Source organism: Propionivibrio pelophilus DSM 12018 (genome assembly GCF_059569095.1).
The window spans coordinates 57,180-113,501 of sequence record NZ_JCANUT010000006.1; the positions used below are offsets into that span (position 1 = coordinate 57,180).

Annotated in this window: 55 protein-coding genes (1 of these 55 cut by a window edge); 26 read left to right on the forward strand and 29 right to left on the reverse strand. The window is 63.3% G+C overall.

Annotated elements, in window-relative coordinates; translation table 11 throughout:
- Positions 1–89 precede the first annotated feature (89 nt).
- The 4 genes from BO74_RS04950 to BO74_RS04965 form a co-directional block, all read right to left on the reverse strand.
- A complete protein-coding gene (locus BO74_RS04950; protein ID WP_496440480.1) occupies positions 90–968 on the reverse strand; it encodes an HDOD domain-containing protein in 879 nt (292 codons plus the stop codon).
- Between the two features lie 38 nt (positions 969–1,006).
- Positions 1,007–4,510: an EAL domain-containing protein gene (locus BO74_RS04955; protein WP_496440481.1), complete on the reverse strand. Its 3,504-nt coding sequence runs from the start codon at positions 4,508–4,510 to the stop codon at positions 1,007–1,009.
- 196 nt (positions 4,511–4,706) lie between these two features.
- Positions 4,707–5,330 (reverse strand): LysE family translocator, encoded by a 624-nt coding sequence (locus BO74_RS04960; RefSeq protein ID WP_496440482.1) that lies wholly within the window; start codon positions 5,328–5,330, stop codon positions 4,707–4,709.
- A gap of 93 nt (positions 5,331–5,423) precedes the next feature.
- On the reverse strand, positions 5,424–6,248 hold the full coding sequence (locus BO74_RS04965) for a helix-turn-helix domain-containing protein (protein ID WP_496440483.1): 825 nt from the start codon (positions 6,246–6,248) through the stop codon (positions 5,424–5,426).
- 170 nt (positions 6,249–6,418) lie between these two features.
- Between BO74_RS04965 and BO74_RS04970 the strand changes: the two genes are divergently transcribed.
- The 7 genes from BO74_RS04970 to BO74_RS05000 all read left to right on the forward strand — a co-directional run bounded on the left by BO74_RS04970 (position 6,419) and on the right by BO74_RS05000 (position 12,396).
- The gene (locus BO74_RS04970; RefSeq protein WP_496440484.1) at positions 6,419–8,065 is read left to right on the forward strand and encodes a peptide chain release factor 3; all 1,647 of its coding nucleotides are present in this window, start codon (positions 6,419–6,421) and stop codon (positions 8,063–8,065) included.
- Between the two features lie 4 nt (positions 8,066–8,069).
- Entirely contained in the window at positions 8,070–8,900 is an 831-nt protein-coding gene (locus tag BO74_RS04975) for a Cof-type HAD-IIB family hydrolase (RefSeq protein ID WP_496440485.1), read from the forward strand.
- Positions 8,901–8,989: 89 nt separating this feature from the next.
- Entirely contained in the window at positions 8,990–10,075 is a 1,086-nt protein-coding gene (locus tag BO74_RS04980; RefSeq protein WP_496440487.1) for a protein-glutamate methylesterase/protein-glutamine glutaminase, read from the forward strand.
- A gap of 133 nt (positions 10,076–10,208) precedes the next feature.
- Positions 10,209–10,577: a CidA/LrgA family protein gene (locus tag BO74_RS04985; RefSeq protein ID WP_496440489.1), complete on the forward strand. Its 369-nt coding sequence runs from the start codon at positions 10,209–10,211 to the stop codon at positions 10,575–10,577.
- Positions 10,574–11,299 (forward strand): LrgB family protein, encoded by a 726-nt coding sequence (locus BO74_RS04990; protein WP_496440491.1) that lies wholly within the window; start codon positions 10,574–10,576, stop codon positions 11,297–11,299. Before BO74_RS04985 ends, BO74_RS04990 begins: the two co-directional genes overlap by 4 nt.
- 29 nt (positions 11,300–11,328) lie before the next feature.
- Positions 11,329–11,970 (forward strand): YceH family protein, encoded by a 642-nt coding sequence (locus BO74_RS04995; protein ID WP_496440493.1) that lies wholly within the window; start codon positions 11,329–11,331, stop codon positions 11,968–11,970.
- Between the two features lie 81 nt (positions 11,971–12,051).
- Positions 12,052–12,396, forward strand: coding sequence for a 4a-hydroxytetrahydrobiopterin dehydratase (locus tag BO74_RS05000; RefSeq protein ID WP_496440495.1), 345 nt, complete (start codon positions 12,052–12,054; stop codon positions 12,394–12,396).
- Here BO74_RS05000 and BO74_RS05005 read toward each other — a convergent pair whose 3' ends face one another.
- Both BO74_RS05005 and BO74_RS05010 read right to left on the reverse strand, forming a co-directional pair.
- Positions 12,397–13,227: a DUF6282 family protein gene (locus BO74_RS05005; protein WP_496440496.1), complete on the reverse strand. Its 831-nt coding sequence runs from the start codon at positions 13,225–13,227 to the stop codon at positions 12,397–12,399.
- Positions 13,228–13,236: 9 nt separating this feature from the next.
- Complete coding sequence (locus BO74_RS05010) at positions 13,237–14,541, reverse strand: SLC13 family permease (protein ID WP_496440498.1); 1,305 nt, start codon at positions 14,539–14,541, stop codon at positions 13,237–13,239.
- 290 nt (positions 14,542–14,831) lie between these two features.
- On the opposite strand from BO74_RS05010, the gene BO74_RS05015 reads away from it, so the two are divergent.
- Entirely contained in the window at positions 14,832–15,569 is a 738-nt protein-coding gene (locus BO74_RS05015) for a GntR family transcriptional regulator (RefSeq protein ID WP_496440499.1), read from the forward strand.
- 101 nt (positions 15,570–15,670) lie between these two features.
- Here the strand turns inward: BO74_RS05015 and BO74_RS05020 are convergent, their stop codons facing one another.
- The gene (locus tag BO74_RS05020) at positions 15,671–16,939 is read right to left on the reverse strand and encodes a putative Na+/H+ antiporter (protein ID WP_496440500.1); all 1,269 of its coding nucleotides are present in this window, start codon (positions 16,937–16,939) and stop codon (positions 15,671–15,673) included.
- A 480-nt stretch (positions 16,940–17,419) separates the two neighbouring features.
- Between BO74_RS05020 and BO74_RS05025 the strand changes: the two genes are divergently transcribed.
- From BO74_RS05025 to BO74_RS05040, 4 genes are all read left to right on the forward strand, one after another.
- The gene (locus tag BO74_RS05025) at positions 17,420–18,112 is read left to right on the forward strand and encodes a nitroreductase (RefSeq protein ID WP_496440501.1); all 693 of its coding nucleotides are present in this window, start codon (positions 17,420–17,422) and stop codon (positions 18,110–18,112) included.
- Between the two features lie 12 nt (positions 18,113–18,124).
- On the forward strand, positions 18,125–18,313 hold the full coding sequence (locus tag BO74_RS05030; RefSeq protein ID WP_496440503.1) for a 4-oxalocrotonate tautomerase: 189 nt from the start codon (positions 18,125–18,127) through the stop codon (positions 18,311–18,313).
- 175 nt (positions 18,314–18,488) lie between these two features.
- A complete protein-coding gene (locus BO74_RS05035) occupies positions 18,489–18,929 on the forward strand; it encodes a YqaA family protein (RefSeq protein ID WP_496440505.1) in 441 nt (146 codons plus the stop codon).
- Positions 18,930–18,945: 16 nt separating this feature from the next.
- Complete coding sequence (locus BO74_RS05040; protein ID WP_496440507.1) at positions 18,946–19,869, forward strand: 2-hydroxyacid dehydrogenase; 924 nt, start codon at positions 18,946–18,948, stop codon at positions 19,867–19,869.
- Between the two features lie 116 nt (positions 19,870–19,985).
- Here BO74_RS05040 and BO74_RS05045 read toward each other — a convergent pair whose 3' ends face one another.
- From BO74_RS05045 to BO74_RS05060, 4 genes are all read right to left on the reverse strand, one after another.
- Positions 19,986–20,201 (reverse strand): type II toxin-antitoxin system RelE/ParE family toxin, encoded by a 216-nt coding sequence (locus tag BO74_RS05045; RefSeq protein WP_496440509.1) that lies wholly within the window; start codon positions 20,199–20,201, stop codon positions 19,986–19,988.
- Positions 20,198–20,479, reverse strand: a complete 282-nt coding sequence (locus BO74_RS05050; RefSeq protein WP_496440510.1) for a ribbon-helix-helix domain-containing protein — start codon at positions 20,477–20,479, stop codon at positions 20,198–20,200. Before BO74_RS05050 ends, BO74_RS05045 begins: the two co-directional genes overlap by 4 nt.
- Before the next feature lie 79 nt (positions 20,480–20,558).
- Positions 20,559–21,377: a shikimate 5-dehydrogenase gene (locus BO74_RS05055; protein ID WP_496440512.1), complete on the reverse strand. Its 819-nt coding sequence runs from the start codon at positions 21,375–21,377 to the stop codon at positions 20,559–20,561.
- 134 nt (positions 21,378–21,511) lie between these two features.
- Entirely contained in the window at positions 21,512–22,411 is a 900-nt protein-coding gene (locus BO74_RS05060; protein ID WP_496440513.1) for an AraC family transcriptional regulator, read from the reverse strand.
- A gap of 315 nt (positions 22,412–22,726) precedes the next feature.
- Between BO74_RS05060 and BO74_RS05065 the strand changes: the two genes are divergently transcribed.
- From BO74_RS05065 to BO74_RS05080, 4 genes are all read left to right on the forward strand, one after another.
- Complete coding sequence (locus tag BO74_RS05065) at positions 22,727–23,908, forward strand: iron-containing alcohol dehydrogenase (protein ID WP_496440514.1); 1,182 nt, start codon at positions 22,727–22,729, stop codon at positions 23,906–23,908.
- Positions 23,909–23,977: 69 nt separating this feature from the next.
- Positions 23,978–25,018, forward strand: a complete 1,041-nt coding sequence (gene mgrA / locus BO74_RS05070; protein ID WP_496440515.1) for an L-glyceraldehyde 3-phosphate reductase — start codon at positions 23,978–23,980, stop codon at positions 25,016–25,018.
- A 218-nt stretch (positions 25,019–25,236) separates the two neighbouring features.
- On the forward strand, positions 25,237–26,040 hold the full coding sequence (locus tag BO74_RS05075; RefSeq protein ID WP_496440517.1) for an SMP-30/gluconolactonase/LRE family protein: 804 nt from the start codon (positions 25,237–25,239) through the stop codon (positions 26,038–26,040).
- Between the two features lie 94 nt (positions 26,041–26,134).
- Positions 26,135–28,144, forward strand: a complete 2,010-nt coding sequence (locus tag BO74_RS05080; protein ID WP_496440519.1) for an LTA synthase family protein — start codon at positions 26,135–26,137, stop codon at positions 28,142–28,144.
- 52 nt (positions 28,145–28,196) lie between these two features.
- Here the strand turns inward: BO74_RS05080 and BO74_RS05085 are convergent, their stop codons facing one another.
- Complete coding sequence (locus tag BO74_RS05085) at positions 28,197–28,685, reverse strand: MarR family winged helix-turn-helix transcriptional regulator (protein WP_496440520.1); 489 nt, start codon at positions 28,683–28,685, stop codon at positions 28,197–28,199.
- A gap of 62 nt (positions 28,686–28,747) precedes the next feature.
- Here BO74_RS05085 and BO74_RS05090 point away from each other — a divergent pair, with 62 nt between their 5' ends.
- The 4 genes from BO74_RS05090 to BO74_RS05105 all read left to right on the forward strand — a co-directional run bounded on the left by BO74_RS05090 (position 28,748) and on the right by BO74_RS05105 (position 33,483).
- Complete coding sequence (locus tag BO74_RS05090; protein ID WP_496440521.1) at positions 28,748–28,969, forward strand: hypothetical protein; 222 nt, start codon at positions 28,748–28,750, stop codon at positions 28,967–28,969.
- A 145-nt stretch (positions 28,970–29,114) separates the two neighbouring features.
- Positions 29,115–31,007, forward strand: coding sequence for a DUF4914 family protein (locus BO74_RS05095; protein ID WP_496440523.1), 1,893 nt, complete (start codon positions 29,115–29,117; stop codon positions 31,005–31,007).
- Positions 31,008–31,309: 302 nt separating this feature from the next.
- On the forward strand, positions 31,310–32,875 hold the full coding sequence (locus BO74_RS05100; RefSeq protein ID WP_496440525.1) for a tetrathionate reductase family octaheme c-type cytochrome: 1,566 nt from the start codon (positions 31,310–31,312) through the stop codon (positions 32,873–32,875).
- Entirely contained in the window at positions 32,872–33,483 is a 612-nt protein-coding gene (locus BO74_RS05105) for a cytochrome b/b6 domain-containing protein (RefSeq protein WP_496440527.1), read from the forward strand. Before BO74_RS05100 ends, BO74_RS05105 begins: the two co-directional genes overlap by 4 nt.
- On the opposite strand, the gene BO74_RS05110 is transcribed toward BO74_RS05105, so the two are convergent.
- The 4 genes from BO74_RS05110 to BO74_RS05125 all read right to left on the reverse strand — a co-directional run bounded on the left by BO74_RS05110 (position 33,449) and on the right by BO74_RS05125 (position 37,339).
- Positions 33,449–34,231, reverse strand: coding sequence for a phosphatase PAP2 family protein (locus tag BO74_RS05110; RefSeq protein ID WP_496440529.1), 783 nt, complete (start codon positions 34,229–34,231; stop codon positions 33,449–33,451). The two genes, BO74_RS05105 and BO74_RS05110, sit on opposite strands and share 35 nt — an antisense overlap.
- A gap of 2 nt (positions 34,232–34,233) precedes the next feature.
- Complete coding sequence (locus BO74_RS05115; RefSeq protein ID WP_496440531.1) at positions 34,234–36,246, reverse strand: LTA synthase family protein; 2,013 nt, start codon at positions 36,244–36,246, stop codon at positions 34,234–34,236.
- Positions 36,247–36,323: 77 nt separating this feature from the next.
- Entirely contained in the window at positions 36,324–36,875 is a 552-nt protein-coding gene (locus BO74_RS05120; RefSeq protein ID WP_496440533.1) for a cytochrome b/b6 domain-containing protein, read from the reverse strand.
- Positions 36,876–37,081: 206 nt separating this feature from the next.
- On the reverse strand, positions 37,082–37,339 hold the full coding sequence (locus tag BO74_RS05125) for a PepSY domain-containing protein (RefSeq protein WP_496440536.1): 258 nt from the start codon (positions 37,337–37,339) through the stop codon (positions 37,082–37,084).
- A 180-nt stretch (positions 37,340–37,519) separates the two neighbouring features.
- Between BO74_RS05125 and BO74_RS05130 the strand changes: the two genes are divergently transcribed.
- Entirely contained in the window at positions 37,520–38,749 is a 1,230-nt protein-coding gene (locus BO74_RS05130) for a cystathionine gamma-synthase family protein (RefSeq protein WP_496440538.1), read from the forward strand.
- A 109-nt stretch (positions 38,750–38,858) separates the two neighbouring features.
- Here the strand turns inward: BO74_RS05130 and BO74_RS05135 are convergent, their stop codons facing one another.
- The gene (locus tag BO74_RS05135) at positions 38,859–39,200 is read right to left on the reverse strand and encodes a zinc ribbon domain-containing protein YjdM (protein WP_496440540.1); all 342 of its coding nucleotides are present in this window, start codon (positions 39,198–39,200) and stop codon (positions 38,859–38,861) included.
- Positions 39,201–39,608: 408 nt separating this feature from the next.
- Between BO74_RS05135 and BO74_RS05140 the strand changes: the two genes are divergently transcribed.
- Both BO74_RS05140 and BO74_RS05145 read left to right on the forward strand, forming a co-directional pair.
- Complete coding sequence (locus tag BO74_RS05140) at positions 39,609–41,084, forward strand: SulP family inorganic anion transporter (RefSeq protein WP_496440542.1); 1,476 nt, start codon at positions 39,609–39,611, stop codon at positions 41,082–41,084.
- A 13-nt stretch (positions 41,085–41,097) separates the two neighbouring features.
- Entirely contained in the window at positions 41,098–41,970 is an 873-nt protein-coding gene (locus BO74_RS05145; protein WP_496440544.1) for a universal stress protein, read from the forward strand.
- Positions 41,971–41,987: 17 nt separating this feature from the next.
- Here BO74_RS05145 and BO74_RS05150 read toward each other — a convergent pair whose 3' ends face one another.
- From BO74_RS05150 to BO74_RS05185, 8 genes are read right to left on the reverse strand one after another with little or no spacing between them, the layout of a single operon-like run.
- Entirely contained in the window at positions 41,988–42,401 is a 414-nt protein-coding gene (locus tag BO74_RS05150; RefSeq protein WP_496440546.1) for a nuclear transport factor 2 family protein, read from the reverse strand.
- Positions 42,391–43,158, reverse strand: a complete 768-nt coding sequence (locus tag BO74_RS05155) for an SDR family NAD(P)-dependent oxidoreductase (protein WP_496440548.1) — start codon at positions 43,156–43,158, stop codon at positions 42,391–42,393. Before BO74_RS05155 ends, BO74_RS05150 begins: the two co-directional genes overlap by 11 nt.
- Positions 43,155–43,676, reverse strand: a complete 522-nt coding sequence (locus BO74_RS05160) for a DUF3833 domain-containing protein (protein WP_496440550.1) — start codon at positions 43,674–43,676, stop codon at positions 43,155–43,157. The genes BO74_RS05155 and BO74_RS05160 overlap by 4 nt, the downstream gene beginning before the upstream one ends.
- Entirely contained in the window at positions 43,676–44,914 is a 1,239-nt protein-coding gene (locus tag BO74_RS05165; RefSeq protein WP_496440551.1) for an MFS transporter, read from the reverse strand. Before BO74_RS05165 ends, BO74_RS05160 begins: the two co-directional genes overlap by 1 nt.
- 1 nt (position 44,915) lies before the next feature.
- Positions 44,916–45,458, reverse strand: a complete 543-nt coding sequence (locus BO74_RS05170) for a chalcone isomerase family protein (RefSeq protein WP_496440553.1) — start codon at positions 45,456–45,458, stop codon at positions 44,916–44,918.
- The gene (locus BO74_RS05175; RefSeq protein WP_496440555.1) at positions 45,427–46,620 is read right to left on the reverse strand and encodes a class I SAM-dependent methyltransferase; all 1,194 of its coding nucleotides are present in this window, start codon (positions 46,618–46,620) and stop codon (positions 45,427–45,429) included. Before BO74_RS05175 ends, BO74_RS05170 begins: the two co-directional genes overlap by 32 nt.
- Positions 46,617–47,522 (reverse strand): DUF1365 domain-containing protein, encoded by a 906-nt coding sequence (locus tag BO74_RS05180; RefSeq protein WP_496440556.1) that lies wholly within the window; start codon positions 47,520–47,522, stop codon positions 46,617–46,619. The genes BO74_RS05175 and BO74_RS05180 overlap by 4 nt, the downstream gene beginning before the upstream one ends.
- Positions 47,523–47,533: 11 nt before the next feature.
- Positions 47,534–48,877, reverse strand: a complete 1,344-nt coding sequence (locus BO74_RS05185; RefSeq protein ID WP_496440558.1) for an NAD(P)/FAD-dependent oxidoreductase — start codon at positions 48,875–48,877, stop codon at positions 47,534–47,536.
- Positions 48,878–48,971: 94 nt separating this feature from the next.
- Here BO74_RS05185 and BO74_RS05190 point away from each other — a divergent pair, with 94 nt between their 5' ends.
- Together BO74_RS05190 and BO74_RS05195 are read left to right on the forward strand one after the other, a co-directional pair.
- Positions 48,972–49,877: a MerR family transcriptional regulator gene (locus tag BO74_RS05190; RefSeq protein WP_496440560.1), complete on the forward strand. Its 906-nt coding sequence runs from the start codon at positions 48,972–48,974 to the stop codon at positions 49,875–49,877.
- An 80-nt stretch (positions 49,878–49,957) separates the two neighbouring features.
- Positions 49,958–50,992 (forward strand): DctP family TRAP transporter solute-binding subunit, encoded by a 1,035-nt coding sequence (locus BO74_RS05195; RefSeq protein ID WP_496440562.1) that lies wholly within the window; start codon positions 49,958–49,960, stop codon positions 50,990–50,992.
- Positions 50,993–51,657: 665 nt separating this feature from the next.
- On the opposite strand, the gene BO74_RS05200 is transcribed toward BO74_RS05195, so the two are convergent.
- Both BO74_RS05200 and BO74_RS05205 read right to left on the reverse strand, forming a co-directional pair.
- Positions 51,658–52,977, reverse strand: a complete 1,320-nt coding sequence (locus tag BO74_RS05200) for a sensor histidine kinase (protein WP_496440564.1) — start codon at positions 52,975–52,977, stop codon at positions 51,658–51,660.
- A 2-nt stretch (positions 52,978–52,979) separates the two neighbouring features.
- Positions 52,980–53,717, reverse strand: coding sequence for a response regulator (locus BO74_RS05205; RefSeq protein ID WP_496440566.1), 738 nt, complete (start codon positions 53,715–53,717; stop codon positions 52,980–52,982).
- A gap of 405 nt (positions 53,718–54,122) precedes the next feature.
- Between BO74_RS05205 and BO74_RS05210 the strand changes: the two genes are divergently transcribed.
- Positions 54,123–55,145 (forward strand): TRAP transporter substrate-binding protein, encoded by a 1,023-nt coding sequence (locus BO74_RS05210; RefSeq protein ID WP_496440568.1) that lies wholly within the window; start codon positions 54,123–54,125, stop codon positions 55,143–55,145.
- A gap of 205 nt (positions 55,146–55,350) precedes the next feature.
- On the opposite strand, the gene BO74_RS05215 is transcribed toward BO74_RS05210, so the two are convergent.
- Entirely contained in the window at positions 55,351–56,121 is a 771-nt protein-coding gene (locus BO74_RS05215) for a pyrroline-5-carboxylate reductase (RefSeq protein ID WP_496440571.1), read from the reverse strand.
- Between the two features lie 50 nt (positions 56,122–56,171).
- Positions 56,172–56,322: the final stretch of a ribose 5-phosphate isomerase B gene (gene rpiB / locus BO74_RS05220; protein ID WP_496440573.1), read on the reverse strand. Its footprint extends 341 nt past the window's final position; only the last 151 of its 492 coding nucleotides appear in the window; its start codon lies off the right edge, out of view; the stop codon is at positions 56,172–56,174.

Sequence of the window (56,322 nt, forward strand, 5' to 3'; positions counted from 1 at the left end):
CGGTATCCAGTATCGGAGAGCAATCGCCGACTGGACCCTGGCCTTCGCCGGGGTGACGAATTCAGACATTACCTTGCCGAATCAATAGATCAGGCAAACGCCGCCAACATCTCCTGTGTATCGGCGTCGATCTGCGGCAACAACTCCGCGAAACGCTGACGGACTTCTCCGAGTTGGCCTGCTTCGAGGTCAGCCCCTTTCTGGAACCATTCGAGATGCGATCCGGCCAGGATATTGCCGATAAAGACGATGTCGGCCAGCGTGCGTACTGCTTCGGGCAACACGCGCGGCTGATCATGGTCGATCGTCGCGTTAACGATCTCCTCCGGAACACCGATGGCATCGAGCAACGAGACGCCGATGCTCTCATGCCACTGCAGGATCAGGTACTTCACCGTTTCGGGGCGCAGACGCAATTCCTCGTACTGGGACGCGCGATACAACATATAGAACGCGCCGAGGTCATGCACCAGACCGGCAAGCATGGCCTGATCGGGGCTGATCCGCCCGTTCTGCCGCGCCAGCAGGCGCGAGGCGGCGGCCGCCCGGATCGAGTGCTCCCAGAGACTGCGTGAAATCTCGCTGAACAGCACCATATCCTTGGCACGCAACATCTGCCCCATGGCGACGCCCAGCGCCGTGGTCCGCACCATCTCGACACCGAGGCGCTGCACGGCAGTTTGTAGGTCACGCGCCGGCGTGCCATCCGGGCTGTACAGCACCGAACTGGCCAGATGCGTCAGCCGGCTGGCAATCAGGGGATCGAGCGTAACGATCGCGGCGATGCGCGAAACCGGCAGGTCCGGGTTCTGCAATTCCTTGCGCAGTTTCAGCGCGGCGTCGAAACAGGTCGGGAAGACTACGCTGTCCGAGGACAACTCTTCGGCGATGTCTTCGAGCATCTGGAAACGCTGAGCCTTCAAGGCGTCGCCAACCTTGTCGACGCTCGGATTCTCGTTTTCTGTCATGGTGTGTCTTCGTTTCTCGTTGCCGGCAAGCCCGGCAGTCATTCGGCGGGTTCGGTAACCAGCATTCTAAGCCGGGACTGCAGTACGTCGCTCAACTCGCGCAGCTTTTCCGCTCCGGCGCCACGTTCCGTCGAACGGGATGCCGGCCCGTTGTCACGCAAGGCATCCGCCACGGCGTGAATATCGGCGTGCAAACGTCCGATTTCAGCGAATTCGGGACGCACCGCGTGCCGCGTCGCCCCTGCGCCCGCCAGCCACTTGCCGAAGCGGCAATGCTCCTTTCCGAAGGCCACGCCGCTTGTCGACGTACCGGCCAGTTCCTTCTCGACCGCCCGCACCCAGGCGCGATGTTCGGTTCCGGCAAACAGCGCCGGCAAATCCTCCCGGCTCACCGGCCGCAAGGATTTCCAGCGCGGGTCCGGGGCCCAGTTCGTCGCCCACGCGGCGAGCTCGTCGGCCGGCATCGGCCGGGCAATGCCATAGCCTTGCGCCAGTTCGCAGCCCAGCAGCAGGAGCATTTCGCCGTGCGCGGCGGTTTCCACCCCCTCGGCGATGACCTCCCGCCGGAAAGCAGCGGCCAGGCTGATCACACCTTCGAGGATGGTCAGGTCATCCGGGTCGTCGAGCATGTCGCGCACGAAGCTCTGGTCGATCTTCAACTCATCGGCATCCAGTCGCTTCAGATAGGTGAGCGAGGAATACCCCGTGCCGAAATCGTCAAGAGCGAAGCGCACGCCGAGTTGCCGGCATGCCGCGATGATCGACGAAACCCGTTCGAGGTCCTCCAGCGCACTGGTTTCGAGCACCTCGATCGTCAGATCACCCGGCCTGACTTCCGGATGTTGCGCCAGCGTGCGCGCGAGCAGCGATACGAAATCGCCCCGCTGCAACAGACGGGCGCCGACGTTGACGCTGACCGGAATGGCGCCGCAGGCCGCCTGCCAGCGGGCGATCTGCGCAACCGCCTCGCCGACCACCCACTCATCGACGTCGCCTCCCAGCGGATCGTTTTCGATCTCGGGCAGGAACGCCGCCGGCGACAGCACGCCCTTCTCGGGATGATGCCAGCGGATCAGCGCCTCGGCGCCAACGACCCGTCCCTTGCGCATGTCGACCTTGGGCTGGTAATGCAGGACAAACTCGCCGTCGCGCAGGGCCTGCCGGACACGTTCGCGGCTTTCATGGCGGCCGCGCAGGCTGCGATCGTGGTCGGCATCGAACATCTGGGAGCGGTTCCTGCCGCCCAGCTTGGCCTGGTACATCGCCTGATCCGCCTGCCGCAGCAACTGATCGGCATCCACCTCGTCACGTTGCGGGAAGAAGGTGACGCCGAGGCTGGCGGACACCTGTAGTTCCAGATCGCCCTCGCGCACCGGCTGCGAAGCGGCCGCGAGCAAACGGTTAAGCATCGGTTCGCAGGACGACGCATCGGGAAGATCGATCAGCACGACCACGAACTCGTCGCCGCCAAGGCGCGCGAGCGTATCGCCTTCGCGCAGCGTCTGGCGCATGCGGTTCGCCACGGCCACCAGCAACTGGTCGCCGATCTTGTGGCCGTGCGTATCGTTGATCGCCTTGAAGCCGTCGAGATCGAGATAGGCGACGGCCAGCAACTGCTTGCGCCGAAGAGTTTGGGTCATCGCCTGTTTCATCCGGTCGGCCAGCAGCGCCCGATTCGGCAAGGTGGTGAGCAGATCGAAATGGGCCATTCGGGTCAACTGCTCTTCATGCGCCTTCATCGGCGTGATGTCCGTAAACAGGGCGACGTAACGCAGGGTCCGCCCCTCCTCGTCACGCACCGCGCTGATGGCCAGCAGTTCCGGATAAAGCTCGCCGTTCTTGCGGCGGTTCCAGATTTCCCCGCTCCAGTTGCCCGTTTCCAGGAGTTCACGCCACATCGCCTGGTAAAACTCGGGAGGATGGTGGCTCGACCGCAGGATGCGCGGATTCTGGCCGATGGCTTCCTCCCGCGCATAGCCGGTAATCCGGGTGAATGCCGCATTGACGTCGATGATGGTGCCATCGGCGGAGGTAATCGTGATGCCCTCCTGTGCATGCAGGAAAACGCTGGCGGCCAGCTGGTTTTTCTCTTCCGCGCGCTTGCGCGCGTCGATATCGGCGATCACACCGACGAGGCCCAGCTTCATTCCGTTCGCATCAAACAGCTGCCGGCCGGTCAGGTGCCCCCAGAACACGGTCTGCCCGGCGCGCCAGTAGAGCCGGTCAAGATCGACCGACGGAATCTGGCTGCCGAGCAGCGCCAGCATCTTCTCGCGGGCGGTCTCGCGCTCGGACGGATGCACCAGCGCGACGTACTCGTTGCCCAAAAGCGCGTCGATCGGGATGCCGAACATCTCGCACATCCGTCGGTTGGCTTGCGTGATGCGCCCGCGCATGTCGATCACGAAAATCGCGACGCTTGACGTATCGAGAATCTGCTTGAGAAACGATTCGCGCTGCCCGAGTTTTTCCAGCAAACAATTGAACGCCTGGATCAGCCGCCCGATCTCGTCCTCGCGCGCAACGGCAAGCGGCCGGGCCGCCTCCTCTTTTCCGGAGAGTTGCGCCAGCGAGTCGGCCGCCAGCAGCATCGGCGCCAGCTGGCGCTTGAGCAGCCACCAGGACAACACCGCGGCAAGGAGCGTCAGCACGATCGTCGCAACCAGCATGCGCTGTTCCATCTGGCGAATCGCGGAAAACGCCTCGTCGGTCGGCAAATACCCGGAAACGAACCAACCCGCCACTGGAACCTGCCTGGCCGCCGAGAGAATCTCGACGCCGAACGAATTGAACGTAACGCCAAACCCCTCGAAACCACTGACAAAGCGATCGAACAACGGATTGACGCCGAACGGAATCACTTCCATGACGCGCCGTTTGTCCGTGGCCGTGGCGATCATCCGCTGCTGCGGCACCACCAGCAGATAGCCGCCGGTCCTGCCATAGTGATTTTGCGTGGCCTGATCAAGGAAGTTTGGCTCACCCATGTTGATCACGCCTATCAACGCGCCGACGACCCTGCCATTTCCGGCACGCAGCGGAACCGCCACCACGACCACGGGAATGCCGGACGTCCGCCCCATGATCGGCGCGCTGATGGCCACCCGCCCTTCGTCGAGCACGTTCCTGAGATAGTCCCGATCCAAGTAACTCACCCCCACGCGCCCGGAAGAGAGCGGAATGGCCGCAATGGTCATGCCGGCAGTGTCGGTGACGAACGTGCCACCGTTGAACTTGCCGAACAGGTTTTTCCAGCCTTCGAGATGCGCCTGGATTGCCGGCGGCCCGTCAGCCATCACTGCCTCCGTCTGACGCGCCACCTCGCTCAGCCAATCGATCCGGTCCTCGAACTCATGATCGAGCCGATCCGCTACCAGTGAGACGGTGGCGAACTGATGCTCGCCGAACTCGCGCTCCATATCGGCACGCAAGGTGCGACTGGCGTAAAAGGAGAGCGTCCAGAGGCTGGCCAGGAAAATGGCCAGGGTTCCGATGGTGAGCCGGGTCTTGAGCGAGTTGAAGAAAAAGGCGTATTTGCCCATGCAGTAGTCCGGCACCGAAACGTTTCTTGACCCAAGAGCATTCCGGTTTGGCAACGTACCGTCCGGCTGCTTTTTCGGGAGGACTTTAGCAGCAATCCCCCGGTTAACGCATCGGAATTCGTGCCGGACGCCCGATCCGCCGTCGGGATCGAAGCGCCTTTGCAACAGATACTCCGCCCCTGCAGCGGGACGATCCTCAACGCGCTCCGGCAATCGCGGCAGCAAGGGCCAGAAGCACCGCACCGGTCAGGCGTTCGAGCATGCGGATATGCGCCCGGAAATGGCGCACGAGGGGCGGATGGCCGGCGGCACGCGCCACGCCGAGATCCCAGCCGAGGACCACGGAGAACATCCACGCGCCGTAGGCCAGACGGACGCCCAACGGCGTGGCGGCGTCGAAACCGAGCGAGAACAGGCTGGCGTAGAACAGCGAGTTCTTCGGATTGAGGATGCCGGAGACAAACCCGGTCCGCCACTCCGTCCACCAGCCGGACGGACTCGCCGGCGTACTGTCCGTGCTCGGCATCGCAAGTTCACCCGACGAGCGAATGAAGCGCCAGCCGAGCCAGGCGAGGTAACCGCAACCGCCCCACGTGAGCAGCGAGAAGAGCGGCGCCGAGGTTTGCAGTAGCGACACGCCGGCAATAGCCAGGGCGATATACACCGCGTTGGCCACGGCAATGCCGACGCAGACGCCGCTCGCCGTGCGCGGGCCGTTGACCACCGCGCTGCGGACGATCAGGAAAAAGTCCGGCCCCGGACTGACCAAGGCCAGAAAATGCGCCCCGGCGATCACCAGAAATTGCTGCCACGCTGCCACATCCCGCTCCCTGCCTGATTGAGAAGGCACCACTCTGGCAAAGGACGAAGCAGACGTCTTGAACGAAATTGCGCTCGGGAAGCCCTCCCTCATTCAGGCAGTCGGCGAACGGTATTCAGCCGGCGTCGCGGCGACACGCCGCTTGAAGGCGCGCTGGAAATGGCTCTGATCGGCGAAACCGAGTTGCGCCGCCACGTCGGCCAGCGGAAGCCCCTGTTCGAGAAGAACGCGTGCCCGGCGGATCCGCAGGTCGATCTGCCACGCATGCGGCGTCATGCCGACCGTGTCGCGAAAACGGCGCAGGAAATGATAGCGACTCATCCCGGCGACAGACGCGAGCAAGGCCAGCGGCAACGGCTCGGTGCAGCGCGACTCGATCAGCGCCAGCGCGTCGTTCACGCCGGCATTGCCCGAGGCGGCCGTTGCTGCCGCGAATGACTCCCGGTCCTTGAGAATGCGGTACAGGTCGCCCACGAACAGCACGACCTCGGCTTCCTTCTCGGCCTCCGGCGCATCACCGAACAGGAGGTCGGTCAACCGGACCAGCCGGGAATGAACAAGCGGCTGGATCGCCGCATCGGGAAAACCGTCGAAGACGCCGGCGGCGAACGGCTGCCATTCGCCGATCACGTCGGTCACCCACACCGGATCGAGGTGGAGCATCCGGTAGCTCCAGCGCCCGTCGCTCGCCGGGTTGCAGCAATGCACGACACCCGGCGGAATCAGCACGACATCGCCAGGACCGAGGCGCCGCTCGACATCCCGCAGCGAAAACGCGCTCTCGCCGCCCTCCACCGAGCCGATCGACAGACTGTCGTGCGCGTGGGGAATGTAGCTGTTGCGGCTGGCGCTGGCGCAGCGCGCTTCGACGAAGGGAAGCGCGACGGAGCGCCAGAAACGGTGATCGGCGACGGACATTGCGGACAGAAAACTCCCGAGGGGGCGTGGAGACGACCGCCATAGTGAGGAATGACCTCGCGATGGTCAATCGAGAAAAGCCCGTTCGACATTCCATCGCGTAGCATGCCCGGAACGCTTCTTCGGTATACTTCCGCCTTTACGTTCGTTCCCCGTCGAAAGCGCATTCAATGAGTTCCACCCCGGATTCAAACGCCACTCCTTCCACGTCGTCCTCGCCGTTCCCGCCCGAAATCCTGCGCGATGTGGCCAAACGCCGCACCTTCGCCATCATTTCCCACCCGGACGCGGGTAAAACGACGCTGACCGAGAAGCTGCTGCTGTTCGGCGGGGCGATCCAGCTGGCCGGCACGGTCAAGAGCCGCAAGAGCGCGCGCCACGCGACCTCGGACTGGATGGAAGTGGAAAAGCAGCGCGGCATTTCGGTGACCAGCTCGGTGATGCAGTTCGAATACAACGGGCACACGGTCAACCTCCTCGACACGCCGGGCCACCAGGACTTTTCGGAAGACACCTACCGCGTGCTGACCGCCGTCGACGCGGCAGTGATGGTCATCGACGCGGCCAAGGGCGTCGAGGCGCAGACGATCAAGCTGCTCGACGTCTGCCGCATGCGCAACACGCCGATCATCACCTTCGTCAACAAGTTCGACCGCGAGGTGCGCGAGCCTTTCGAACTGCTCGAAGAAATCGAGGACGTGCTGAATATCGAATGCGCGCCGATCACCTGGCCGATCGGCATGGGCAAGACCTTCCGCGGGGTGTACCACCTTGGCAACGACAGCCTGCTGCGTTTCTCGCCGGGCGAGGAAAAGCGCACCGAGGCCGAGAAGATCGACGGCATCGACAATGCCTTCCTCGACGAACAGTTCCCGCTTGAGGTCGGCAAGCTGCGCGAGGACGTGGATCTGATCCGCAGCGCCAGCAGCCCGTTCGACCTCGTTGATTTCCTCGCCGGCCAGCAGACGCCGGTGTTCTTCGGTTCCGGGATCAACAATTTCGGCGTGCAGGAAATCCTTGAGGCGCTGCTCGACTGGGCGCCGCCACCGCAGCCGCGCGACGCGGGCGTGCGCATGGTCGAACCAGCCGAACCGGCCTTCTCCGGCTTCGTCTTCAAGATCCAGGCGAACATGGACCCGAAGCACCGCGACCGCATCGCCTTCTTCCGCGTCTGTTCCGGCCGTTACTCCTCCGGGATGAAGGTCAAGCACGTGCGCATGGAGCGCGAGATGAAGCTGGCCAACGCGCTGACCTTCATGGCCAACGAGCGCGTGCTGATGGAAGACGCCGTCGCCGGCGACATCATCGGCATCCACAACCACGGCCAGCTGCACATCGGCGATACGCTGACCGAAGGCGAAACGCTCGGCTTCAAGGGCATCCCCTACTTCTCGCCGGAGCTGTTCCGCAGCGCACGCCTGCGCGACCCGCTGAAGAGCAAGCAGCTGCAGAAGGGCCTGCAGGAACTCGGCGAGGAAGGCGCGATCCAGGTGTTCGAGAACCTCGCCTCCGGCGCGCTGCTGCTCGGCGCAGTCGGCGTGCTGCAGTTCGAGGTCGTCGCCCAGCGCCTGCAGACCGAGTACAAGGTCGACGCGATCTTCGAACCGGCGGACATCCATACCGCCCGCTGGCTGACCTTCCCGGACGACGTCACGCGCAGGAACTTCGAACGCGAGCAGCAGCACCGCATGGCCAAGGACGTCGACGGCAACCTGGTGTATCTTGCCAGCACGCGCTACAACCTCGACGTGACTCGCGAGAAATGGACCAAGGTCGGTTTCCACGCCTCGCGCGAGCACGGCCAGGTTCTGAGCTGACCCCATGCCCAGCATCTTCTTCTTCGACATCGACAACACGCTGCTGGATCACAGCACGCTGACCATCCCGCCCTCCGCGCTCGCCGCCATCGACGAACTCAAGCGGGACGGGCATACGGTCGTCGTCGCCACCGGACGCTCGCACGGGCACGCCAAGCCGTTCATCGACCAGGTTCGCCCGACCTTCGCGATCACCCAGAACGGCGCGCGCATCCTGCACGAAGACAATGTGGTGTTCAGCGAGCCGTTGCCTCGGCAACGGCTCGCCGCACTGTTCGACTGGATGGCCGGGCAGGGCCATTACTTCGGCGTCAACGACGGCACCTCGGGCTACGTCAACACGCAGGTGCCGATGACCACGCAACCGCTCGACACCGTCGCCATGCCCTACCAGTCGGACGACCCGATCCATCGCTGGCGGGACGTCTTCCAGGGCTGGCTGTTCTTCGACGAGTCGCTCGATGCCACGCTGATTCCGTCCATTCGTGAGCGTTTCCCTGAATTCGACATCGTGCGCTGGCACCCGTGGGCCGTCGACGTCCAGTTGCACGCCATCAACAAATGGACGGCCTGCCAGTGGGTCATGGCGCGCACCGGATTCTCGCCCGAGCAGGCCATCGCCTTCGGCGACGGGCTGAACGACATGCAGATGCTCAAGGGCGTTGGCCTCGGCATCGCCATGGACAACGGCCACCCCGAATTGAAAGCCGTCGCCGACCGGATCGCCCCGGCACTGCACCTCGACGGCATCGCGCGGATGCTGCGGGAACTGTTCCTGGCGACGCCCGCCGGTTCGTTTGCTTCTTATTCGACGCCCACGCACGACGGACAGTAATCCGCCCACGAGGACGCCATTCATCCCGGCGGATCGACACCTTCGTTCCTCGGCCGACACCGTACCAGGGTGAAGCAAATGGAGACGCCATGAGCCCAAAGACCAAGGTAATGATCGTCGACGACTCGGCGCTGGTCCGCCAGGTCATCACCCAGGCCATCTCCCGCGACCCGTCGATCGAAGTGGTCGCCACGGCGCAGGACCCGATCTTCGCGCTCGAAAAGCTGAAAAATCAGTGGCCCGACGTGATCGTCCTGGACATCGAAATGCCGCGCATGGACGGCCTGACTTTCCTGAAGAAGATCATGGCCGAGCACCCGACGCCGGTGGTCATCTGCTCCTCGCTGGCGGAAAAAGGCGCACAGGTCACGATGGAAGCGCTGGCGTCGGGCGCGGTGAGCATCATCACCAAGCCGAAGATCGATCTCAAGGCCTTCCTGCAGGATTCGGCCAACGACATCGTTGCCCACATCAAGGCCGCCGCGCGTGCCAACATGGGTGCCGTGCGGCAGATCACCCGCATGGCGACCCCGCCGATCAACCGTCCGAAACTGTCCGCGGACGTGATGTTGCCGAGCACGCACACCGGCGCGCGGATGTACGGCACGACGGACAAGCTGGTCGCCATCGGCACCTCCACCGGCGGCACCCAGGCGCTCGAAGCCGTGCTGACCCGGTTGCCGGCGGTCAGTACCGGCATCGTCATCGTGCAGCACATGCCGGAGCGCTTCACCGCGATGTTCGCCGAGCGTCTGAACAACCTGTGCCAGATCGAGGTCCGTGAAGGCAAGGACGGCGATCGCGTGCGGCCCGGCCTCGCGCTGATCGCTCCCGGCGGCAAGCACATGCTGCTCAAGCGCAGCGGCGCCCAGTACTACGTCGAAGTCCGCGATGGCCCGCTGGTCAACCGCCACAAGCCGTCGGTCGACGTCCTCTTCCGCTCGGTCGCCCAGGTTGCCGGGAAGAACGCGCTCGGCATCATCATGACCGGCATGGGTGACGACGGCGCCCGCGGGCTCAAGGAAATGCACGACACCGGCGCGCAAACCATCGCCGAGGACGAATCCTCCTGCGTCGTGTTCGGCATGCCGAAGGAGGCCATCAGGCTCGGCGCGGCCGGGAAGGTCATCCCGCTCGACACGATTCCCAAGGAGATTATTGCCTACGGGGCCTGACAGGACGTTGGCGTGGTGAACAGCACGCCGATACTCGGGATGCCGTTTCCGCGATCGGGGCAAACGCGCGCCATTGGCGCCTTTCCGCCTTTTCCGGTAGGCTTGCGCCTCCGTTTCTCCCGCGCCGCGCCCCATGCTCAACACCCTCGCCCTTCTTCTGCTCTTTCAACTGGGCGGCGAGCTGATCGCGCGCCTGTTCGGCCTGCCGATCCCCGGCCCGGTCATCGGCATGACGCTGCTGCTTCTTACCTTGCTGGCACGCGGCCAGGCCAGCCATGACACGCGCGCCAACGTCGGCTCTTTTCTGCAGCACATGTCGCTCTTCTTCGTACCCGCCGGCGTCGGCGTGATGGTGCATGTCCAGCGCGTTGCCAGCGAATGGTTGCCGATCGTCGTCGCACTGGTATTCAGCACTTTCGCCGGGATGGCGGTAACGGCTTGGGTGATCCGTGCGATGTCGCCAAAAAAGGAAGGCACTTCGGGAAAGGAGGCCCGCCCGTGAGCAGCCTGCCCCCTACCGAGCTGTGGAGCTACTTCATCCGTACGCCGCTGCTCGGCTTGTCCCTCACGCTTTCGGCGTATCTCGCTGGCGTCTGGCTGTTCAAGCGCAGCGGGCAGAAGCCGTTCTGCAATCCGGTGCTGATCGCCATCGTGCTGATTTCCCTGCTGCTGTGGGCCACCGGCACGCCGTACCAGGACTATTTCGACGGCGCGCAGTTCATCCATTTCCTGCTCGGGCCGGCGACGGTGGCGCTCGCCGTACCGCTGCATGCCTACTGGAAACGCCTGCGCGAGATGGCCCTGCCGCTGGTGGTCGGCCTGTTCGCCGGCTCGGCCACCGCCGCCTTCTCGGCGATGGGCATTGCCTGGCTGCTCGGTGCGTCACCGGAAACCATCTTCTCGCTCGGCCCGAAGTCGGTAACCACGCCAATCGCGATGGGCGTCGCCGAGCAGATCGGCGGCATTCCGTCGCTCACCGCGGTGTTCGTGATCATTACCGGCATCGTCGGCGCGTTCGGCGCACCTCCCTTTTTCCGCCTGCTGCGCATCGACCACCATCCCACGCAGGGATTCGCCATCGGCCTTGCCGCGCACGGCCTCGGCACCGCCCGCGCCTTCCTCGTCAGTGAGGAAATGGGCGCCTTCTCCGCGCTCGGGATGGGGCTCAACGGCGTGCTGACCGCCGTGCTGCTGCCCGTCCTGTTTTCCCTGCTGCTTCACTGATTGACTGATTCACGGAAAGGCCCACCGCCATGAACGCTCCACTGCCCTTGCTCACCCCGACCGAAGCCCGCATCCTCGGCGTCCTCGTCGAAAAGGAAAAGACGGTTCCCGACACTTACCCGCTGACGCTCAACAGCCTGACCTCGGGCTGCAACCAAAAGACCTCGCGCGATCCGGTGATGAATCTCGCCGAAAGCGAGCTCCAGGCGGCGCTGGAGGAGTTGCGCGGACGCGCGCTGGTGATCGAGAGCTACGGCGCCTCGGGGCGCGTGCTGCGTTACGCGCAGAATTTCGCCAAGGTCTACGGGCTGCCGCAGCCCAGCGTCGCGTTGCTCTCGATGCTCATGTTGCGCGGGCCGCAGACCGTCAGCGAACTGCGCGCCAATTGCGAACGGCTGTACCGTTTCGAGGACGCCTCGACCGTCGAGGCCTACCTGGAAGAACTTGCGGAACGCAGCAGCGGCGCACTGACGGTCAAGCTGCCCAAGCAGCCGGGCTCGCGCGAGCACCGCTGGGCGCACCTGCTGTGCGGCGAAGTTGACCTGCCGGCCGTGGCGGAATCCCGGCGCGAAAACACCAGCGCGCTGGAAGAACGCGTCACCCGCCTCGAACAGGAACTGGCGGAACTGCGCGAAACGATCGCTGCGCTGCTCGGCAACACGGCAGACTGACCCGCGCTGCGTTCCACGCAGTCGAACTGTAGCCGGCTGTTGCAATCAAACGCTGCAACGACCGGCCACAGGAGAACGACCATGAACGCACCGACCTGCGATCTCGCCAGCAAACACTGCAAGCCATGTGAAGGCGGCGTTGCACCGTTGACCACGGAAGAAGCTGAACAACTCTTGAGCACGCTGGACGGCTGGGCGCTGTCCGGCAACGAGATCGGCAAGACCTACCGCTTCCGGAACTACCACGAGACGATGGCCTTCGTGAACGCCACCGCCTGGGTGTCGCACCGCGAAGACCACCACCCCGATCTGGAAGTGAGCTACCGCGAGTGCCGCGTGCGCTACAGCACGCACGCCATCGGCGGGCTGTCGGAGAACGACTTCATCTGCGCGGCGAAGATCGACGCGCTGGTGAAATCGTCCTGATCAGAGTCCGAGCACCGTCGCCGGATTGACCTTGGTCATCCGGTCGATCGCCGTTTGCGGCACCCCGACATCGACGAGGAAGCCGATGTACTCGGCCAGCGCCTCGCTCCACACCGGATTCTCGACCTGACCGCCGTCGGTCGCCACGATCGTCGAGTCGAAACCGAGCGCTTCCATCGCGTCGAGATTGCGGCGGAAGTTCTTGTCGTACTTGCCGCCGACATTGCGGGCGTAGCAGCGCTCGAAAAACACGTCGAACTCGGCAAGACGCTTCTGATCGTCGATCGACATATCCACGGTCATCCATTCCGGATGATTGACGACGATCTTCCTGACGCCTTGCTTCCGCGCTTCTTCAACGACGACCAGCGATTCCGTCGGCGTCAGGTGGCCGGTCGCCAACGCAACATCGGCCTCGGCAACCATCTTCAGGATCGGCAGCAGCGCCGGGACGACCTTGCCGTCGACGACCGTTTCGACGCCATCGCTCTTGCCCTGGTGCTTGCGTTCATTGGCCGAGAACGACGTCGGCAGCCAGACGAACTTCGCCCCGAGCTTGATCGCGGTGTCCACGGCGATGGCGTTGAGTCCGCCGATGTGCGGATTGAGCACGATGCCGCCGAATACATCGATCCCCGGCACGGCGACGCGGGCCATCGCCGCGCGGTCCATGGTGGTGACGAGATGCGACTTGATGACGATCGCCCGCGCGCCGACCCGCTTCGCTTCCGTCGCCAGCTCGATGTCGTTGAGGCGCCGCACCCGGATGTCCGGATTGGTGTGGATATGGATATCGATGACGCCCTGCAACAGTTTTTCCGTATCAGTCATGCGTGCCTCCTAAAGAATGAAGATCAGCGCGCCGGTGAGCAGGAAGGCGGCGACGAAACCGATCGGTACGGCACGAAACAGCAGTTGCGGGAACAACTCGCTGCGTCCCTCTTCCGTCGCGCACGAACCGAGCACCAGGCTGCCGCCCGAGGAAAAAGGCGAGATCGCCGAGGCCTGCGCGCCTACCACGATGCAGACGAACAGGAGCATCGGGTCGAAGCCGCTGGACGCCGCCAGCGCCGGGACGAGCGGGAACAATGCCGGCGTGACCACCCCGAGTGTGCTTGAGAACAGGGACATGATCGCTGCGACCAGACACATGGCGAACGGCACCAGGTAGGTCGGCAGACTGGTGCCGATCCAGGAGGCCAGCAGCTGGATCGTGCCGGCCTTGATCGCCACGGAAATCAACATGCCGACGCCGCAGATCATCACCAGCGTCGCCCACGGCACCATCGCCAGTACCTTTTTCTCGTCGCCAAGTTTCAGCAGCAGGGCGATCACGGTGAAAACACTGGCCACCAGCCCGATGTCCATCTTCGAATTGACGAAGGTGATCAGCTTGTTGTCCGGGAGCGCCATGTGCAGCAGCGGCGCGGCGAGCACGATGCCCATCATCAGGGCGATCAGGAACAGCGTCGTCTTCTGGTTCTTGTCGAACGGCTCCGGCCGCTGCGAAAGCGAAATGGCACTGCCGTTCATGGTCTTCTTGTGATCGGTGAAGAAGATCAACCCGCCGAGGACGACGAAGGGAACGACCATGGTGCTGGCGAAAATACCGATCGAGTTGACGAAGGCCGTATCCGGCGAGATGCCGGCGTTCGTCATCAACCCGCGGAAGATCAGGCCACTCTGGCTGGCCATGAAGTTGGCCCCGGCCAGCGCGCCATAGTTGACCGCCATCGCCCCGATCATTTTGCCCATGCCTGTTTTTTCGCAGAGCAGCAGCGTGATCGGCGCCATGAACGCCAGCACCGTGTAGAAGCCGGCGCCCATCCCGGCGATCAGCGTCGCGGCGAGGAACACGGCGAACGGCAGCATGTGCGGAAACTTGCGGCAGCCGTACATCAAGTGGCCAGCAAGCTTTTCCAGCGTGCCGTTGACCAGCGCAAAGTTGTAGAACAGCGAAACGGCGAAGATGACGAAGAAGATGCTGATCGGCCACATCTTCACCACGTCCTTGGCCGACAGATCGAGCACGAAGCACCCGATGATGTAGGCGAAGGCAATCGCGAAAAAGCCCGTATTGATCTTCGTCCGGTACCCCAGCGCGATCGAAACCACGATCGCCGCCACCACGATCAGACTCATCATGACGATTCTCCCTTTATAGAGATGAAAACTGCACGCACACAAAGGGCCGCCAACGCAGTAACGGAATACTGCCGCGATGCCACGAAGGCGACCGGATTTTCTGGAAGGATGCAACTACGGTTTTTGTATTCCCGAAGAACCGGGAATCACCGCTATTCGTCTAGTCATATACATGAATAGATGTCACATCGTAAGCAGGGTCATTACCCGTGTCAACTGGATTTTCCGGCATGGACGAATCCGCCTGCTCCGGCTAGAGTTACCCTCCTTCTGAACCTCTGGACGGTTGTATGAATTCCGGCAAGCTGGCGCACGACGCGCGTCTCCCGCTTTACCAGCGATTGCGCGACGAGATGGTGGAGAAGATCACCGCGGGGGAATGGCGCCCCGACCAGGCGATCCCCACCGAAGCGGAACTGACCAGGACCTACGGCGTAGCCATCGGCACGGTCAGGAAAGCCGTAGACGTGCTCGTCGCGGAAGGATTATTGGAGCGCAGCCAGGGACGCGGCACCTTCATCCGCCGCCCGAGTTTCGACGCCTCGCTGTTCCGCTTCTTCCGCCACCTCACCAGCGAAGGCGGGCGCAAGATCCCCGAAGGTCGGGTATTGGCGCGTACCGTTGAAACGCCACCCGAATACGTGGCGTCGGCGCTGGGACTGAGCGCAAAATCAAAAGCAATCCGCCTCGACCGCCTGCGGCTGATCGACGGCCAGGTCGTCCTGGCCGAGGAGATCTGGCTGCCCAAGGCCCGTTTCGCCGCGCTGCTCGATGTGGAACTCGCCGAGTTCGACGACCTGCTCTACCCGTTCTACGAATCGCACTGCGGACAAGTCATTGCCTCGGCCAAAGAGACGCTGACGGTCGATTCGGCCAACGCGGAAATAGCCAGGGCACTCGGCATCGAGACAGGCAAGCCGGTCGTCGTCGTCGAGCGACTCGCCCTCGGCTTCGACCGCAAGCCGCTCGAATGGCGCCGCTCGCACGGCGCGGCGAACACCTTCCGCTACCAGGTCGATATCTGCTGATTGGACCAGGCAGGGGGAAAACGGAAGACCAAGGAAGCGCTTAAATAGTTGTCACCCCGGCGAAGGCCGGGGTGACAAATCTTCAATAAACCAGCACGTCCCTAACGAATCAGGAACGCGAGCATCGCCATGCAGGTCGGCGGCAGCGCATAGAGGAACAGCCGCACCGGGCTCACGGCCTGATCCCGGAACGACCCCTTCAGGATCGAGAGGCCGGCGGGGTTGGGCGCATTGGCAATGACCGTCAAGCCGCCGCCCGTGACCGCCCCGGCGACCAGGGCGTACTTGAACTCTGCACTGACGCCCGACACCAGCGACCCCAGGTAGGTCAGCGCCGCGTTATCGGTAATCGCCGTCAGACCGGTCGAGATGAAATAGATCAGCGTCGGCGAGACATCGGCCAGCGCCTGCTCCAGCCACCATTTCTGCAAGCCGCCGAGGGTCACGAGGCCGGCAAGGAAAAACGACACCAGCAAGGCTTCGCGCAGGAAAAGCTTCTCGTGCTGATGGCGCTTGTACGCCTCGGTGAAGCCAAGGAACAAAAGAAAAATGCCGAGAAAGATCACCGGATGATGCGAGAAGAACACGACCCCCGCCATGAACAGGATGTGAATCGCGCTCACCACCAGTGGCGGAGCGTTTCTCTCATCCTCCTTGATCCGCGCCTTGACCAGCAACTCCTCCCGGAACAGCCAGGTAATGCCCGCCGCATTGATCAACACGGCAATGGCCGCGCGCCAACCGAATTGCGTGAGCATGAACAGCGTATCCCAGTTCCACTTTGCGGCCACCATCAGCACCGGCGGCGCGGCAAAGTTGGTCAGCGTACCGCCGATGGAAATATTGACGAACAGCACGGCCAGGGTGGCATATTTCATTCGTTCGGTCAGCGTGCTCTTGAAGTACACATCGCGCAGCAGCAACGCGGCGAGCGTCATGGCACCAGGCTCGGTGATGAACGAGCCGAACAGGGGAACCAGGCTCAGGCAAAGAAAGAAGAAGGCCTGCTCCTTCGGTATCGGCATCAGCCGGGCCACGCCCTTGACGAAGGATGCCACGGCGCTCAATACCGGACGCGTCGACGCAATGACCATGATCGCCAGCACGAAGAGCGGTTCTGTGTAGTTGAGCCCGTCCAGGTACTTGATCACCGTACCGGAATCGATCGTGACGTACAGGATCGCCATCAGCACGAACGCCCAGAAGCCGAAGACCACCTCGACTTCGCCGAGCAGATGCCACAAACCGGCATGCTGCGGCTGGACGCGCGCCATGCGCGCAAAGATCTTCGTCGAGAAGGTATGCGCCACCGCGATCGCGAATACTACGGTTGCCACGATTTCCATCGTGTTCGGGCCAAGCAGGTCCATAAAAAAACTCCCAATGTAAAAAAACAGGTTTCTTCAGCCAATCTGCTGGCTGACCAAGCACGACCGTACCCAACTGCCCGGAGTGATGGATTCGTGCCCCCCTTCACCCGTTCCGTTGCTGCGGTCCTGCGAAATTCCCTCGTGCTTATCACTGACGTCGGCGAAGCTCACTACCGACGAAAAGACGCCCCTGCCCCCCCCCCAAACGACATCTCAAGGGGATTTTAAGAGCAAATTGTCGATATTTTGTTTTTCTGCATCCTGAAATAACTTTTCTCAATGCGAAAAGCTAATGGCTGTTCAACGTTGTGTCAACCGAAATTGATCGGGTTGTAGGATGAATTCAGTTCACGAATAAACGCGTTTAATCAGAACATTAGCAATTACTTAAGGTAAAAATATGCAGCAATCATTTCAACAACGGTGTCACCCAGCGGACAGGTAAAATGCCGGTTTTCATCGAAAACGGAGCCTGCCGCAATGTCCGCCCCGCATGACCCCACCCCCTGGCACGCCTTCACCCAACTGGTTACCGCCCGCCGCTCGACGCGCGGCTACCTGCCGAAGCCCGTCGAGCGCAACCTCATCGAAGAAATCCTGACCCTCGCCTCCCGCTCGCCCTCCGGCACCAACACCCAGCCCTGGCGCGTGCACGTCGTCACTGGCGACGCGCTCAACCGCGTCGTGCAAGCCGTCTGCGCCGCCTACGATGCGGAACCGGGCCGCTGCGATTCCGTGATCTATTCCAACCTCGACGGCGAACCCTACCTGTCGCGCAAGCGCACCCTCGGCAAAGCCATGTACGGTCTGATGGGCATCGGCAAGGGCGATACCGGCGCCATGCTCGCCCAGCGCCGCCGCAACTTCGAATTCTTCGGCGCCCCGGTCGGCCTCCTCATCACCGTGGACAAGGCGCTCGGCGTCGGCAGCTGGCTCGACACCGGCATGTTCATGCAGTCGCTGATGCTCGCCGCCAAGGCCAGGGGCCTCGACACCTGCCCGCAAGGCTTCTGGGTGCAGTACGAATCGGTCGTCGCCGAAGCCATCGGTCTGCCGGAAAACGAACGCCTGGTCAGCGGCATCGCCCTCGGCTACGCTGACCCGAGCGTCCCGGAAAACGCCCTGAACACCGAGCGCGCTGCACTGAACGAATTCGCCGTCATTCACGAATAAGGAGTCCCAAAGATGCCCACCATGCACATCGAGTTGTTTGCCGGCCGCAGCCCCGAGCAAAAAAAGGAACTCGTCGAAGCGCTGACCAGGGAGACCTGCCGCGTCCTCGGCTGCGATCCGGGCGCCGTCGACATCATCCTCATCGACGTCGAGCGACATAACTGGGCGACGGGCGGGAAGATGTGGTCGGAGCAGTCGTAGCTCGAAGGAAATAGCATCCTTGCAAATTCGCCAACGAGGTTCCGGAATTGCAAGGATCCTGCATGCTCCTCCGAAAACCTGAGATCAAAACCGCACGAGCATAACGACAGTTCGCTTCGCAGACTGCTTGCTGATCCTCAGAACATCGTGATCTCAGGCGAGCCAAAAAAACTCAATGACCGACTTCGCCGCCTACTCCGGCCTTTTCTCCGCCGCCCTGCTCGCCGCGACGCTGTTTCCGGCGCAGTCGGAGCTGGTGCTCGCCGGCCTGCTGGTGGCGGGAAACCAGCCGCCCTGGACGCTCGTCGCCGTCGCCACCATCGGCAACGTGCTGGGGTCGGCGATCAACTGGGGGCTCGGTCGTTACCTGGAGCATTTTCAGGACCGGCGCTGGTTTCCGGTCAAGCCGCGGTCGCTGCACAAGGCAGAGCGGTGGTATCACCGCTATGGCCGCTGGTCGCTGCTGCTGAGCTGGGCGCCGTTCATCGGTGATCCGTTGACGCTGGTGGCCGGCGTGCTGCGCGAGCCGTTTCCGTCGTTCATTGCCATCGTCACGCTGGCCAAGCTGGGGCGTTATCTCGTGCTGACGGCCATCACCCTGCAGTGGTTCACGTAATCTTGCGAGGACGCCCATGCTCTACCTCTACACCCTCGACCAGCCCGAACGCTACCTGCGCCTGTTGCAGGAGGCGCTGCCCGACGAAACCATCGCCTGCTGGCCGCAGGAGGTCGATACGGCGGCGGTGACGCACGCCGCCGTGTGGGCGCCGCCGGAGGACTTTTTCGCCCGTTTCCCCAACCTGCACACGGTGTTCGTGATGGGCGCCGGGGTCGACAAGCTGCTGCAGCGGACGGACGTACCGGACAACGTGACGCTGATCCGCCTGACCGACGCCGGCATGGCGCAGCAGATGACCGAGTATTGCCTCTACGGCGTGCTGCACTACCAGCGGCAGATGGATCGCTACGCCGGGCAGCAGCGGGAACGGTTGTGGAATCCGCTCGAGACCCGGCTGGCACGCGACGTCCGCGTCGGCATCCTCGGTTTGGGCGAACTGGGCAGCAAGGTGGCGCAGGATCTGGCGCGGCTCGGTTATCGCGTTTCCGGCTGGAGCCGGCGACCGCGCCAGTTCGACGGCGTCCGCTGCCTGCACGGCGAGGCCGGACTGCGCGAACTGCTGCCGCAGACCGACGTGCTGTTCTGCGTGCTGCCGTCGACGCAGGAGACCCAGCATCTGCTCGACGCCGAAACGCTCGCGCTGCTGCCCGCCGACGCGGCGCTGATCAACGCCGGGCGAGGTTCGCTGATCGACGAGGCCGCGCTGCTCGCCCGGCTCGATGCCGGTTTGCTGCGCTTTGCCCTGCTCGACGTCTTCGCCGAAGAGCCGTTGCCTGAGAATCACCCGTTCTGGACGCATCCACGGGTGATCGTCACGCCGCACGTCGCCGCCGACACGGTGGCGGAAGACGCTGTCCAACAAATCGCAGCCAACCTGCGCGCGCAGGCGGCAGGTCAGCCGATTAAGGGTGTCGTCGACCGGCGACGCGGCTACTGACCGGCCGACCGTTCAAACAGGATCGTCGAGGTCATCCTGTAGCGCCGTTTGGTAATCCTGCCCGCCGTAGAACACGCCGATGATCGAAACCAACTCGGAATCCACGGCAAATGCGATTATCGTCCGCCCCTTGTAGTTCGTGAGGAGAATGCCGGGGCGAATATCGTCGCGCGGTAGCCACGCAGCGGAAATGTCTCCAAGGTCTCGCAATAGCTGACGATGGCATTGACGTACCGTTCGGCAACGACGGGCGATGCCACCGAGGCGATATATCGATAGAGTTCAGCGAGTTGTTCGTCGGCCTCTGGCGAGAAGACGACGCGATATTTCATTCCGCCTTGCCGGACATCGCCTGGTGTTCGGCGGCAATCCGGGCACGCACGCTATCGGGGGTCACCCCCCGGGAAGGATCGGCTTTCAACGCATCATAGGCCGGCCCGACCTGATCCTGCAGCCAGCGCTCCATGGCGCGCTCGCGCGCCATCAACGCCCGCAGCCCGTCGCGAAACACTTCGCTTTCGGTCGCATAGGCACCGGTTGCTACCATCGACTTCACCATTCCGGCCATTTCGTTCGGCAGGGTGATGCTGAATTGTTGGGTTGAACGCATGTCTGCCTCCATCAGGTCGATAGGATTAAATCCTACACGCGCGAATCGACCGCATCAACCCTGCCCGGATACCAGCGCACTACCCGCGCGCGTACGCCGCCGCCCGCTGGAACAATTCGTCATCCGGACGCACGCCGGTATAGAGCGCGAACTGTTCGACAGCCTGGATGGCGAACACTTCGGCGCCGGTAATCACCGGCTTGCCGAGCGCCCGGGCGCGGCGGATCAAGGGCGTTTCCGGCGGCAGAGCGACGACATCGAAGATCACGCGGGCCGCCTTGATGGCTTCCTCGTCGAACGCCAGCGAGTCAGATTCCGCTCCGCCGGCCATGCCGATCGGCGTGACGTTGATCAGCAGGTCGGCCGTCGCTCCGCCCATCTCTGCCCGCCAGTCGAACCCGTACAGTCCGGCCAGCGTTTTCCCGGCGTTTTCGTTGCGCGCCACGATCGTCCCGTGGCGAAAACCGGCGTCACGCAGCGCGCAGGCCACGGCCTTGGCCATGCCGCCGCTGCCACGCAGGATGAACGAATACCCGGACGGCACCTGATGTTCGGCGAGCAGCTTGCGGACGGCGAGGTAATCGGTGTTGTAGGCCTTGAGGTGGCCGGCGGTATTGACGATCGTATTGACCGATTCGATGGCCCGCGCCGAGTCGTCCATCTCGTCGACCAGCGGAATCACCGCTTCCTTGAACGGCATCGAGATCGCGCAGCCGCGAATGCCGAGCGCACGCACGCCGCCGATCGCCGCCGGCAGGTCGGTGGTGGTGAAGGCCTTGTAGAGATAGTCGAGCCCCAGCGCCTCGTACAGGTAGTTGTGGAAGCGCGTGCCGAAATTGCTCGGACGCGCGGCGAGGGACATGCAGAGGGTGGTGTCCTTGGTGATCTGCCGGGTCATCGTGTATCCGGGAACAATGTCCGAAAAAATTATCAGAATCCGTCATTCCGGGCTTGACCCGGAATCCAGTGGTGCACCGTTGGATTCCGGCTTTCGCCGGAATGACGAGCTTACTCTTCGTTTTCAGCGTCAAGCTACGTATCCAGCGCCCGCATTTGTGCCGTCTCACCCGTCGGGCTGTTGCCGAAATAGCGTTTGAACTCGCGGCTGAACTGCGACAGGCTGGAATAGCCGACGCGGCTGGCCGCCGTGCTGGCGTTGTGGTCGCCCTGCAGCATCAGCGCCCGCGCCTTGTGCAGGCGGATGCTCTTGAGGTACTGCACCGGCGAGGTCGAGGTCACCGCCTTGAAGTTGTGGTGAAAGCTGGAGACGCTCATGTTCGCCTCGCGCGCCAGCGATTCGACGTCGAGTTCCTTGTTGTACTCCTGATGCACGCGCCGCAGCACGCGGGCGATCTGCCCGAAACGGCTGTGGCGCGCGGAGACCGCACGCAAGGCCCCGCCCTGCTCGCCGCGCAGCACGTGGTAGGTGATCTCGCGCACGATGCCCGGCCCGAGGATGCGCGCGTCCATCGGCGATTGCAGGCATTCGAGGAGGCGCACCGCGGCGCAGTCGAGGTCTTCGGTCAGCGGCGTCGAGTACAGGCCGCACACCATCTCCGGAGGCGCACGATCGTCCTCCATTTCCATCAGCAGTTCGCCCAGCGCCACCGGATCGACGCGGATGCACAGGCCGAGCAGCGGTTCGTCCGGCGACGCTTCCGTTTCGCATTCGAGCGGCAGCGGTACCGAGAGGACGAGGTAGTTGTTCGGGTCGTAGACGTAGGTCTGCTCGCCGAGAAAAACCCGCTTTCGCCCCTGGCCGATGATGATGATGCTCGGCTCGTAGACGATCGGCTCGCGCGGCTTCGCGCCATTGACGCGAACGAAGCGCACCGCGTCGAGCCGCGAGGGTGTGTAGCCCTCCTCGATCGCCAGCGCACCAAGCAGTTCGGCGATACGCCCGTCCGACTCCCATTGCTGCCACTGCTGCATAAAAAACTCCACACCGAAAAATCAGGCAAACATTCTGCACCAAATTTTTCTTAAAACGTGCCGTTCTGGAGAAAAAGGCAAATATGGGGCAGAAATGTGTATTGGTATCGGCGCGTCCGCCAACTAAGATGAATGACGTTCGGTGCGAATGACGAAAACGAACAGAACGGGTAGCCACGCCATTCCGGCGAAAGCCGGAATCCATTGGTGCACCACTGGATTCCGGGTCAAGCCCGGAATGACGGATTCTCCAAGGGCATTCTGATTCATCGTGACGCTACTGATGCACCGCCATTTCACGAAAGGACAAAAACCATGCAATTCAACCACTACATGCCCTCGCGGATCTTCTTCGGCGCTGGCGCGCTCGACCAGCTCGGCAACGTGCCGCTGCCCGGCAAGAAGGCGCTGATCGTCATTTCCGCCGGCAAGTCGATGCGCCAGAACGGCTACCTCGATCGCCTGATCGCCCTGCTCAAGCAGAACGGCGCCGAGAGCGTCGTCTTCGACAAGATCCAGCCGAACCCGATCAAGTCGCATGTGATGGAAGCCGCCGAACTCGCCCGCCAGAGCGGCTGCGATTTCGTCATCGGCCTCGGCGGCGGCAGCAGCATCGATTCGGCCAAGAGCATCGCCATGATGGCGAAGAACCCCGGCGACTACTGGGACTACATCGGCGGCGGCTCCGGCCAGGGCAAGCCGGTACTCAACGGTGCGCTGCCGATCATCGCCATCACCACCACGGCCGGCACCGGCACCGAGGCCGACCCCTGGACAGTGATCACCAAGGAGGAAACCAACGAGAAGATCGGCTACGGCAACGACCACACCTTCCCGCTGGTCTCGATCGTCGATCCGGACCTGATGCTCTCGGTGCCGCCGCACCTGACCGCCTACCAGGGCATGGACGCCTTCTTCCACGCCGCCGAAGGCGTGATCGCCACCTGCGCCTCGCCGATGAGCGACCTCTACGCGCTGAAGAGCATCGAGACCATCGCACGCTGGCTGCCAGTGGCCGTCAAGGACGGCGCGAACAAGGAAGCCCGCGCGCAGATGGCCTTCGCCAACATGCTCTCCGGCTTCGTCGAATCGACCTCGTCGTGCACCTCCGAGCACTCGCTGGAACACGCGCTGAGCGCCTACCATCCGGACCTGCCGCACGGCGCCGGCCTGACGATCCTCTCGGTCGCCTACTTCGGCTTCTTCCTCGACAAGATCCCCGGCCACCTGTTCGAATCGATGGCGCGGGCGATGGGCGAAAACGTCGACGCCCTGCCGGCCAGCGAGCGCCCGGCGGCCTTCATCACCGCACTGAAGAAGCTGATCGCCCGCAGCGGGCTGGAAGGGTTGAAGATGTCCGACTACGGCATCCGCCGCGAGGAAATCCCGACGCTCGCGCAGAACGCCCGCGACACCATGGGCGGCCTGTTCGAACTCGATCGCCACAAGCTCTCGTTCGAGGAGACGAAGCAGATCCTCGAGAACGCCTATCGGTAAGAAGGCGCTGAAGTAGTCGTCCCCCGGCGCATGCCGGGGTGCGCCGGAATGATTTCAGAAAGAACTCGCATGACCACCACCGATTGGATGCCCTCCGCCACCCGTTACGACACGATGCCCTACCGGCGCGCCGGCCATAGCGGCCTGAAGCTGCCGGCGCTCTCGTTCGGGATGTGGCACAACTTCGGCCAGAGCGCCGACCCAACTAATGCGCGCGCGTTGCTGCGGCGCGCCTTCGATCTCGGCATTACGCATTTCGACCTGGCCAACAACTACGGCCCGCCGCCCGGCGCGGCCGAGGAGCTGTTCGGCCGAATCCTCGCCAGCGACTTCGCGCCACACCGCGACGAACTGATCGTCTCGACCAAGGCCGGCTACCTGATGTGGCCTGGCCCGTACGGCATCGACGGCTCGCGCAAGCATCTGCTGGCCAGCCTCGACCAGAGCCTGAAGCGGATGAAGCTCGACTACGTCGATATCTTCTACTCGCACCGCTACGACCCGGACACGCCGCTCGAAGAAACGATGGGCGCGCTGGCCACCGCCGTGCAGCAGGGCAAGGCACTGTACGTCGGGCTCTCGTCCTATTCGGCGAAAAAGACGCGCGAGGCGGCGGCAATCCTCAAGCGCATGGGCGTGCCCTGCGTGCTGCACCAGCCCTCCTACTCGCTACTCAACCGCTGGATCGAGGAAGACCTGCTCGACACGCTGCGCGACGAAGCGATCGGCTGCATCGTCTTTTCGCCACTGGCGCAAGGGTTGCTGACCGGCAAATACCTCGCCGGCGTCCCGGCCGATTCGCGCAAGGCGAAGGGCGCCGCGTCGTTCCGCGACAACTATCTCGAAGCGGCCACGCTCGAACGGATTCGCCCGCTGATGGAAATCGCCGAGTGGCGGGGACAAACGCTGGCGCAGATGGCGCTGGCCTGGGTGCTGCGCCAGCCGCAAGTCACCTCGGCGCTTATCGGCGCCAGCCGCATCAGCCAGCTGGAGGAAAACGTCGCCGCGCTCCAGCGACTCGACTTCTCCCCCGAGGAACTGGCCGAAATCGACCGCTGGGCGAGCGACGCCAACCTGAACATCTGGGCGGCGTCGAGCAACGCGGGGTGATGCATGCGCTAAACCGACGAACAACAGTCACCCGAAATACGGCCCGCGCCTTCGCGGCCCGTCGGTGTTGACGCAATTCAAGTGACGCCCGCCTTAAGATTCGTTTAAGCTGCCCAAAGAAAAATCATAATTTCAGGGCGATTACTTTGATGCGGTCTTTCCCACCGTGGATCAAAAACACCAGGCTGAGGATTGCGCTTCTCCTTCTCGGTCTGGGAGTGTCCTCGTTTCTGACTTGGCAGCACTATTATCCCGTTCAAGCCGAAGACGGTTGGTCCTTCAAGGTCTTTCTGGACAACATTCCCAAAGTCAGCGCCATGGTTGTTGATAGACAGGGCAACCTGTATGTCTCCCAAGAATTCAATACACAAAAAGGGGGCGTGTTCCGGCTACAAGCGGATGGCACCCGGAAGAACATCATGACCCGGTTGTCCAAACCGGATGGCCTGGTTTTGTTCCAGGACGGAGTCGCCGCCAGCCAGGAGGGCGGGAAACACCACATACTCTGGTGGAGAGAAGACAAGATCGAGCGACTGTTCGAGGGCAACAGCATTGAAGGCCTTGCCAGTGATGGTCGTCACTTGTTCGCCGTCGAGGACGTGAAGCGAAATGGCCGCCTGCTGAAATACGATCCGGAAACAAAGGAAACAACGACGCTGCGTGACGGCCTCGACGAGCCTGAAGGGATTACGATCTGTCCGGACGGCAATCTTTTCTATACGGAAAAGAAGAAAGGCTGGATCAAGAGATTTCGCCCCGGCGGCAGTGATGAAATCGCCGTGCGCGGCCTCCACGCTCCTTCCTTTCTCATGTGCAACAACAAGGGCTTATGGATAACCGAGGACCTGACACACGGCGCTCGCCTGTTACGCCTGGACGCCTCGGGAGCAACCCACATCATCCTCAAGCACCTTCGCTCTGCCCAAACCATCATCTCGATCGCCCCAGGACACTTCCTTGTCGCGGAGCAGGGGCGCGGACGCATCCTCGAACTGAATCGTCTCGACAATGCAAAACACTAATTCCTCCTCATCCAGAAGACCACTCTTCACACAAGCCCCCGCAAGCAAGCCGGAGATTGGCCTGAGGCACCATCTGCTGTTCACGGCATGGAGCATGCTGGTACTGATGGCGATGTATTCGCTGCTGCGGCTGGCGCTGCTGGTCTACAACCGGGAGCAGATCGGTGGTGCAACGGCCGCTGTTCTGGCCGAGGCCTTTTTCAACGGGCTGCGCTTCGACTTGCGTCTCGTCGTCATCGCCTGCCTGCCGATGCTCCTTGCCATACCGAGTCCCCGGGCCATGTCGGCGCGCGGCTTTTTTCGCCTCTGGCTGACCATTTTTGCCAGCGTCACGCTCTTCCTGGGAGTCATCGAACTCGACTTTTACCGGGAGTTCAACCAGCGTCTGAATGCCCTGGTGTTCCAGTACCTGAAAGAAGACCCCGAGACGGTCCTGAACATGATCTGGTACGGGTTTCCGGTGGTGCGCTACCTGCTGGCATGGGCGCTGGCGTCGAGCCTTCTGGCGTGGCTGTTCCGGAAAATCGATCTGCACACGCGCGCCCGCCGTGACTTGCCGGCAATCCCTGGGCCGTTTTCGAGCCGGCTGCCGGTCAGGCTCGTCGTGTTCTTCATGTGCGGACTGCTGGCTGTGGTTGCGTCGCGCGGGACCCTGCGTCAAGGGCCGCCCTTGCGCTGGGGCGATGCGTTCACCACGGAGTCGACCTTCGCCAATCAGCTTGGCCTGAATGGAACCCTGATGCTGTTCTCCGCCGCCAAAAGCCTGTTGTCCAGCCACCGGGACAACATCTGGAAAAGCGACTTGCCGCCCGCCGAAGCGCTGGGCCTTGTGCGCAAGATGCTCCTTACCGATAGCGACACGTTGGTCGGCGAAGACCAGGCCGCGATCCTCCGCAACTACGCCCCCCCGGAGGAAGGCGTCCTCCCCGTCCGAAACGTTGTCGTGATCCTGATGGAGAGCTTCGCCGGGCGCCATGTCGGCGTGCTGGGCGGGCAAGGAAACATCACGCCGTATTTTGACAAGCTCGCCGCCGAAGGCTTGTTGTTCTCCCGCTTTTTTGCCAACGGGACACACACGCATCAGGGAACGTTCGTCACCCTCGCCTGCTTCCCCAACCTGCCGGGTTTCGAGTACCTGATGCAAACCCCGGAGGGCAGCAACGATTTTTCGGGCCTGCCGCAGTTGCTCGGGGAGCGCCAGTTGGACAACCTGTATGTGTATAACGGCGATTTCGCCTGGGACAACCAGTCGGGATTCTTTGGCCGACAAGGGGTCACCAACCTCATCGGGCGATTCGATTACAGGAACCCGATTGTTTCCGATCCGACCTGGGGCGTTTCCGATCAGGACATGTTCGAGCGCGCCGCCGAGGAACTGGCGAAACGCAGCGGCGGAAAACCGTTCTATGCGATCCTGCAAACCCTGTCGAACCACACGCCTTACGCCCTACCGAAAAAATTGCCGGTGGAATCCGTTACCGGACAGGGAGCGCTCGACCAGCATCTCACCGCGATGCGCTATTCCGACTGGGCGCTTGGACAGTTCTTCGAAAAGATCCGGAACGAACCCTACTTCAAGGAAACACTTTTCGTGCTTGTTGGCGACCATGGGTTTGGCGGTGGAGAGCAACTGACGGAGATGAATCTCGCGCGCTTCAATGTCCCGCTTGTGCTGATTGCTCCAGGCATTCAGCACAAGTTCGGTGCAACGCGCGACACCGTCGGAACGCAGGTCGATGTCGTACCCACGATCATGGGGCGACTGGGCGGCAACGTCAGGCATCAATGCTGGGGCCGCGACCTGCTGAATCTCCCCGAGGGCGACCGTGGCTTCGGGGTCATCAAACCGTCGGGAAGCGACCAGACGGTGGCGATCATCAGCGACAACAAGATTGTCGTCCAATCAAGATCGAAAGCCGTGAAGTCCTATGAGTACCAGCTCTGGACCGATCCCCGGGCAAAGGAACTGAAGCACGATGAGCAGGAAGGCGAGCTGAAAAGGAGGCTGGATGCCTTCATCCAGGTGGCTACGCAAAGCCTGCTGGACAACACCACCGGACTCAACGTCACGCCACGCAAGAACACGGCGACCAAGCCCCGCTGAGTCTGTTCCGACGGCGACGGCAGGAAGCCGGTCGCGGGAAAGCGGAAGAAAATCAGACTGACGCGTCGTCGAATTTCGCGGCGCCAATCTGCGACTGATCCAGCTCCAGCGCGCCGGAGAGATTCGACTTCACCGTCTGCAGAAGATCGGTGAGGGCTTGCTGCTGTTCGTCCGACAGGCCGCGCAGCATTTCCCCGCGGGCGCGCAGGATGACGCTCTCGACCTCGACGAGGAGCTGCCGCGCCTGCTTCGTCAGGTGAATGCTCCACAAGCGGCGATCGCCGGGAATCGGCCGCCGCTCGATCCATCCGCTTTTCTCGACCTGGTCGATCAGCCGGCCGGCGGTGGATTTCTCGATTTCCAGTTCGTGGGAAATCTGCGACTGCGACACCCCCTCGTGGTTGGACAGGATCGCCAGGACCGACCACTGCGCCCGTGACAGGCCCAGAGGCTGCAAGCGACGGTCGATCAGTTTGCGCAGCAGCCGTGCCGAATCGGTGAGAAGGAAACCGGCTCCCCGGTGGGAGTCATGGATGATCATCGATAAAGCCTCGTTTTGGGACGCGCAATGATAGGTCCGGCCCTCGCCGATTGCCAGCATTGATGCGCGAGAATCAAAGTCATTCGGCCAACCCGGCGCCCTTGCATTATTGCTTCGGCACGCTGAAGCATAAAGACCTCGTCATACCGGCGCAGGCCGGTATCCCGTATCGGAGAGCAATCGCCGACTGGACCCCGGCCTTCGCCGGGGTGACGAATCCAGACCGAATTCAGACCGAATTCAGACATTTCCTTGCCGAATCAATAGCGCTGCCGCCACTGTAGTTGCGTTGCTTACTATTGCGCGTCTTATGGTAACCTACCATACCATGAACAACACAACCACCCGCCGCCGGCGCTCTCCGGCCCGAACTCAGCCCTCCCCCATTCTCTGCTTTCCCTGTCTTTCCCTTTTCTGGAGTCATTGACCATGCAAACCCCAAACATCGGTTTCCGGATCCCCCAGTCCGTTCAGGAAATTCTCGCGGCCTGCCCGAAATACACGGTGGCCTCCAATCGCCAGCAGTTGTTCGAACTGGCCACCCGAGACGCCGTCAACGGCGTGCATGAGGTCGCCTACGACGTGCCCGGCCAGGGCCGGGTGGTGGAAGCGACCGTCTGCCGCGTGAAGAACGGCATCGCCGCCAACTACGTCGAACCGTACATGCGCCGCCGCGATCCCGAGTGCATGCTGATCGCCGACGACCAGCCGACCGACAAGCTGCGCTTCGAGGACGAGTTCGGCGAATCCTTCGAGGCCCTGCGCGCGGAGACTTTCGAGTGGCTGAAGACGCAGGAACTGGCGCTGTTTCCGTTCATCGCCGGGGCGCCGGGAATCGGCACCGACGCGCTGGTCGTGGCGCCGGCGAATGCAGGCTTCTTCGCGCTGGGGCTCGCCTTGTTGCAGGGCATTCTCGATGGGAACGAAATTTCGCCGGACTTCGACCCGAAGGCGGTGATCTTCGTCGCGCCGCCGTTCCGCCACACGCACTTCAAGGGCAAGCAGATGGTGGTGCATAACCGCCGCCCGGGCCGGCACGAGCTGTTCAGCTATAACCTGTATCCGGGGCCAAGCGCCAAGAAGGGCATCTACGGCGTGCTGCTCACCCTCGGCGAGCGCGAGGACTGGCTGACCGCGCACTGCTCGGCGGTACAGGTGATCACGCCTTACGCCAACAAGCTGTGCATCATGCACGAGGGCGCCAGCGGCGGCGGCAAGAGCGAACTCCTCGAACAGGTCCATCGCCAGTCCGACGGCGGCCTGCTGCTCGGCGTGAATACGCTGACCGGCGAGCGCCGCACGCTGGTGCTGCCGGCCAACTGCGAACTGCGCCCGGTCACCGACGACATGGCGCTGTGCCACCCGTCGCTGGCGCGCAACGACGGGCGCCTGGCGTTGATGGACGCCGAACAGGGCTGGTTCGTCCGCGTCAATCACATCACCGACTACGGCACCGACCCCAACCTGGAGCGGATGACCATCCACCCGGTCGAGCCGCTGCTGTTCCTCAACATCGAGGCGCAGCCGGGCAGCACGGCGCTGATCTGGGAGCACATCGAGGATGCACCGGGCAAGCCGTGCCCGAATCCGCGCGTCGTCATCCCGCGCAAGGCCGTTCCCAACATCCACGAGGGCGCGGTCAATATCGACGTGCGCAGTTTCGGCGTGCGCTGCCCGCCCTGTACCAGCGAGAATCCAACCTACGGGATCATGGGCCTGTTCCACCTGCTACCGCCGGCGCTGGCCTGGCTGTGGCGCCTCGTCGCGCCGCGCGGGCATGCGAATCCGAGCATCGTCAGCGTCGAGGGAATGAGTTCGGAAGGCGTCGGCTCCTACTGGCCCTTCGCCACCGGCCGCATGGTGGATCAGGCCAATCTACTGCTGCGCCAGATCGTCGACACTCCCAAGGTGAAGTACATCCTGACGCCGAACCAGCATATCGGCGCGTGGGAAACCGGCTTCATGCCGCAATGGATCGCCCGTGAATACCTCGCGCGTCGCGGCGGAGCCAAGTTCTCTCCGGAGCAGGTGATGCCGTCGCGCTGCCCGCTGCTCGGCTTCGCGCTCAAGAGCGTGGTCATCGAAGGGCAGACCATCCCGGGCATCATGCTGCGTGTGGAGAAGCAGCCGGAAATCGGCCTCGCCGGCTACGGCGCCGGCGCGCAAATCCTGACCGACTTCTTCCACAAGGAACTGGCGCAATACCTCGAAGACGACCTCGATCCGCTCGGCCGCAAGATTATCGAGTGCTGCCTGGCCAACGGCTCGGTCGAGGACTACATGGCGCTGTTGCCACACACCGTCATCAGCGACGACTTCTAAGCTCGACAGATGCGGGGCGCGTTCCGGGGAAGCGCCGTTTTTCCCGGAACGCACCGCTCAACCACGGGACGAAACCAAACCCCGGGTTCGTCCATCAGGCCGGCTCCGCGCAGACAAATCGCACCTCGCCGCCCCCCCCCCTTTCCAAGGAACCCGCCCCATCGATCGGACGCTGGCCCGCGCCATCCCCGGCCACCGGCTTTTTCTCCTTGATCTGAAGACGAATCAGTCTACGCTTATAGACAACAAGAGTTGCTTCAAAGCAGACCTTCTATTTGCGTTTGATCAGGCAGGGAGAAATCGTGAGGCGATTAACCAATCTGTGTCTCTTTCTGTTCGTCATTCAGTTCACCGGCGCATTCGCCTCGACCACCAACCACGCGGAACTTGACGCGTTGCGCGGTCCGTTCAGTACCGGACCTGACGTCACCCGCGCTTGCCTGGCCTGTCACACGGAGGCGGGGCATCAGGTCCAGAAAAGTGTTCACTGGACGTGGGAAAAGATCAATCCGACCACCGGAAAGAAGCTTGGCAAGAAATTCGCTGCGAACAATTTCTGCGGATCACCGATCTCCAACGAACCTCGCTGTACCAGTTGCCATGCAGGATACGGATGGTCCGACAAGAACTTCGACTTCACGAACCAGGAAAATGTGGATTGTCTGGCATGCCACGACACCACCGGGACTTACAAGAAGGTAGCGACCGACGCCGGGCACCCGCTCTATGAACCCCGCGAGATGCCTCCAGGGAGCGGAAAGATCGTCCAGCCGCCGGACCTTGCCAAGATCGCGCAGTCGGTCGGAAAACCGGGGCGCGGCAATTGCGGCGCGTGCCACTTCAATGGTGGCGGCGGCGACGCGGTCAAGCATGGCGATCTCGACTCCTCATTGACCCAACCAGGCAAGTCTCTCGACGTCCACATGGGCATTGATGGACTGAACATGGTCTGCGCCGACTGCCACACGGCCAACGATCACCAGATTTCCGGCAGTCGCTATGCGACCCGGGCGACCGACACGCACGGAATCGACCTGCCGCGCGACGACCATGACCGGGCGACGTGCGAGTCCTGCCACGGGGCGACACCCCACAAAAAGGAAAAAATCAACGACCACACGAATCGCGTTGCCTGTCAAAGCTGCCACATCCCCGAGTTCGCCCGCGGCGGGCTTGCCACAAAAATGCTGTGGGACTGGTCGACGGCGGGGAGGCGCGGTCCGGACGGGAAACCACTGTTCGTCAAGGACGAGCATGGTCATCTGATCTACTCGGCGGAGAAAGGGGATTTCAAATACGCGGAAAACGTCCGCCCCGAGTACAAGTGGTACAACGGCATCGTTCATCAAATCACCTTCACCGACAAGATCGACGATTCGCAAATTCTGGAGCTCAACAGGGTCGAAGGCTCCGCCAGCGATCCCGAGGCGAGGATCTGGCCGTTCAAGGTGATGCACGGCAAACAGCCCTACGACAAGGTGAACAAGACACTCCTCGTCAATCATGTTTTCGGCGCGGACGATACGTCGCTGTGGAGCAATTTCGACTACGTGAAATCACTCAAGGCCGGCATGGACTATGCCGGTCTGCCGTACAGCGGCGAGTTCGGTTTCATCGAGACGCGGATGAACTGGTTCATCACGCACATGGTCGCGCCCAAGGACAAGGCCGTGCCCTGCGGCGACTGTCACACCCGATCGTCAGACGGCCGGCTCGCAGAACTGAAGGACTTCTACATGCCCGGGCGCGATGCCAATCGCTGGCTCGACTGGATCGGCTGGACGATCGTTGCGCTCGCCATCCTCGGCGGGCTGACCCACGGAATTTTCCGCATCGTGATTGCACGTCGTAACCGGAGGGAATCATGAGCACTGAACGGGTAATGATCTACAAGCGTTTCGAGCGCTTCTGGCATTGGTCCCAGGCCGTGCTGATCATCGGCATGATGATCACCGGGTTTGAAATCCACGGAACCTACAAGTTGCTCGGTTTCGGCCAGGCGGTCCGATTGCATACCCTGTTCGCCTGGACCGTATTGACGCTTTGGGCGTTCACGATTGTCTGGCAATTCACGACCGGTGAATGGCGCCAGTACCTGCCCGGACTGCGCAATGTCGATGCGATGGTCCGTTACTACCTCTACGGCATCTTCCATGGCGGCAAGCATCCGTTCCACAAGACTGCATTGCAAAAACACAACCCGTTGCAGCGACTGGCCTATCTCGCGTTCCTCGCATTGATGGGACCGATGATCTGGGGATCGGGGCTCTTGTATCTCTTTTACAACCAATGGCCCAACTTCGGCCTGGACGCCTATTTATCGCTGGAGTGGGTCGCTTTCGTTCACGTCATCGGCGCCTTCACGATCACGACGTTCTTCTTTGTTCATGTCTATCTGACAACGACGGGACCGACGCTTTTTTCGCACATCCGGGCAATGATTACCGGATATGAGGAAGAGCACGAGCAGAAGTAGTTTTCTCCTTCTGCAATTCGTCGCGCGGAAAGGCGCCGCGCTCCGGCGCCTCGACCGGTCGCCGGTACAACAACCACCGGTAGCAGAGTACACAGATCGTCCAGTCGAACAGCAGGGTCCATAGGTTGTGCGAGAGAAAATGGGCACCCTGCATCATCCGCCCGACCGAGAACACCGCCCCCGTTCCCAGCGCGACCCCCAGGGCAACGCGTGCCGCCCGGGGCCGCCGGTCGCGCAGGAAGAAAAACAGGGCTAGCAGCGAAAATCCTGCCGACGCGTGACCGCCCGGCCAGCAGCGCCCCGGATGGTCCGTTGCTGGATGGGCGCCAAGCAACCGCACGTACGTTTCCTCACCACCGAATTCAGTCAGACTCCACGGGCACTGGATGGCGGTGAGCGTCTTGAGCGGCGAAACGATGCTCGTCGACAAGCCGATAGCCAGAACCAGATAGCCGAGCGGACGACGCCAGGCACGCCACCGGAAAAACACCACGCTGAGCAGGAAGCCGGCCAGCGCCAGAATCCCAAAAGCGATCACCACTTGTTTCGCCCGGTCGTGAAGAATGTCTTCGAGCCAGAAACTGTGCCGGCCGACAAATCCTTCACCGGGCACGTAGAAGAGGCGCTCCAGCCAGAAATCCAGACCGGCGATGTCGAAGGCCAGCAGCACGGCCATCAACAACAGCGGAATCCCCAAGGCGAGGCGAAAATCGAAATGGCGTGAAGCCGAGTCGTGCGAGTGGAACATCATCAGCCTCCGGATGACGGATTCGCCACGGGAGACGCCAGCGGCGTCGCATCGGTCAGACGCGTCGTCGGCTCGGTCTCGGGCCGCCAGGCCAGCAGCCCCTTGCGGAAATCGTGGCTCGCGCCCTGATAGTAGGCGACATTGCGCCGGACCAGCGCGTCCGAGGTATCGGCGATGACCTCGCGACTGTTGCCAAGCGCATCCTCGTGGCGGCGCACGGCTTTTCGCGGGCTGAGGATGGCGAGATCGGTGCCGTCGAACAGGCCGAGATGCTGGTAGTTGCCGACCAGCGCCCGGCCGCGGGCGGGATCTTCCGTCATCACGTTGTATCCGAAAAACGTCGAGGTGTAATCGAAGTTCAACAGGCCGAGCAAGGTCGGTGCGAGATCGATCTGGCTGGCCACCGTCGTCACGTCGCGCGGAGCGACCACCGAAGGCGCGTAGATGAACAGCGGAATGTGGTAATTGGCCACCGGCAGATCTTCCTTGCCGGCGCTGCCGGCGGTATGGTCGGCGACGAAGACGAAGACGGTGTTGTCGAACCACGGCTTTTTCCGCGCCTGGGCAAGGAACTCGCCGATCGCGTGATCGGTGTATTTCACCGCTCCTTCACGCCCTTCGCCGGAGCGAATGTCGATGCGGCCATCCGGGTAGGTGTAGGGGCGGTGGTTGGAGGTCGTCATCACCTGCAGGAAGAACGGTTTGCCTGCCGCGTGATCGGCGTCGGCGACCTTGATGGTCTGGCGATAAAGATCCTCGTCGGACATCCCCCACGCATTCGTGAAGCCCATCTCGGCATCCGGCACGCTGCTCTGGTCGACGATGCGATAGCCGTTGCCGCCGAAGAAGGCGTTCATGTTGTCGAAGTAGCCGCGGCCGCCATAGAGGAACACGCTGTCGTAGCCCTGGGCGTTGAACTGCTGGCCGACGCTGGCGTAGCCGGATTCACGGCCGATGCGCTTGACGATCGAGCGGCCTGGCGTCGGCGGGACCGACAGGGTGATGGCTTCCAGGCCACGGTCGGTGCGGGTTCCGGTCGCGTAGAAGTTGCTGAAGAAGAGGCTCTGCTCACGCAGCTTGTCGAGATTCGGCGTCAGGCCGCGCTTGTCGCCGAAGCTGCCGAGGTATTTGGCACTGAAGCTCTCGATGGTCACCAGCACGACGTTCAGTCGCCGGGGCGCTCCCGGATTGTCAATCACCCGGCGAATATCTTGCGGGTCGTTGCCGATGAAGCGCGCGTTCGGCTCGCGGACTTCATCGCGCAGCAGGCTCGCGACCTGTTGCGCGGGCAGCGTGGCATAGAACTGACGGTAATCGAGTTCGTTGTTGCGGAACGCGGCGAAGAACTGGAAGGGACCGTTACTGGCCAATTCGTTCTGGTAGGCGTTGCCGCCCTGTCCGCGCGGGAAATCCTGCCCCAGCAGCATGGCACTCGCCACCGCCAGCACGGACAACCCGGCAACGCCGGCGAAACTCGCCGGTTTCGTGATCAACGGCGACGAATTCAGGATGGTCCGGACACGCTTTCTCAAGCCGACCGAGATGGCAAGCGAAATCAACGCCAGCACCCCGAGAATCCGGAAGACCGGGTACGACTCGACGATGTTGTTGACGACCTCCTTGGAATAGACGAGGTAATCGACCGCGATGAAGTTGAAGCGCACGCCGAATTCGTCCCAGAACACCCACTCGGACACTGCCACAAACAGCATGACGAACAGCAGAAGGCCGAAGAGAACGTGCAGCGCCACGCGTTGCCAGCGCATCCGCCAGAGTCCGTTCGGACACAACAGCGCATACAAGGTGAACGGTACGGCGGCGTAAGCGAGAAAGCCCAGATCGTAGACGAGGCCGACACCGAAGACATGGAGCAGGTCGAACAGGCCAGCCTGGGCGTCGTCCCAGTGCACCGCCAGCAACACGCTGCGGGTCAGGACAAAAACTCCCAGCCACGCGCCGAGGATCAGCAACACATAGCGGAACTGGCTGGTTCGAAAAACGGACGAGACGGACATGGACGCTCCCAGGGTTCGATCACACATCCCGGCAGTAGAACCGCGCAGCCTTAAGGCAACCTTAACCGGACGGATATTCAGTGCCGGTTTGACCGCTTACGGCACTTCACCCCGGTCACCATGGCCTTGACCAGATTGGTGCGCTCAAGATGGCTCATGGCAATCGCCGCCAGTGCATGCAAGCCGGCCAACGCAATCAACGTACTGGCCAGCCCTTCGTGCAACTCCTGCAGCCATTCTTCGCCCCAGAACGCATCGAGGCCCTGCATGTAGCCTGTCACACCAAGCCCGAGAACGAGTGCCATCAGCGCGAATATCATCAGCGCGCCGACGGGGTTATGCCCCGGATAATCGTCGTGCGTCCCGGACAGCAGGTGGCGGAAGTGTTGTTTGACCCGCGCGACGGTTGGGAAAAAATCGGCAAACCGGGCGTAGCGGGAACCGACAAAACCCCAGACGATGCGCGCGCAAACCAGCGCGCTCGCCGCATACCCCAGCCAGCGATGCAGCGTCTCGCCATCGTCGATGACCAAAAAATTGACGACGACGCACGTCACCAGCGACCAGTGGAAGACGCGCACGAAGCGGTCCCAGACATGAATGGATTCGGGAATGGCATTGGGTGTCATCAAGAAGTCATCCTTATTGATCAGGCGAGATAGTGTCTGAATTCGTCACCCCGGCGAAGGCCGGGGTCCAGTCCACGACGGCTCTCCGATACTGGATACCGGCCCGCGCCGGTATGACGAGGTCTCTAGATTTCATCGAGCCGAAGCAAGATGAAAAAGCGAGCCAGGCTTCTCGTTCCCTGACTCGCATTCCGAAAAAAAACGGATTACTTCGATTCCAGTACGTCGGCGGTTTCCGGGTTGAAGTAAATCTCGACCTTCTTGCCGTTCTTGTCCGTCCCGTAAATCTCGTAGCACTTGCCCTTGCTGACCTTGAAGGTCTTGATGTTGTAGCCCTGCCCCTCGATCTTCGCCTTGAAATCGGCTTCCTTCATCCATTTCTCCTGGGGGACATTGCAGGACGGTCCGGCAAAGGCGCTGGCGGCGGCGGTCGTGGCGATGAGGGCGGCAAGAATTTTCTGCATTGGTTTCTCCTGAAATTGAGTGGATTGCCCCAACCGGGGACAGCGAGATTTGAACCCGCGGACCTTAAATCCACCTTAAGGCCGACAAACTGTTCCCCCGCACTGCCGCTCCTGAACGCATCGGGAAGTAAAATGGCGCCTTGCGCCCATTTCCGGACGACAGCAACCCCAGAGATCGCCATGAAAAAACTCGGATTCACCACTACCACCCTGCATTGCGACCGCACGAAACCCATCGAGCACGGCGCGACCCACAAGCCGGTGCACAACTCGGCCGCCTTCGGCTTCGCCAAGGCGAGCGACCTCGTCAAGGTCTTCCAGGGCTTCCAGCCCGGCTTCGTCTACGGCCGTCAGGGCACGCCGACCTCGGCGGCGCTGGAAGAAAAGATCACCCGCATGGAACAGGGCTTCCAGACCATCGGCTTTTCGAGCGGCATGGGCGCCATCTCCGCGACGCTGCTCGCCCTGCTGCGCGCCGGCGACCATCTGGTCTCCAGCCGGTTCCTGTTCGGCAACACCACCAGCCTGTTCGAGACCTTTGCGCGGATGGGCGTCGAAGTGACCTTCGTCGACGCCACCGACGCCGCCAACGTCGAGGCGGCGATCCGACCGGAAACGCGGATGGTCTTCGTCGAGACCATCGCCAATCCGCGCACGCAGGTCAGCGATCTGGAGGGCATCGGCCGGATCTGCCAGGCGCGCGGCCTCGTCTATGTCGTCGACAACACCATCACCTCGCCCTTCCTGTTCCTGCCTAAGAACGTCGGCGCCAGCCTGTCGATCAACTCGCTGACCAAGTACATCGGCGGCCACGGCAATGCGCTCGGCGGCGCGGTCACCGACACCGGCCTGTTCGACTGGTCGTCCTACCCGAACATCAACGAGCTCTACCGGAAGGGCGACGCGAAGACCTGGGGCATCGTGCAGATCCGCAAGAAGGGTCTGCGCGACGCCGGCGCGACGCTCTCGCCGGAATCGGCCCACCACCTGGCCATCGGTGCCGAGACGCTGGCGCTGCGCATGCCGCGCACCTGCAGCAACGCGCAGGGGCTGGCCGAGTTCCTCGCCGCGCACCCGAAGGTCAAGAAGGTTTATTACCCCGGGCTCAAGGATCACCCGCAACACGAGCGCGCCAAGTCGCTGTTCTGCGGCAACAGCGGCATCCTCTCGTTTGAACTGCAGGACGGCATCGACTGCGTCGAGGTACTCGACAAGCTGGAACTGGTGATTTCCTCGACCAACCTCGGCGACAACCGCACGCTGGCCATCCCGGTCGCGCCGACGATCTACTTCGAACTCGGCCCGGAACGCCGCGCCAGCCTCGGCATCGCCGAATCGCTGGTCCGCATCTCGACCGGCATCGAGGATCTCGACGACCTGATCGCCGATTTTTCGGCGGCACTGGCGTAGAAATATTGAAGATTCGTCATTCCGGCGCAGGCCGGAATCCAGAAAATTCAACGAACTGGACCCCGGCCTTCGCCGGGGTGACGACTATGTCAGCGCTTACTGGCGCTTACTACGCCTTCCTGACGAATTCCGACTTCAGCTGCATGGCGCCGAAGCCGTCGATCTTGCAGTCGATATCGTGATCACCGTCGACCAGGCGGATGTTCTTCACCTTGGTGCCGATCTTGATCGACGAGGACGAACCCTTGACCTTGAGATCCTTGATCACCGTCACCGTGTCGCCATCGTGGAGCTCGTTGCCTGACGCATCGCGAATCACCCGCTGCTCCTCGGCGCCCTCTTCCGCGGCGTCCCTTGACCACTCATGGCCGCACTCCGGACAGATCAGCATGGCGCCGTCCTCGTACGTGAATTCTGATCCGCAGCTCGGGCACGGGGGCAAGTTACTCATATCGGTTCCTTTCGGAGTGACTGCAAAAAGCGCGGAAGGATAGCACCGCACTCCGCCATCCCCAACTTCAGCGGTTCCCGCTTGAAGCTCCCTCGGTGACTCGACCGTAAGCATTCCATATACGTAAATATCGCTAAGTCATTGCCGAATTGGGACTATTTTGCTACCATGCTGCCCCTCTTGCAGCCCCTCCCACCCCGATCAGGAACTCCCGTGTAAGCCTCATTCACTCCCGCGAGCCACATTTTTCATCTTCACCTGCTCGTCCGAGGCATCACTCCGATCGCGTGTCCTTCCGTCTGGACGCTCCCTGCTGCCGCCTGGCCCTATCGGTTTCAACAGCGGCTGTCTGCTTTTACAACTCATCCTCCGGCAACACGCGCCGGCGCCAACCCTGGATATCGACATTTGAAATCGCTTCATCACGACTGGCTCTCCAATATCCGCAATGACCTGCTGGCAGGTCTCGTCGTCGCGCTGGCACTGATTCCCGAAGCCATCGCCTTTTCGATCATCGCCGGGGTCGACCCCAAGATCGGGCTTTACGCTTCATTCTGCATCGCCGCGGTGATTGCCTTCGCCGGCGGCCGCCCGGGGATGATTTCCGCGGCGACCGGCGCGATGGCGCTGGTGATGGTCACCCTGGTCAAGGACCATGGGCTGCAGTACCTGCTGGCCGCCACCGTGTTGACCGGTATTCTGCAAATCCTGGCCGGCTGGCTGCGCCTCGGCGCGCTGATGCGTTTTGTCTCGCACGCGGTCATCGTCGGCTTCGTGAACGCGCTGGCGATCCTCATCTTCATGGCGCAACTGCCCGAACTGACCAATGTCAGCGTCGAGGTTTACGTGATGGTGGCCGCCGGGCTCGGCATCATCTACCTGTTCCCCTACCTCACCAAGGCCGTTCCCTCGCCGCTGGTAGCGATCGTGGCGCTGACGGCGGTCGCCATCGGCTTCGACCTCGACATCCGGACGGTCGGCGACATGGGCCAATTGCCCGACAGCCTGCCGGTCTTTCTGCTACCCGACGTGCCGCTGAACCTCGAGACGCTGAAGATCATTCTCCCGGTGTCGGCCACGCTGGCCGTGGTCGGCCTGCTGGAATCGATGATGACCGCCTCGATCGTCGACGACCTGACCGATTCGCCCAGCGACAAGAACCGCGAATGCGTCGGCCAGGGCATCGCCAACATCGTCGCCGGCTTTCTCGGCGGCATGGCCGGTTGCGCGATGATCGGCCAGTCGGTCATCAACGTGAAGTCGGGAGGGCGCGGGCGCCTGTCGACCCTGGCGGCCGGCATTTTCCTCCTACTGATGGTGGTATTCATCGGCGACTGGGTGGCGCGCATTCCGATGGCGGCGCTGGTTGCCGTGATGATCATGGTCTCCATCGGCACCTTCAGTTGGACGTCGATCCGCAAGGCACGGGAACTGCCGAAAAGCTACACGGTGGTCATGCTGGCGACCGTGATCGTGGTGGTGGCTACGCACGACCTGGCCAAGGGCGTGCTGGTCGGCGTGCTGCTTTCGGGCTTCTTCTTCGCCCACAAGGTCGGAATGATCCTGCACGTCAGCTCGAAATCCGAAGACGAGGGCCGGGTCCGCGCCTACCGCGTCGTCGGCCAGGTGTTCTTCGCGTCGGCAGAACAGTTCATCAGCGCCTTCGACTTCAAGGAAGTGATCGACAAGGTGCGGATCGACATGAGCCGCGCCCATTTCTGGGATATCACGGCGATCACCGCGCTGGACAAGGTGGTCGTGAAATTCCGCCGGGAAGGCACCGACGTCGAGGTGACCGGGCTCAACGAAGCGAGCGCCACGATGGTGGACCGCTTCGCCCTCCACGACAAACCGGACGCCATCGATCAACTGATGGCGCACTGAGCGGGGCAAAATGATGAATACCGTGAATACCGAGAAGAAGATACTGGCCTGCGTCGATCAATCACACTTCGCCGACTATGTCGCCGATTACGCCGCGTGGGCGGCACGGCGGCTGGAAGCGCCGCTGGAGTTCATCCACGTCATCGACCGGCACACCGAAATCGCCCCCGGCAAGGACCACAGCGGCGCCATCGGCGTCGGCGCGCAGGAATCGCTGCTCGCCGAACTTTCCGACCGGGACGAAGCGCGGAGCAAGGCCGAGCGCGAACGGGGGCGGATTTTCCTGAACCGCCTGCGCGAGCGCGCCAAGGCCGCGGGCGTCAAATCGCCCGATGTTCGCCAGCGCCATGGCACGCTGGAAGACACCCTGGTCGAGCAGGAGAATAACGTCCAGCTATTCGTGCTCGGGCGCCGCGGCGCCTCCGCCGAGATCACCCAACGCGACCTCGGGCGCAATGTCGAACGCGTCGTCCGCGCGCTGCACCATCCGATTCTGACCGTCACCGAGGGCTTCACCGAGCCGCGACGCGTGATGATCGCCTTCGACGGTGGCAGCGTCACCCGGCGCGGCGTCGAAATGGTTGCCGGCAGCCCCCTGTTTCGCGGACTGCCAGTGCATCTGCTGATGTCGGGCACGGAAAACCAGAATGCGCCGAAGCAGCTGGAATGGGCCAAGACAACGCTCGAGACGGCGGGATTCGACGCGCCGGCGTCGCTGATTCCCGGCGACGCCGAGAGCATCATCGCCAAAGCCGTCCGTGAGCAGGACATCGACATCCTGATCATGGGCTCCTATGCCCATTCGCCCCTGCGCAGCCTGCTGTTCGGCAGTAAAACCTCGGACCTGCTCCGTTCGGCCCGAATCCCTACCCTGCTCCTCCGCTGAAGCGGCCCGGCCGGGTGTCAGCCGGCAGACAACAGGGATCGCAGCCAGCGCATCAGCCAGCCGATCCCCGGCAGGGTCATGTACAGCTCCTCGGCCGCATCCCAGTAATCGCGGTGGATCAACACCCGACCATCGTTGGCGAAGTGCAGATGCGTCGCGCCACGAATGACCTGCGGCCGACCACGCCGGACGAAGTGGAAGGTCCACACGAGCATTGCCCGGTCGCCTTCCGCCAGCCTGTCGGTGACGACGAAGCGCGGCGCGTCGACCTGGTGGTACATGTGCTCGAAGATGCACCGGATCGCTGCGACACCCTGCACGTCGTTGAACGGATCCTTGAAGCGCGCCTCGGGCGCGTAGAAATCGCCGAGGCGTTCGAGGCTTTGCGGGGTCAGCGTCTCGAAGTACGCCACCAGATCGTCAGGACACATGGTCGCCTCCGGTGAACCGGCGGATCAGCGGGAAATACAGGCCGTAGGGCAGTTTCGAAAGCAGCTTCAGCACGCAGGTAAAGCGTTTCGGAAAATGAATCTCGAAGGCGCCCGAACGGAAGCCGTCGACGATGGCCTCCGCCGCCTGTTCCGGCGAGAGCAGCGCCGGCATGGCGAAATCGTTTTTCTCCGTCAGGCGGGTGGCGACAAAACCGGGGTTGATCGCCCAGACACCAATGCCGCGCGGCGCGAGGTCGAGATGCAGGCATTCGGCGAAATGGATCAGCGCCGCCTTGCCGGGCCCGTAGGCCAGCGCCCTGGGCAGCCCGCGATAGCCGGCGACGCTGGCAACGAAGGCGATGCCGCCCCCCGGCAGCAGTTCGCCGAGCACCGCGCCGGCGAGACGCAGGGCGCCGGTGAAATTCACCGCGACGATCCGTTCCGCGCGCGCCGCATCAAATCCCTCGGCGCTCATCGACTCATAGTCACCGGCGAGATAGACGACCAGATCGATGCCGCCCCACGCCGCGACAAGACGCGCCCGCGCCGCGGCGAGCGCGTCGGCATCAAGAACGTCACACGGCAGCAGCAACGCGCCGTCGATGCCGAGCGCCTGCAACGCCTCCAGCCGCCGCCCGCTGAGCGCCAGCCGGGCGCCGCGCGCCGCAAGCGCCCGTGCCAGCGCCGCGCCGATGCCGCTCGACGCGCCGACCAGCCAGACACGCCGGCCGCTCCAATCCGTCAGTTTCGGGTTCATCGCTTGACGAAGGTGAGCGTTACCTCACCAAGGCGGAAGCCCCATTTCGACATGAACGAGCGATTGAGCATCACCTTGTCGTCGATCAGGAACATCCAGTCGTCGAAGTCCACGTGGTAGACCTTGCCGTCGACCGGCAGGGCCAGCACGTAGCGCCAGCGCAGGGCATTGCCGGCTGCCTCGCCGAGCGCTTCGCCGATCACGTCCTCGGCGCGCCCGCGAAAACTGCCGTCGGCCTGCCGCGTCAGCGTCCACACGCGGGTCGAGGTGGTGCCGTCGGACCAGCTGAAGCGTTCGTCGAGCACGCCGACATCGCCCTCCCAGCGGGCGTCGATGCGCACGTGGAAGCGCTTCTTCACCTCGCCCGACCGCCCCTGGAACATCCCCCAGGCGTCGAGCGTGCCGTTGAAGTAGGTCTTCAGGTCGAGCACCGGCGTCTCGGCCCGGTACTGTTCCACCCCGGTCGACGCGCAGGCCGTCAGGCCGAGGGACAGGGCAGCGGCGCAAAGCAGTTTCATCAGCGGACCTCCAGGGAATCGCGCCAGCGCCACAGCAGCAGCGACGCCAGCAGTTTGAAAACGAGCGGCAACACGGCATACACCGCGCTCAAGGCACTCAGCCCCTCGCCGGTGGTTCCCGGCTGGTAGCCGAACAGCGCCAGCAGCGGCAGGGCCAGGCCCGCCGCCAGCGCCAGATTGAGCTTGGCGAGAAAATTCCACAGACCGAAACAGGCGCCCGGCCGCCCGAGGCGTTCGCCGAGATCGGCGGCAATCGCCGCCGGCAGGGCCAGGTCGGCGCCGAGCGCGAGGCCCGACGCGGCGCAGATCACCGCGAAGGCGACGACATCGCCCGCCCCGAGCATGCCGGCGCCGGCAAAGGCGAACATCGCCAGCAACATCGCCCCGAGCCAGGCGCGCACCCGCCCGAAGCGCCCGGCAAGGCGTACCCAGGCCGGCAACGACGCCGCACCGGCGACGAAATACAGCGCCAGCAGCGCGCCGCCAACCGGCTCCGCACGCAGCACGTCGGCGACGAAGAACAGGAACAGGGTCGCCGGCAAGGCGGAGGCCATGCCGTTGGCGACGAACACGGCGAGCAGGCGGCGGAACGGCGCATCGCGCAGCACCGCGCGCAGGCTCGCTCCCAGCGGCGCGGCAACGCGGGTGTGCAATGGCGCGGCGACCGTGGAGAACAGGGCGACGACCGCCAGCAGCGCGAGCGGTGGCAACACCCAGGCGAGGCGAACCACGCCCGCGCCGGGATCGGCGGCCAGGAAGCCCGGCAAGGCCGCGGCGAGAACGACACCGGCCAGGGCGAACCCTTCGCGCGCGGCGGTGAGGCGCGTGCGGTCGCGCGAATCGGCGCCGGCGTCCGCTCCCCACGCCTGATAGGCGATCACGGCGGCGGAGTAGCCGGCGAAGGTCAGCGCCAGTGAGGCGACCAGCCACAGGCCGGCAAAACTGTCGGGCGGATTCAGCAGCGCGACGAAGCCGGCAAGGAACGGCAGCAGCGCCAGCGCCAGCATGCGCCGCCGCGGCAGCCGGTCCGCCAGCCAGCCGAGCCAGGGATCGATCACCGCGTCGAACAGCCGCGCACCGAGCAGCAGACCGCCCAGCAGCGCCAGCGGCAGGCCGGCGTGCTCGGCGTAGAAGCGCGGCACATGCACGTAGAGCGGCAGCGCAGCGAAGGCCAGCGGCAGGCCGAGGAAGCCGTAGGCGGCCAGACGCCAGCGTTCGGAGAGTTGTACCCCGGCCACGTCACACCTCCGGCGGGGTCAGCAAGGCCGCGCGCAGTTCGGGCGCGCTGGTGCACGGGTCGAGCCAGATGGCGAAGAAGTCGCGGGCGAAGCGCGGATCGTCGATGCGCCCGAGCTCGCGCCCGTTGTGCAGGAAGTGCGCCCCGTCGGACCGGTAGAGTCCGACGATGTGATCGCCCGGCACCACATCCGGGAAGAGTCGAGCGAGGCGCTCCTGCCAAGCCGCCAGCGCCTCCGGATCGGCGCCGAGCCGGCGCATTTCGTCGATGCTGGCCTCGGCGATGGCCGCCCCCGCAATGCGCCGGCGGTAGTCGAGGCGCAGGGCGAGCGGCGGCCGCAGCGGATCGTCGCCGGCCCACAGCGTCGCCTCGTAGACCAGGAAGCCGAAGCGGCGGAACGGTCCCCTGCCCCAGCGGCGCAGACCGGGTAACGGACTGCCTCCGTCGGCCCATGCGGAAAGCGGAGCGAACGCCGCCGCGAGAGTGACTCCGAGCAGGCGCCGGCGCCCGCGCTCAGGCGTGGGCGAGTTCGAACTGGACGACATCGATCGATCCGGCCAGGAAGCCGGCCTCGCAATAGGAGAGGTAGAAGGACCACAGGCGGCGGAAGGTCTCGTCGAAGCCGAGCGGCGCAATCTGCGGCCAGTTGGCCTCGAAGGCGTCGCCCCAGAGCGCCAGCGTGCGCGCGTAATCGGGGCCGAAGGCGAACTCGTCGCGCACCGTCAGCCCCTGCCGCGCGGCCTCCGCCCGAAAGGCCTCACGCGAGGGAAGCATGCCGCCGGGGAAGATGTACTGCTGGATGAAATCGGTGCCCTTGCGGTAATCGGCAAACAGGTCGTCGCGGATGGTGATGCTCTGGATCACCGCCCGCCCTTCCGGCTTCAGGGCATTCGCCACGGTGCGGAAATACGCGGGCCACCAGCGCTCGCCGACCGCCTCGAACATCTCGATCGACACCACATGATCGAAACTCTCGCGGGTGTCGCGGTAATCCTGCAGGCGCAGGTCGGCCGCCGGCACGCGCTCGCGCGCCCAGGCCAGTTGCGCCGGCGACAGGGTCAGGCCGGTCACCTGCAGCCCCGCCCCGGTCGCCAGTTCGGCGAAGCCGCCCCAGCCGCAACCGATCTCCAGGACGCGCTGGCCGGGCGCTGCCGCCAGCCGGTCGAGGATGCGCCGGTACTTGGCGTCCTGCGCCACTTCGAGCGGCAGAGCGGGATTGCCGCCGAACAGCGCCGCCGAATAGCTCATGCCGCGATCGAGCCACAGCGAATAGAACGCGTTGCCCAGATCGTAGTGCGCCATGATGTTGCGCCGGCTGCCGGCGCGGCTGTTGCGGTTGAAGGCATGGCGCACGCGGGCCAGCAGCAGGCGGTGCCAGGCGCCGTACAACGCCTGGCGCAGCACCGCGCGGTTGCGCGCCAGCAGCGTCAGCAAGGCGGTGACGTCCGGCGACGTCCACTCGCCGTCGAGCCAGGCTTCGGCCAGGCCGATGTCGCCGCGCGCCAGCACGCGGCTGAACACCTGCTCGTCCCTGACCTGCATGACGGCGACCGGCTCGCCGTGGCCGAAGACGAAGCGCCCGCCGTCGGGGAAGCTCACCTCCAGCAGGCCGCCGCCGAGTTTTTCGAGCAGCGAAAGAACGGTGCGCGTGTCGCGGCGCAGGCGGGCGCCCGAGGGCCAGGCCAGGGTCGTTTGCAATTCGTTCATGACGTCGGTTCTCCGAGGACAGGTTTTGAAACGTTGGTGGAAGCAAGGGTTGCGGGGGGCGGATTCACCCCGTAAAACGGCACGCCCTTCAGCCACAGCCGCAGCGCCTGCCAATGGATGCGAGCAATGACGCCAAGCGTCATCAGCGGCATCCGGGCGAGCGCGCCGAGCAAGGCACCGCTGGACCACGCGCGCGGCCGCCCCGAAATCGCCGTCAGCAGCAGGTCACCGCCGCCATCGGCATGGTCGATGCGCACGCGCGGCATCGCGCGCTGCAGGTCGAAGCGAAAACGGTAAGTGCCTTCCAGCGTGCAGAACGGCGAGACGTGGAAGGCCTTGTCGGCGGTGAACACCTGGCCGTCGCGCAGCGGCGACCGGTCGGGGTTGTGCAGCAGGTAGGCGTGCCGCCCGCCGAAGGTGTTGTTCACTTCGGCCAGCACGGCGATCAGCGCACCGGCGGCATCGTGGCAGAACCAGAAGCTGACCGGGTTGAAGACGTAACCGAACACGCGTGGGAAGGTCTGCAGGACGATCTCGCCATCGTGCGGCAAATCGCGTGCGCGCAGGATCGACTCGATCCACGGCAGCAGCGGCCGGCCGTCGCGCTCGCCGTGATCGCTGGCGTGGAAGGACAACAGGTTGAAGCGGTCGAGCGAGAACACCGGCCGCCGCGCCTCGGCCAGCCGGCGCAGCGGCAGCTGCACGTAGAACACCGGATAGACGAAGGCGTTCACCGCCGGACGCAGGCGCCGGTGCATGACGTGACCGAGGAAGAGGCGGGGTTCGGCCGACATGGCCGTCGCCCCCCCGGTTTCGTCATTCCGGCGCAAGCCGGAATCCAGTGGTGCACCGGTGGATTCCGGGTCAAGCCCGGAATGACGGATATCCATTGTGTTACGCATTGTCCTTGCCCCTACGCCAGTTCAAGCGCCCGCGACACCGGTTCGGAACGGGTCTGCCAGGGCGCCGCCACGCCGAGGCCGTTGGCCACCCGCAGCGCGGACAGCAGTCCATCTTCATGGAAGCCGTAACGCCCCCACGCGCCGGCCAGCCAGAGGCCGCCCGCGCCTTGCAGGCCGGCTGCGGCATCGGTCAGGCGGCGCTGCGCGGCGATGGCGGCGGCGTCGAAAATCGGGTGCTCATAGTCGAACGCGGCGATGACCTTCGCCGGATCGGGTTCGCGCGCCGGATTGAGCGTCACCACCACCGGCGTAGCGAACGGCAACGGCTGCAGGCGGTTGATCAGGTAGGAAACGCCGACCGGCTGCTGCCCCGGTTCGCCGCTGCCGGCGAAGTAGTTCCACGCCGACCACAGCTTGCGGTCGCGCGGCAGCAGGCGCTCGTCGGTGTGTAGCAGCGCGCGGTTAGGCTGATAACGGACCGCCGAGAGCACCTCGCGCTGGCCGGCATGGGCCGCGTTGCCGGCGATCGCCAGCGCCTGGTCGCTGTGGCAGGCCAGCACGACCTGATCGAAGGTTTCGGCTCCCGCGGCGTGAAGCACGCGCAACCCGTCCGCCGTGCGCTCGACGCGCTGCACCGGGCAGCCAACGCGCACGTCGTCGAGCTGCGCCGCGATGCGCCGCACGTACTCGCGCCCGCCCCCCTGCACCGTGCGCCACAGCGGCCGGTCGAAGATCTGCAGCAGGCCGTGGTTGCGGCAGAAGCGGACGAAGGTCGCCAGCGGCATGGCGCGCATCTGCGCGGTCGGGCACGACCAGATCGCCGCCGCCATCGGCAGCAGGTACCAGTCGGCGAAGGCCGCCGAATAACGTCCGGCGTCGAGAAACTCGCCAAGCGGCCGCTCGTCGTCGGGACGGGTTGCCAGCCAGGCCGTACTCTCGCGATTGAAGCGAAGGATGTCGGCGAGCATCGCCCAGAACGGCCGCCGCAACAGGTTGCGTTTCTGCCCGAAGACCGTCGCCAGGCTGCTGCCGGCCCATTCGAGGTCGGGGTTCTCCAGGCTGACCGCAAAGGACATCTCGGTCGGGACGCTGGCCACGCCGAGTTCGTTGAACAAGGCGATCAGGTTCGGGTAGGTCGCGTCGTTGAACACCAGGAAGCCGGTATCGACCGGATGCGTCGAGCCATCGAGTGTCACGTCGACGGTGTTGGTGTGCCCGCCGAGCCGGGGCGCGGCCTCGAACAGCGTCACCTGGTAGCGCTGCCGCAACAGCCAGGCACTGGCCAGACCGGAAATGCCCGCGCCAACGACGGCGATGCGAGTGTTCGGCCGGTTTTCAAAAACTCGTCTTTGCATCATCACGCCCCTATAATTGTCCTGTACAAATTAAACTATTAATCGAAAACCGCGCCTAAACACGCACAAATCCGATTTACTGTCCTAGACAATCATGAACAAACTAAGTTTCACCATCGCGAACGTCGAACGCGAAACCGGACTTTCGAAGGATCTGTTGCGCATGTGGGAGCGCCGCTACGGCTTCCCCGCCCCCGAGCGCGACGCCAACGGCGACCGGGTCTATCCGGCCGAGCAGGTGGAGCGACTGCGGCGGATCAAGCGGCTGATCGACCAAGGACACCGCCCGGGGAAACTGGTCACCGCGCCGCCAGAGCAGCTTGCGGCGCTGGCCGTGCCACTGGAATCGGGCCGCGAGGCAGAGAGAACAATGGCGCCGTTCAGCGCTTTCCTCGACGAATTGCGCAGCCACGACGCCCTGGCATTTCAACAGCGCCTGCAACACGCGCTGGCCCGCCAGGGCTTGGCGGCTTTCGTGCGCGACACGGTTGCTCCGCTCGTCGCGAACGTCGGTCAGGCGTGGGAAAGCGGCAGGATCGCCGTGTTCGAGGAACACCTGTTCACCGAGCTGACCAAGCGCGTGCTGCGCCAGGCCGTTGGGGGCATTGCGGCCGGCAACGCGCCGCCGCGCGTGCTGCTCACCACCGTACCCGGCGAGCCGCACGAACTCGGCCTGCTGATGGTCGAGGCGCTGTTCGCGCTGGAAGGCGCCCAGTGCATCCCGCTCGGCGTGCAGATGCCGCTGACGGAAATCGCCAACGCGGCGACGGCACATCGGGCCGACATCGTCGCCCTCTCCTTCTCCAGCGCCTTCCCGGCCCGTCAAATCCCGGTTCTACTTGCCCAACTGCGCACCATGCTACCGGAGGAGACTGCGCTCTGGGCCGGTGGCAGCGGCGTGTCGAACATTGCCGTACCGACCGGGGTCACTCTGCTGCGTTCGCTGGACGATGGCGTCTCGGCTCTCGCCACTTGGCGAGATCACCCCGAAAGGAGCTAGCGGCGAGTGGCACCCTCAAGATGCGGCATACTGGCGGCACGAACGCTTACCCTACCCCCGACGCACAACCGGAGGATCGCATGCCGAGCCGTCTTGCCCATTTGCTGTTCATCGCGCTGACCAGCGCCATGGCGTGCCTGCCGGCGAGGGGTGGCGAAAAAGTAGGCGCGGAAAGCGTTCGCGAATGGACGATCCGCTTCGGCCACCTCAACAACCCCGATCATCCGATCAGTCTCGGCGTGCGGAAATTCGCCGAGGCCGTCCGGACCCGCAGCAACGGCCGGATGGACGTCGTCGAATACGCATCGAACGAGCTCGGCACCGAGCAGCAGCAGACCCTCGCCCTGCGCGGCGGCACGCAGGAAATGCAGGCACCGGCCACCTCGTCGCTGGTCGGGCTGGTGAAAGAGCTGGGCGTAATCGATTTCCCGTTCGCCGTCGGTACTTACCGGCAAGGCTTCGCCCTCGTCGACGGGCCGCTCGGCGAGGCGTTGAAGCGCAAGCTGCCGGAGAAGGGGCTGGTTGCGCTGGCGTTCTGGGATCTCGGCTTCCGCAATGCAACCAACAACCGCCGCCCGATCACGCGGCTCGAGGATTTCGAGGGACTCAAGCTGCGCGTGATCCCCAACCCGGTCGCCAGGGAAACGTTCCGGGCACTGAAAAGTCATCCCGTCCCGCTCAGTTTCCGCGATCTCTATCCGGCACTGGAAATCCGCGCCGTCGACGGCCAGGAGAACCCGTTCAACGTCATCGTCTCGAACAGGTTCTACGAGGTCCAGAAATACGTCAGCGCCACCCACCACGTCTATGCGACGAACATCATTCTCGTCGGCAAGCCATTCTGGGACAAGCTGACGGCTGACGAGCGGAAAATCCTGCAGGAAGCGGCGCTGGAGGCGCGCGACTACCAGCGCCGGGTGAGCCTGGACGCGGCCCGGCAGGCCGTGGAGGCGTTGCAGCGGGCCGGCATGCAGTACAACGAGGTGACGGCCGCCGAGCGGGAGAGGATGAGCGAGGCGGTTCGCCCGGTGGTGGAGAAATTCCTCGCCACGTACGACCCGGAAATCCAGCGCCTGTACCAGTCGGAGATTGCCCGCGTGCGGCGGATCGATTGAGTCACAGCCCCGCCGACCAACGGCACTGCCCTCGCCTGCAGCCCGCCAGGAAAATACTGATCTATCCCGGATTGTCCATTCGCCATTTCTCTTGGCTGTTTGTGACCTCTGGCGTGGTTGGTTGCTGAGACGCCATGTTCCGCGCCTGACGCGCGGGTAGCTTTTTCTTGTTTCGCCAAGAAAAAGTTACCAAAAAGAAGGCGACCCCGGGTTACGCGGTCGGCTTCGCCGACTTCCCTGCGCTACTCAGCAAGCCGGGCGGCTGCGGAACTCGGGGCTGCGCCCCTCAGACAGTCCTCGCCGACTGCCCCCGGCTCGCCTCCGTTGCTCGGCGCTCCACAAGGGGAAGCACAAAACCATCGGATTTTTACCGCTGGTGGTAAAAATATCCGCTCGGTTTTCCCGTTGCCCTCTGCGTCGTCGAGCAGCGCAGGGCGCAACGGGAAAAAGGGCGAGGACTGTCTGAGGGCCAAAGGCCCGAGTTCCGCAGCCCCCCGTTGCGAACGAGCAGCGCAGAGCACCCGGCAACGCCGGGCGACGCAGCGGGCGCGCCTTCTTCTTGGGTACTTCTTCTTGGCAAGACAAGAAGAAGTGCCTCGCCTGCAGGCGAAACCCGGCGCTTCAGAACACCCCGCCGCCTATTGCGTCGGCAGTTCAGCGTTCAGCTACGACGTACCGCGAGGCAGGTCAACGACGACTTCCAACCCGCCTTCCTTGCGGTTATTCAGCCGGATATCGCCGCCATGCGCCAGCACGGTGTTGCGCGCGATGCTCAGACCCAGGCCGATCCCACCGGTGTCCCGGCTGCGCGAGGATTCGACGCGGAAGAACGGTTCGAACACTTTCTCCAGCAACGCGTCGTTCAACCCGGGCCCGTTATCGCGGACCCGGATCCGCAGGCGCGCCGGCGAGTCCTCGATCCGAACCTCGGCCTCCGTGCCGAACTTGAGCGCATTCTCGATCAGGTTCTGCATCGCCCGCGTCAGGGCGCGCAGCGCCCCGGTGTAGGGAGAAATCGCCAGCCCTTCGAGCCGGCACTTCGCCCCGGCGTCGATGGCGTCATCGACCATCCCTTCGAGCCAGTGGTTCACCTCGATCAGACTGCGAGCCTCCGTCAAATGGACGCTCCGCGCATAGTCGAGTCCCTCGGTCACCAGATTGGCCATGTATTCGACGTCGCTGATGATGCGATCGCGCTGCGCCCCGTGATCGAGCGCCTCGGCGCGCAGGCGCAGGCGTGTAAGCGGCGTCTGCAGATCGTGCGCGATCGCGGCCAGGATCTGGGTACGCTCCTCGATGTGGTGCAGGATGCGTTCGCGCATCGCGTTGACCGCCCGCGCCGCCTTCTGCAGTTCCTCCGGCCCGGATTCGGGGACCGGCGGCGAGTCGGGATTCCGCCCGAAATGCTCGATCGTCCCGAGCATCCGGTCGATCTGCCGCGTCGACAGGCGAACGGCCCACCAGACGAACGGGCTGACGGCGAGCAGCACGATGCCGAGGTAGCCGATCAGCGCCCACTCGGAGGGCATGGCGAAGGGATCGAGCAGGTGCAGCACCAGCGAGTCGTCGCCGTCGATCACCAGCACGGCCTGGATCGCCCGCTCCCTGAGATCGTCGGGAACTCCCTGAGGCAACCGGAAGGCGATGCGCGCCTCGGGCGGCAAGTCTGCCTTCAACACGGACATCACGCCGGCGATACGCTCGTCGCTTCCAACCGTGTCCGGCATGCTCCCTTGTGTCGGTTCTAGCGAGAAGCGGTAGTGAAATCCCTGATTGAGGCGGGAGAGCCACTCGGGGCGCTGCTCCGGCGGCACGGAGCGCATCAGGTCGTAGGCGAAGGAGACGTCAGCGCCGAGGAAGCGCATCATCTGTTCCTTGATTTCCTCGCCGCGGAAGACCATGAAGGCGAAGAAGCTGACGATCTGGATCGTTCCCAGCCCGACCATGAGCACGGCGAAAAGGCGCGCGGAGAGCGTGCGGAACATCGCTACTCGAAGCTCACCGATTGCGCGAAGACATAGCCTTCGTTGCGCACGGTGCGGATGTAGCGCGGATCGCGCGCGTCGTCCCCCAAACGGCGCCGCAGGCGGCTTACGCGCAGGTCGATCGAGCGGTCCTCGACGTCGAGTTCGCGGCGCGCCAGGTGGGCCAGCAACTGGTCGCGGCTGAGCACGTGCTGCGGATGGTCGAGGAAGAGCCGCAGCAAGCCGTACTCCGCCCCGCCGAGCGGCGTCACCACGCCCTCGCGGCTGATCAGGTTGCGCTGCAGCAGGTCGAGCCGCCAGTCGCCGAACCCCACCATCCGCACCGCCGATTCGGCGACCGACGACGGCGGCAGCATGCGCACCCGGCGCAGCACCGCGCGGATGCGGGCAACCAGTTCGCGCGGCACGAACGGCTTGGTCAGGTAGTCGTCCGCGCCAAGTTCCAGCCCGATGATCCGGTCGATGTCGTCCGAGCGCGCAGTGAGCATCAGCACCGGGATCGGCGGACGGAAATCGGCGCGCAGCCGGCGGAAGACCGACAAGCCGTCCTCGCCGGGCAGCATGAGATCCAGAACGATCAGGTCGACCAGCGGTTTCGTGGCCAGATGCGCGTACAGCTGCTTTCCGTCGCCGGCCTTTGTGACGCGGAAACCGTTTTGTTCGAGATAGTCACCGACAAGACCGAGAATGGCCTGATCGTCGTCGACGACAAGTATGTGGGCCGGCCGCTGTTCATCCATGGTGGCAAGAGTCTATTTCGGTGGGCCCCGCTTTGCCAGTGTCGCGACGTCCCCTGTGATCCCCCATTTGTATCCACGTGTGTCATCTGAAGTTTTGACAAAGGCCGATACAAGCCCCGGCCGCGGGGACAAACTTGCGACACAAGCGCCTGCTTCAATGACTTTGCCCGACCACGGGCACGCATGAGCCACGCATCCCGGGTCGGGCCAGTGGTCTGCTTCGTAAATGGCGGGACTAAACGAAAACGCCGGATTTGCGTGGCTGGCTAGGCGCGAACCGCCGCGATAGCCAGCTATCGCGAGGATGAGCAACAACGCCAGACGGGCAAAGACAAGTTTTCATGTTCCGTTATTTGCGAAGCAGACCACTAGATCCCCCAACGACATATAAGACCGGAGGTTCAAATGAAAAACCGTTTCACAAGACTCGCGCTCGCCATGCTCGTCGGTTCGTTGATGGCGCCCGGCATCTCGATCGGCGCAGAAGAGATACAGGCACGCACCATCCGTTTCGGCCACCTCAACAATACCGACCACCCGATCAGCGCCGCCGTCAAGAAATTCGGCGAAATCATTGCAGCAAAGAGCGGCGGCAAGATGCAGGTCAAGGAATTCCCCTCCAACCAACTCGGCACCGAACAGCAACAGACATCGGCGCTACAGGGCGGCGTGCAGGAGATGCAGTCCCCCGCAACGACGTCGCTCGTCGGACTCATCCCCGACTACGGCGTTCTCGACTTTCCGTTGACGGTGAGCACCCACCCGCAGGCGTTCTCCTTCGTCGACGGCCCGCTCGGGTCCGCGCTGCTCGAAAAGCTCCCCGAAAAAGGCCTGGTCGGCCTCGGCTACTGGGATCTCGGTTTCCGCAATGTCACCAACAGCAAGCGCCCAATCCAGCGCGTCGAAGATCTGGCCGGGCTCAAGCTGCGCGTGATTCCCAACCCGGTGTATCTCGAAACCTTCACCGCGATGAAGGCCAATCCGGTGCCGATGAGTTTCAGCGAGCTCTATACCGCGCTCGAGACGAAGACGGTCGACGGTCAGGAAAACCCCTTCGCGGTCATCCGCTCGAACAAGTTCTATGAAGTGCAGAAGTACGTCAGCGCGACGAATCACGTCTATTCGACCAACGTCATCCTCGTGAGCAAGAAGTTCTGGGACAAGCTTTCTCCGACAGAGCAGAAGATCATGAAGGACGCCTTCGTCGAAGCCCGTGAATACCAGCGCAAGGTCAGCATCGAGGCCGCTCAGAGCAGCGTCGCCGCGTTGAAGGCGGCGGGCATGGAGTTCAACGAGATTTCCCCGGCCGAACAGGAGCGCATGCGCCAGGTCGTCAAGCCGGTCGTCGACAAGTTCCTGGCCAGCTACACGCCGGCGACCCAGAAACTCTTCGCCTCCGAAGCGGCACGGGTTCAGGCGATGAAGTAAACGCCAAGGGAGCAGCACCCGACAGACACTTTCCCGTCTGTCGGGGTCAGATATCGTCCACACTTTAAGCGTCTACGCATCGGCCCGGCCGTCAAAATAGGAATACCTCGAGGTCCGCAATGCGTCGGCCACCTGCCCTCAAGTCAGAAATAGCTTAACGGCATAGCCTTACACCGGCGCTCATACGGATCGATCAGCAATACCCTCAGTCTCCTGAGATGCGTTGATGAATTTTCTCAAGAGCGGCCTTTAATGCGACCAATCCACCCATCTCTGAAAAATCATGGAACAGCTGTTCGTTAATGCCACCAATGGTTGAATATTCTCTTCTGAGTGCGCTCAGTGTCTCATCCGAAGACTTCGTCGCAATTTCCGAAAGGCTTGCGAAGAGCGAAACCACATAGTGGCGGGAGATTTCCGGTGGCAACCCCTTATCTGAGAGCCAGTCAGTAACGCCTTCCATAAGGCCGAAATAAAGGCCCATCAGGGCGCTAGCAACGCCCATGAGGTCAAACTCGGCCTTCGAATGCACAGCTACTGCGGTGCCAAGTGCATCGAAGAAACTCATGACTTCCTCATTCGGAGGGAAGACAGCGGTTACGCTTTGCCGGTTTTCGACAAACGGCAACGGTACCGCCTGCGTGATGCACACACCCTCTCCGAGCCAGCCGCGCAATTTTTCAGCTGAGATGGTCGCTACCAGACTGACCACATGCTGTCCCTGGCGGAAGGTCAACTCGTGAAGCACCTGCTCAACCACCTGGGGACGCACTGCGATGAAGACCATATCGCTATCATCGACGACGGCCTGGTTGGTTGAGCCGATGTGCACTTGCTCGTACTTTGCTGCCAATTGCTGTGCAATGTCCTCGTTACGCCGGGAGATAACGATGCTCTCGGGTCGAAGCGAGGACGACATCACTCCTTCGACGATGGCCCGCGCAATGGTCCCTGCACCAACAAATCCGAGTCTCATGCCGTTAAAAAACTCTCTATAACATCCGGAATTACCAAGCCTATGCTCGGTTATTTCGCGAGGTTTGCAGGCTGCCAGCCGGCGGGGTTGCAAAGGGCTTCTTCCGCCTCCAGGATCAGACCAAGCGAGATCGCGTGCCGCCCGCCTTCATATTCAGTGGACAGCCAGGCATCGAGGATGTCCAGCGCTTCCAGCACGCCG

Coding starts and splice junctions, on each gene's coding strand:
- BO74_RS04950 (WP_496440480.1), bottom strand. CDS start 968: ATGACAGAAAACGAGAATCCGAGCGTCGACAAGGTTGGCGACGCCTTG.
- BO74_RS04955 (WP_496440481.1), bottom strand. CDS start 4,510: ATGGGCAAATACGCCTTTTTCTTCAACTCGCTCAAGACCCGGCTCACC.
- BO74_RS04965 (WP_496440483.1), bottom strand. CDS start 6,248: ATGTCCGTCGCCGATCACCGTTTCTGGCGCTCCGTCGCGCTTCCCTTC.
- BO74_RS04970 (WP_496440484.1), top strand. CDS start 6,419: ATGAGTTCCACCCCGGATTCAAACGCCACTCCTTCCACGTCGTCCTCG.
- BO74_RS04975 (WP_496440485.1), top strand. CDS start 8,070: ATGCCCAGCATCTTCTTCTTCGACATCGACAACACGCTGCTGGATCAC.
- BO74_RS04980 (WP_496440487.1), top strand. CDS start 8,990: ATGAGCCCAAAGACCAAGGTAATGATCGTCGACGACTCGGCGCTGGTC.
- BO74_RS04985 (WP_496440489.1), top strand. CDS start 10,209: ATGCTCAACACCCTCGCCCTTCTTCTGCTCTTTCAACTGGGCGGCGAG.
- BO74_RS04995 (WP_496440493.1), top strand. CDS start 11,329: ATGAACGCTCCACTGCCCTTGCTCACCCCGACCGAAGCCCGCATCCTC.
- BO74_RS05000 (WP_496440495.1), top strand. CDS start 12,052: ATGAACGCACCGACCTGCGATCTCGCCAGCAAACACTGCAAGCCATGT.
- BO74_RS05005 (WP_496440496.1), bottom strand. CDS start 13,227: ATGACTGATACGGAAAAACTGTTGCAGGGCGTCATCGATATCCATATC.
- BO74_RS05010 (WP_496440498.1), bottom strand. CDS start 14,541: ATGATGAGTCTGATCGTGGTGGCGGCGATCGTGGTTTCGATCGCGCTG.
- BO74_RS05015 (WP_496440499.1), top strand. CDS start 14,832: ATGAATTCCGGCAAGCTGGCGCACGACGCGCGTCTCCCGCTTTACCAG.
- BO74_RS05020 (WP_496440500.1), bottom strand. CDS start 16,939: ATGGACCTGCTTGGCCCGAACACGATGGAAATCGTGGCAACCGTAGTA.
- BO74_RS05025 (WP_496440501.1), top strand. CDS start 17,420: ATGTCCGCCCCGCATGACCCCACCCCCTGGCACGCCTTCACCCAACTG.
- BO74_RS05030 (WP_496440503.1), top strand. CDS start 18,125: ATGCCCACCATGCACATCGAGTTGTTTGCCGGCCGCAGCCCCGAGCAA.
- BO74_RS05035 (WP_496440505.1), top strand. CDS start 18,489: ATGACCGACTTCGCCGCCTACTCCGGCCTTTTCTCCGCCGCCCTGCTC.
- BO74_RS05040 (WP_496440507.1), top strand. CDS start 18,946: ATGCTCTACCTCTACACCCTCGACCAGCCCGAACGCTACCTGCGCCTG.
- BO74_RS05045 (WP_496440509.1), bottom strand. CDS start 20,201: ATGAAATATCGCGTCGTCTTCTCGCCAGAGGCCGACGAACAACTCGCT.
- BO74_RS05050 (WP_496440510.1), bottom strand. CDS start 20,479: ATGCGTTCAACCCAACAATTCAGCATCACCCTGCCGAACGAAATGGCC.
- BO74_RS05055 (WP_496440512.1), bottom strand. CDS start 21,377: ATGACCCGGCAGATCACCAAGGACACCACCCTCTGCATGTCCCTCGCC.
- BO74_RS05060 (WP_496440513.1), bottom strand. CDS start 22,411: ATGCAGCAGTGGCAGCAATGGGAGTCGGACGGGCGTATCGCCGAACTG.
- BO74_RS05065 (WP_496440514.1), top strand. CDS start 22,727: ATGCAATTCAACCACTACATGCCCTCGCGGATCTTCTTCGGCGCTGGC.
- mgrA (WP_496440515.1), top strand. CDS start 23,978: ATGACCACCACCGATTGGATGCCCTCCGCCACCCGTTACGACACGATG.
- BO74_RS05080 (WP_496440519.1), top strand. CDS start 26,135: ATGCTGGTACTGATGGCGATGTATTCGCTGCTGCGGCTGGCGCTGCTG.
- BO74_RS05085 (WP_496440520.1), bottom strand. CDS start 28,685: ATGATCATCCATGACTCCCACCGGGGAGCCGGTTTCCTTCTCACCGAT.
- BO74_RS05090 (WP_496440521.1), top strand. CDS start 28,748: ATGCGCGAGAATCAAAGTCATTCGGCCAACCCGGCGCCCTTGCATTAT.
- BO74_RS05095 (WP_496440523.1), top strand. CDS start 29,115: ATGCAAACCCCAAACATCGGTTTCCGGATCCCCCAGTCCGTTCAGGAA.
- BO74_RS05105 (WP_496440527.1), top strand. CDS start 32,872: ATGAGCACTGAACGGGTAATGATCTACAAGCGTTTCGAGCGCTTCTGG.
- BO74_RS05110 (WP_496440529.1), bottom strand. CDS start 34,231: ATGTTCCACTCGCACGACTCGGCTTCACGCCATTTCGATTTTCGCCTC.
- BO74_RS05115 (WP_496440531.1), bottom strand. CDS start 36,246: ATGTCCGTCTCGTCCGTTTTTCGAACCAGCCAGTTCCGCTATGTGTTG.
- BO74_RS05120 (WP_496440533.1), bottom strand. CDS start 36,875: ATGACACCCAATGCCATTCCCGAATCCATTCATGTCTGGGACCGCTTC.
- BO74_RS05125 (WP_496440536.1), bottom strand. CDS start 37,339: ATGCAGAAAATTCTTGCCGCCCTCATCGCCACGACCGCCGCCGCCAGC.
- BO74_RS05130 (WP_496440538.1), top strand. CDS start 37,520: ATGAAAAAACTCGGATTCACCACTACCACCCTGCATTGCGACCGCACG.
- BO74_RS05135 (WP_496440540.1), bottom strand. CDS start 39,200: ATGAGTAACTTGCCCCCGTGCCCGAGCTGCGGATCAGAATTCACGTAC.
- BO74_RS05145 (WP_496440544.1), top strand. CDS start 41,098: ATGAATACCGTGAATACCGAGAAGAAGATACTGGCCTGCGTCGATCAA.
- BO74_RS05150 (WP_496440546.1), bottom strand. CDS start 42,401: ATGTGTCCTGACGATCTGGTGGCGTACTTCGAGACGCTGACCCCGCAA.
- BO74_RS05155 (WP_496440548.1), bottom strand. CDS start 43,158: ATGAACCCGAAACTGACGGATTGGAGCGGCCGGCGTGTCTGGCTGGTC.
- BO74_RS05160 (WP_496440550.1), bottom strand. CDS start 43,676: ATGAAACTGCTTTGCGCCGCTGCCCTGTCCCTCGGCCTGACGGCCTGC.
- BO74_RS05170 (WP_496440553.1), bottom strand. CDS start 45,458: ATGTCGTCCAGTTCGAACTCGCCCACGCCTGAGCGCGGGCGCCGGCGC.
- BO74_RS05175 (WP_496440555.1), bottom strand. CDS start 46,620: ATGAACGAATTGCAAACGACCCTGGCCTGGCCCTCGGGCGCCCGCCTG.
- BO74_RS05180 (WP_496440556.1), bottom strand. CDS start 47,522: ATGCGTAACACAATGGATATCCGTCATTCCGGGCTTGACCCGGAATCC.
- BO74_RS05185 (WP_496440558.1), bottom strand. CDS start 48,877: ATGCAAAGACGAGTTTTTGAAAACCGGCCGAACACTCGCATCGCCGTC.
- BO74_RS05190 (WP_496440560.1), top strand. CDS start 48,972: ATGAACAAACTAAGTTTCACCATCGCGAACGTCGAACGCGAAACCGGA.
- BO74_RS05195 (WP_496440562.1), top strand. CDS start 49,958: ATGCCGAGCCGTCTTGCCCATTTGCTGTTCATCGCGCTGACCAGCGCC.
- BO74_RS05200 (WP_496440564.1), bottom strand. CDS start 52,977: ATGTTCCGCACGCTCTCCGCGCGCCTTTTCGCCGTGCTCATGGTCGGG.
- BO74_RS05205 (WP_496440566.1), bottom strand. CDS start 53,717: ATGGATGAACAGCGGCCGGCCCACATACTTGTCGTCGACGACGATCAG.
- BO74_RS05210 (WP_496440568.1), top strand. CDS start 54,123: ATGAAAAACCGTTTCACAAGACTCGCGCTCGCCATGCTCGTCGGTTCG.
- BO74_RS05215 (WP_496440571.1), bottom strand. CDS start 56,121: ATGAGACTCGGATTTGTTGGTGCAGGGACCATTGCGCGGGCCATCGTC.